57 protein-coding genes (1 of these 57 only partly in view) are annotated in these 54,964 nt (G+C 72.4%); 21 read left to right on the top strand and 36 right to left on the bottom strand.

Going from position 1 to position 54,964, the window contains the following annotated elements; translation table 11 throughout:
• Positions 1-751: the 5' portion of a dicarboxylate/amino acid:cation symporter gene (locus ABD106_RS09695; protein WP_343919811.1), read on the bottom strand. Its footprint begins 689 nt before the window's first position; only the first 751 of its 1,440 coding nucleotides appear in the window; its start codon is at positions 749-751; the stop codon falls past the left edge of the window.
• Positions 752-917: 166 nt separating this feature from the next.
• On the opposite strand from ABD106_RS09695, the gene ABD106_RS09690 reads away from it, so the two are divergent.
• Positions 918-1,940, top strand: coding sequence for an LLM class flavin-dependent oxidoreductase (locus tag ABD106_RS09690; protein ID WP_343919809.1), 1,023 nt, complete (start codon positions 918-920; stop codon positions 1,938-1,940).
• A 67-nt stretch (positions 1,941-2,007) separates the two neighbouring features.
• Here ABD106_RS09690 and ABD106_RS09685 read toward each other — a convergent pair whose 3' ends face one another.
• The gene (locus ABD106_RS09685; protein ID WP_343919807.1) at positions 2,008-2,547 is read right to left on the bottom strand and encodes a type 1 glutamine amidotransferase domain-containing protein; all 540 of its coding nucleotides are present in this window, start codon (positions 2,545-2,547) and stop codon (positions 2,008-2,010) included.
• Between the two features lie 453 nt (positions 2,548-3,000).
• On the opposite strand from ABD106_RS09685, the gene nrdH reads away from it, so the two are divergent.
• The 5 genes from nrdH (at position 3,001) to ABD106_RS09660 (ending at position 9,059) form a co-directional block, all read left to right on the top strand.
• Entirely contained in the window at positions 3,001-3,228 is a 228-nt protein-coding gene (nrdH, locus tag ABD106_RS09680) for a glutaredoxin-like protein NrdH (protein WP_343919805.1), read from the top strand.
• A 26-nt stretch (positions 3,229-3,254) separates the two neighbouring features.
• Entirely contained in the window at positions 3,255-3,653 is a 399-nt protein-coding gene (gene nrdI, locus ABD106_RS09675; protein WP_343921038.1) for a class Ib ribonucleoside-diphosphate reductase assembly flavoprotein NrdI, read from the top strand.
• Positions 3,641-5,791 carry a class 1b ribonucleoside-diphosphate reductase subunit alpha gene (gene nrdE / locus ABD106_RS09670; RefSeq protein WP_343919803.1) on the top strand — a complete coding sequence of 717 codons (2,151 nt, stop codon included), beginning with the start codon at positions 3,641-3,643 and terminating at the stop codon, positions 5,789-5,791. Before nrdI ends, nrdE begins: the two co-directional genes overlap by 13 nt.
• Before the next feature lie 480 nt (positions 5,792-6,271).
• The gene (gene nrdF / locus ABD106_RS09665) at positions 6,272-7,387 is read left to right on the top strand and encodes a class 1b ribonucleoside-diphosphate reductase subunit beta (protein ID WP_343919801.1); all 1,116 of its coding nucleotides are present in this window, start codon (positions 6,272-6,274) and stop codon (positions 7,385-7,387) included.
• A gap of 61 nt (positions 7,388-7,448) precedes the next feature.
• Positions 7,449-9,059 (top strand): ORC-CDC6 family AAA ATPase, encoded by a 1,611-nt coding sequence (locus tag ABD106_RS09660; RefSeq protein ID WP_343919799.1) that lies wholly within the window; start codon positions 7,449-7,451, stop codon positions 9,057-9,059.
• 216 nt (positions 9,060-9,275) lie between these two features.
• Here the strand turns inward: ABD106_RS09660 and glsA are convergent, their stop codons facing one another.
• The 3 genes from glsA to ABD106_RS09645 all read right to left on the bottom strand — a co-directional run bounded on the left by glsA (position 9,276) and on the right by ABD106_RS09645 (position 11,254).
• Positions 9,276-10,487, bottom strand: coding sequence for a glutaminase A (glsA, locus tag ABD106_RS09655; protein ID WP_343919797.1), 1,212 nt, complete (start codon positions 10,485-10,487; stop codon positions 9,276-9,278).
• Between the two features lie 63 nt (positions 10,488-10,550).
• A complete protein-coding gene (locus ABD106_RS09650) occupies positions 10,551-10,769 on the bottom strand; it encodes a helix-turn-helix domain-containing protein (RefSeq protein WP_343919795.1) in 219 nt (72 codons plus the stop codon).
• Positions 10,769-11,254 carry a DUF2975 domain-containing protein gene (locus ABD106_RS09645; RefSeq protein ID WP_343919793.1) on the bottom strand — a complete coding sequence of 162 codons (486 nt, stop codon included), beginning with the start codon at positions 11,252-11,254 and terminating at the stop codon, positions 10,769-10,771. Before ABD106_RS09645 ends, ABD106_RS09650 begins: the two co-directional genes overlap by 1 nt.
• A 92-nt stretch (positions 11,255-11,346) precedes the next feature.
• Between ABD106_RS09645 and ABD106_RS09640 the strand changes: the two genes are divergently transcribed.
• Together ABD106_RS09640 and ABD106_RS09635 are read left to right on the top strand one after the other, a co-directional pair.
• Positions 11,347-12,408, top strand: coding sequence for a DUF998 domain-containing protein (locus ABD106_RS09640; protein ID WP_343919791.1), 1,062 nt, complete (start codon positions 11,347-11,349; stop codon positions 12,406-12,408).
• Positions 12,409-12,461: 53 nt separating this feature from the next.
• The gene (locus tag ABD106_RS09635) at positions 12,462-12,695 is read left to right on the top strand and encodes a DUF5302 domain-containing protein (RefSeq protein WP_343919789.1); all 234 of its coding nucleotides are present in this window, start codon (positions 12,462-12,464) and stop codon (positions 12,693-12,695) included.
• Positions 12,696-12,761: 66 nt separating this feature from the next.
• On the opposite strand, the gene ABD106_RS09630 is transcribed toward ABD106_RS09635, so the two are convergent.
• Entirely contained in the window at positions 12,762-13,493 is a 732-nt protein-coding gene (locus tag ABD106_RS09630; RefSeq protein WP_343919787.1) for an MBL fold metallo-hydrolase, read from the bottom strand.
• Positions 13,494-13,774: 281 nt separating this feature from the next.
• Between ABD106_RS09630 and ABD106_RS09625 the strand changes: the two genes are divergently transcribed.
• From ABD106_RS09625 to ABD106_RS09610, 4 genes are all read left to right on the top strand, one after another.
• Positions 13,775-14,062, top strand: a complete 288-nt coding sequence (locus ABD106_RS09625) for a hypothetical protein (RefSeq protein ID WP_343919785.1) — start codon at positions 13,775-13,777, stop codon at positions 14,060-14,062.
• 625 nt (positions 14,063-14,687) lie between these two features.
• Entirely contained in the window at positions 14,688-16,136 is a 1,449-nt protein-coding gene (locus ABD106_RS09620) for a DNA recombination protein RmuC (RefSeq protein WP_343919783.1), read from the top strand.
• Positions 16,137-16,140: 4 nt separating this feature from the next.
• Positions 16,141-16,785: an NUDIX hydrolase gene (locus ABD106_RS09615; protein WP_343919781.1), complete on the top strand. Its 645-nt coding sequence runs from the start codon at positions 16,141-16,143 to the stop codon at positions 16,783-16,785.
• A gap of 41 nt (positions 16,786-16,826) precedes the next feature.
• The gene (locus ABD106_RS09610; protein WP_343919779.1) at positions 16,827-17,513 is read left to right on the top strand and encodes a DUF6624 domain-containing protein; all 687 of its coding nucleotides are present in this window, start codon (positions 16,827-16,829) and stop codon (positions 17,511-17,513) included.
• A 26-nt stretch (positions 17,514-17,539) separates the two neighbouring features.
• Here the strand turns inward: ABD106_RS09610 and ABD106_RS09605 are convergent, their stop codons facing one another.
• Genes ABD106_RS09605 through idi form a run of 9 tightly spaced genes read right to left on the bottom strand, consistent with a single transcriptional unit; the run spans position 17,540 to position 25,102 of the window.
• Entirely contained in the window at positions 17,540-17,989 is a 450-nt protein-coding gene (locus ABD106_RS09605) for a pyrimidine dimer DNA glycosylase/endonuclease V (RefSeq protein ID WP_343919777.1), read from the bottom strand.
• Complete coding sequence (locus tag ABD106_RS09600; RefSeq protein ID WP_343919775.1) at positions 17,986-19,470, bottom strand: SDR family oxidoreductase; 1,485 nt, start codon at positions 19,468-19,470, stop codon at positions 17,986-17,988. Before ABD106_RS09600 ends, ABD106_RS09605 begins: the two co-directional genes overlap by 4 nt.
• Positions 19,467-20,354, bottom strand: a complete 888-nt coding sequence (locus tag ABD106_RS09595) for a prenyltransferase (protein ID WP_343919773.1) — start codon at positions 20,352-20,354, stop codon at positions 19,467-19,469. The genes ABD106_RS09600 and ABD106_RS09595 overlap by 4 nt, the downstream gene beginning before the upstream one ends.
• Positions 20,347-20,727 carry a lycopene cyclase domain-containing protein gene (locus ABD106_RS09590; RefSeq protein WP_343919771.1) on the bottom strand — a complete coding sequence of 127 codons (381 nt, stop codon included), beginning with the start codon at positions 20,725-20,727 and terminating at the stop codon, positions 20,347-20,349. The genes ABD106_RS09595 and ABD106_RS09590 overlap by 8 nt, the downstream gene beginning before the upstream one ends.
• Entirely contained in the window at positions 20,724-21,056 is a 333-nt protein-coding gene (locus ABD106_RS09585) for a lycopene cyclase domain-containing protein (RefSeq protein ID WP_343919769.1), read from the bottom strand. Before ABD106_RS09585 ends, ABD106_RS09590 begins: the two co-directional genes overlap by 4 nt.
• A complete protein-coding gene (gene crtI / locus ABD106_RS09580; RefSeq protein ID WP_343919767.1) occupies positions 21,053-22,630 on the bottom strand; it encodes a phytoene desaturase family protein in 1,578 nt (525 codons plus the stop codon). Before crtI ends, ABD106_RS09585 begins: the two co-directional genes overlap by 4 nt.
• The gene (locus tag ABD106_RS09575) at positions 22,627-23,541 is read right to left on the bottom strand and encodes a phytoene/squalene synthase family protein (RefSeq protein WP_343919765.1); all 915 of its coding nucleotides are present in this window, start codon (positions 23,539-23,541) and stop codon (positions 22,627-22,629) included. Before ABD106_RS09575 ends, crtI begins: the two co-directional genes overlap by 4 nt.
• Positions 23,538-24,548, bottom strand: a complete 1,011-nt coding sequence (locus tag ABD106_RS09570) for a polyprenyl synthetase family protein (protein WP_343919763.1) — start codon at positions 24,546-24,548, stop codon at positions 23,538-23,540. Before ABD106_RS09570 ends, ABD106_RS09575 begins: the two co-directional genes overlap by 4 nt.
• Before the next feature lie 5 nt (positions 24,549-24,553).
• Positions 24,554-25,102 carry an isopentenyl-diphosphate Delta-isomerase gene (gene idi, locus ABD106_RS09565; RefSeq protein WP_425545737.1) on the bottom strand — a complete coding sequence of 183 codons (549 nt, stop codon included), beginning with the start codon at positions 25,100-25,102 and terminating at the stop codon, positions 24,554-24,556.
• Between the two features lie 63 nt (positions 25,103-25,165).
• Between idi and ABD106_RS09560 the strand changes: the two genes are divergently transcribed.
• A complete protein-coding gene (locus ABD106_RS09560) occupies positions 25,166-25,732 on the top strand; it encodes a MarR family winged helix-turn-helix transcriptional regulator (RefSeq protein WP_343919761.1) in 567 nt (188 codons plus the stop codon).
• Between the two features lie 16 nt (positions 25,733-25,748).
• Here the strand turns inward: ABD106_RS09560 and ABD106_RS09555 are convergent, their stop codons facing one another.
• Positions 25,749-27,158 carry an ATP-dependent DNA helicase gene (locus ABD106_RS09555; RefSeq protein ID WP_343919759.1) on the bottom strand — a complete coding sequence of 470 codons (1,410 nt, stop codon included), beginning with the start codon at positions 27,156-27,158 and terminating at the stop codon, positions 25,749-25,751.
• A 183-nt stretch (positions 27,159-27,341) separates the two neighbouring features.
• Here ABD106_RS09555 and ABD106_RS09550 point away from each other — a divergent pair, with 183 nt between their 5' ends.
• Together ABD106_RS09550 and ABD106_RS09545 are read left to right on the top strand one after the other, a co-directional pair.
• The gene (locus tag ABD106_RS09550) at positions 27,342-28,154 is read left to right on the top strand and encodes a class II glutamine amidotransferase (RefSeq protein WP_343919757.1); all 813 of its coding nucleotides are present in this window, start codon (positions 27,342-27,344) and stop codon (positions 28,152-28,154) included.
• 54 nt (positions 28,155-28,208) lie between these two features.
• Complete coding sequence (locus ABD106_RS09545) at positions 28,209-29,432, top strand: phosphotransferase family protein (RefSeq protein ID WP_343919755.1); 1,224 nt, start codon at positions 28,209-28,211, stop codon at positions 29,430-29,432.
• Between the two features lie 12 nt (positions 29,433-29,444).
• On the opposite strand, the gene ABD106_RS09540 is transcribed toward ABD106_RS09545, so the two are convergent.
• The 4 genes from ABD106_RS09540 to ABD106_RS09525 form a co-directional block, all read right to left on the bottom strand.
• Positions 29,445-29,663, bottom strand: coding sequence for a DUF3618 domain-containing protein (locus ABD106_RS09540; protein ID WP_343919753.1), 219 nt, complete (start codon positions 29,661-29,663; stop codon positions 29,445-29,447).
• A complete protein-coding gene (locus ABD106_RS09535) occupies positions 29,660-30,136 on the bottom strand; it encodes a phage holin family protein (RefSeq protein ID WP_343919751.1) in 477 nt (158 codons plus the stop codon). The genes ABD106_RS09540 and ABD106_RS09535 overlap by 4 nt, the downstream gene beginning before the upstream one ends.
• Positions 30,133-30,423 (bottom strand): hypothetical protein, encoded by a 291-nt coding sequence (locus ABD106_RS09530; protein WP_343919749.1) that lies wholly within the window; start codon positions 30,421-30,423, stop codon positions 30,133-30,135. Before ABD106_RS09530 ends, ABD106_RS09535 begins: the two co-directional genes overlap by 4 nt.
• Positions 30,424-30,520: 97 nt before the next feature.
• Positions 30,521-32,461, bottom strand: coding sequence for a M13 family metallopeptidase (locus ABD106_RS09525; RefSeq protein ID WP_343919747.1), 1,941 nt, complete (start codon positions 32,459-32,461; stop codon positions 30,521-30,523).
• A 109-nt stretch (positions 32,462-32,570) separates the two neighbouring features.
• On the opposite strand from ABD106_RS09525, the gene ABD106_RS09520 reads away from it, so the two are divergent.
• Together ABD106_RS09520 and ABD106_RS09515 are read left to right on the top strand one after the other, a co-directional pair.
• Positions 32,571-33,902: an MATE family efflux transporter gene (locus ABD106_RS09520; RefSeq protein WP_343919745.1), complete on the top strand. Its 1,332-nt coding sequence runs from the start codon at positions 32,571-32,573 to the stop codon at positions 33,900-33,902.
• 142 nt (positions 33,903-34,044) lie between these two features.
• Positions 34,045-35,268: a serine hydrolase domain-containing protein gene (locus ABD106_RS09515; protein ID WP_343919743.1), complete on the top strand. Its 1,224-nt coding sequence runs from the start codon at positions 34,045-34,047 to the stop codon at positions 35,266-35,268.
• A 9-nt stretch (positions 35,269-35,277) separates the two neighbouring features.
• Here ABD106_RS09515 and ABD106_RS09510 read toward each other — a convergent pair whose 3' ends face one another.
• The 3 genes from ABD106_RS09510 to ABD106_RS09500 form a co-directional block, all read right to left on the bottom strand.
• Entirely contained in the window at positions 35,278-36,591 is a 1,314-nt protein-coding gene (locus ABD106_RS09510; protein WP_343919741.1) for a hypothetical protein, read from the bottom strand.
• Between the two features lie 68 nt (positions 36,592-36,659).
• A complete protein-coding gene (locus ABD106_RS09505; RefSeq protein ID WP_343919739.1) occupies positions 36,660-38,297 on the bottom strand; it encodes a hypothetical protein in 1,638 nt (545 codons plus the stop codon).
• A 2-nt stretch (positions 38,298-38,299) separates the two neighbouring features.
• Positions 38,300-39,304, bottom strand: a complete 1,005-nt coding sequence (locus tag ABD106_RS09500; protein WP_343919737.1) for an ABC transporter ATP-binding protein — start codon at positions 39,302-39,304, stop codon at positions 38,300-38,302.
• 60 nt (positions 39,305-39,364) lie between these two features.
• Here ABD106_RS09500 and ABD106_RS09495 point away from each other — a divergent pair, with 60 nt between their 5' ends.
• Both ABD106_RS09495 and nucS read left to right on the top strand, forming a co-directional pair.
• The gene (locus tag ABD106_RS09495) at positions 39,365-40,543 is read left to right on the top strand and encodes an MFS transporter (protein WP_343919735.1); all 1,179 of its coding nucleotides are present in this window, start codon (positions 39,365-39,367) and stop codon (positions 40,541-40,543) included.
• Positions 40,540-41,235 carry an endonuclease NucS gene (gene nucS / locus ABD106_RS09490; protein WP_343919733.1) on the top strand — a complete coding sequence of 232 codons (696 nt, stop codon included), beginning with the start codon at positions 40,540-40,542 and terminating at the stop codon, positions 41,233-41,235. The genes ABD106_RS09495 and nucS overlap by 4 nt, the downstream gene beginning before the upstream one ends.
• A gap of 4 nt (positions 41,236-41,239) precedes the next feature.
• On the opposite strand, the gene ABD106_RS09485 is transcribed toward nucS, so the two are convergent.
• From ABD106_RS09485 to hemB, 4 genes are all read right to left on the bottom strand, one after another.
• Positions 41,240-42,055, bottom strand: a complete 816-nt coding sequence (locus ABD106_RS09485; protein WP_343919731.1) for a hypothetical protein — start codon at positions 42,053-42,055, stop codon at positions 41,240-41,242.
• Between the two features lie 63 nt (positions 42,056-42,118).
• On the bottom strand, positions 42,119-42,409 hold the full coding sequence (locus ABD106_RS09480; protein WP_343919729.1) for a cupin domain-containing protein: 291 nt from the start codon (positions 42,407-42,409) through the stop codon (positions 42,119-42,121).
• A gap of 11 nt (positions 42,410-42,420) precedes the next feature.
• Entirely contained in the window at positions 42,421-43,722 is a 1,302-nt protein-coding gene (hemL, locus tag ABD106_RS09475; RefSeq protein ID WP_343919727.1) for a glutamate-1-semialdehyde 2,1-aminomutase, read from the bottom strand.
• On the bottom strand, positions 43,719-44,699 hold the full coding sequence (gene hemB / locus ABD106_RS09470; protein ID WP_343919725.1) for a porphobilinogen synthase: 981 nt from the start codon (positions 44,697-44,699) through the stop codon (positions 43,719-43,721). Before hemB ends, hemL begins: the two co-directional genes overlap by 4 nt.
• Before the next feature lie 148 nt (positions 44,700-44,847).
• Between hemB and ABD106_RS09465 the strand changes: the two genes are divergently transcribed.
• Positions 44,848-45,876: an NAD(P)-dependent alcohol dehydrogenase gene (locus tag ABD106_RS09465; protein WP_343919723.1), complete on the top strand. Its 1,029-nt coding sequence runs from the start codon at positions 44,848-44,850 to the stop codon at positions 45,874-45,876.
• A gap of 81 nt (positions 45,877-45,957) precedes the next feature.
• On the opposite strand, the gene ABD106_RS09460 is transcribed toward ABD106_RS09465, so the two are convergent.
• The 4 genes from ABD106_RS09460 to ABD106_RS09445 all read right to left on the bottom strand — a co-directional run bounded on the left by ABD106_RS09460 (position 45,958) and on the right by ABD106_RS09445 (position 50,188).
• Positions 45,958-46,410, bottom strand: a complete 453-nt coding sequence (locus ABD106_RS09460; RefSeq protein ID WP_343919721.1) for a hypothetical protein — start codon at positions 46,408-46,410, stop codon at positions 45,958-45,960.
• Positions 46,407-47,432 carry a serine hydrolase domain-containing protein gene (locus ABD106_RS09455; protein ID WP_343919719.1) on the bottom strand — a complete coding sequence of 342 codons (1,026 nt, stop codon included), beginning with the start codon at positions 47,430-47,432 and terminating at the stop codon, positions 46,407-46,409. The genes ABD106_RS09460 and ABD106_RS09455 overlap by 4 nt, the downstream gene beginning before the upstream one ends.
• Positions 47,433-47,467: 35 nt before the next feature.
• Entirely contained in the window at positions 47,468-49,111 is a 1,644-nt protein-coding gene (locus ABD106_RS09450) for an ABC-F family ATP-binding cassette domain-containing protein (RefSeq protein ID WP_343919717.1), read from the bottom strand.
• A 213-nt stretch (positions 49,112-49,324) separates the two neighbouring features.
• Positions 49,325-50,188: an alpha/beta hydrolase gene (locus ABD106_RS09445; protein WP_343919715.1), complete on the bottom strand. Its 864-nt coding sequence runs from the start codon at positions 50,186-50,188 to the stop codon at positions 49,325-49,327.
• Positions 50,189-50,263: 75 nt separating this feature from the next.
• Between ABD106_RS09445 and ABD106_RS09440 the strand changes: the two genes are divergently transcribed.
• Positions 50,264-50,527, top strand: a complete 264-nt coding sequence (locus ABD106_RS09440; RefSeq protein ID WP_343919713.1) for a peptide methionine sulfoxide reductase — start codon at positions 50,264-50,266, stop codon at positions 50,525-50,527.
• 4 nt (positions 50,528-50,531) lie between these two features.
• Here ABD106_RS09440 and ABD106_RS09435 read toward each other — a convergent pair whose 3' ends face one another.
• The 5 genes from ABD106_RS09435 to hemQ form a co-directional block, all read right to left on the bottom strand.
• Positions 50,532-51,002 (bottom strand): aminoacyl-tRNA deacylase, encoded by a 471-nt coding sequence (locus tag ABD106_RS09435; protein WP_343919711.1) that lies wholly within the window; start codon positions 51,000-51,002, stop codon positions 50,532-50,534.
• A gap of 26 nt (positions 51,003-51,028) precedes the next feature.
• On the bottom strand, positions 51,029-51,841 hold the full coding sequence (locus ABD106_RS09430; protein ID WP_343919709.1) for a uroporphyrinogen-III synthase: 813 nt from the start codon (positions 51,839-51,841) through the stop codon (positions 51,029-51,031).
• Between the two features lie 91 nt (positions 51,842-51,932).
• Positions 51,933-52,868: a hydroxymethylbilane synthase gene (gene hemC / locus ABD106_RS09425; protein WP_343919707.1), complete on the bottom strand. Its 936-nt coding sequence runs from the start codon at positions 52,866-52,868 to the stop codon at positions 51,933-51,935.
• Positions 52,865-54,199 (bottom strand): ferrochelatase, encoded by a 1,335-nt coding sequence (locus ABD106_RS09420; protein ID WP_343919705.1) that lies wholly within the window; start codon positions 54,197-54,199, stop codon positions 52,865-52,867. Before ABD106_RS09420 ends, hemC begins: the two co-directional genes overlap by 4 nt.
• Complete coding sequence (gene hemQ, locus ABD106_RS09415) at positions 54,196-54,882, bottom strand: hydrogen peroxide-dependent heme synthase (protein WP_343919703.1); 687 nt, start codon at positions 54,880-54,882, stop codon at positions 54,196-54,198. Before hemQ ends, ABD106_RS09420 begins: the two co-directional genes overlap by 4 nt.
• Between the last annotated feature and the right edge of the window lie 82 nt (positions 54,883-54,964).

Raw genomic sequence — 54,964 nt, 5'->3', positions numbered from 1 at the left:
CCACGAACCACGCGAGCGTGCCGAGCTTCGCCCAGCCGTACTGCACCACGGCGTTGCCGAGCAGGCCCACCGTGCCGATCGGGGCGATGCGGATGATCCACCAAAGCACCTTCTGGATGACCTTGAGCGTCGACTCGGTGAGCTCGAGGAAGGGCTGCGCCTTGCGGCCGAGCTTGAGCACCGCGATGCCGATGACGGTCGCCACGACGATCACCTGCAGCACGTTGAAGCCGACGGTCGAGCTCAGTGCGCCCTCGGCCGACTCGCGCGTCGAGACGGTCAGGCCCAGGAAGTTCTGCGGCACGAGGCCGATGAGGAAGTCCCACCAGCCGGCGACGCGGCTCGGCTCCGCGGGCTCGAGGCCGCTGCCGTCGACGCGCGCGCCGGGTTGCAGCACGACGCCGAGCGTGATGCCGATCGTGACGGCGATCGCCGCGGTGATCGCGAACCACAGGAGCGTCTGCCCCGCGAGCCGGGCGGCGTTCTGCACCCGCCCGAGGCGCGCGATCGACGCGATGATCGCCGTGAGGATGAGCGGCACGACGGCCGTCTTCAGCAGCGCGACGTAGCTCGAGCCGATCGTGGCGAGCGTCTCGGCGAGCGGGTTGTCGGCGCCCTCGGCACCGGGCCCGATCTCGAGCGCGACGAGGCCGAGCACCACGCCGAGCACGAGCGCGGCGGTGATCTGGAAGCCGAAGGATCCGAGGATCCGGCGAGCGCGCGAGGGCGCGGGCGCAGTGGTCGAGGACACAGTGCTCCTAGGGATGCAGGGGGATGCGGGGATCGCGATCGCGAGGCGTCGACGCCCGCGTGCAGGTTCAGTTATACCGCCTATCACGATCCCTTGCATGCACGCGCGTCTCGCGACGTCATGATCGGGCGGGAATCGGGCGGCGCATCCGCCGGTTCTCCCGGGCATGCGCAAACGGATCGGCTTCCTCTCGTTCGGCCACTACCGCGACGTGCCCGGCTCGCGCGTGCCGACGGCCGGGGACTCGCTGCGCATGCACGTCGAGCTCGCGGTCGCCGCGGAGGAGGCCGGGTTCGACGGGGCCTGGGTGCGCGTGCACCACTTCGACCAGTCGCTCAGCGCCCCCTACCCGCTGCTCGCCGCGATGGCGGCGCGGACCAGCACGCTCGAGCTCGGCACGGGCGTCATCGACCTGCGCTACGAGCAGCCGCTCGCGATGACCGAGCTCGCCTCGGCGACCGACCTGCTCGCCGCGGGGCGCCTGCAGCTCGGCATCTCGCGCGGCTCACCCGAGCGGGCCGTCGACGGCCAGGAGCGGTTCGGGCTCGGCCTCGCGCCGGGCGGCAGCTGGTCGGACGAGGCGCGATCGCGCGCCGACCGCTTCCGGCGCGCGCTGCGGGGCGAGCCGGTCGCGCACTCCGAGCGCGCGGCAGGGCTCGGGCACGGGCCCGACCTCCCGGTCGAGCCGCACGCGCCGGGGCTCGCCGACCGCCTCTGGTGGGGCGCGGGCAACCACGCCTCCGGGCTCTGGGCGGGCGAGCACGGCTACCACCTGCTGTCGTCGACGCTGCTGACGCAGGACGACGGCCGCCCCTTCCACGTGCAGCAGGCCGACCAGGTGCGCGCCTACCTCGAGGTACACGCGGCGGCCGACCACGGCATCCGCCCCCGCACGGCCGTCACGCGCAGCGCGTTCCCGATCGTGAGCGACGACGACCGGCGCTACTTCGGCCTCGCCGACGAGCAGCGCGACGGCATCGGCCGCATCGAGGGCGGCGCCGTGCGCGGCGGCCCGACCTACGCCGGGGAGCCGGAGCACGTCGCCCGGCGACTGCTCGCCGACGAGGCGGTGCAGTCCGCCGACACCGTGCTCTTCGCGCTCCCGAGCCAGCTCGGCCTCGACTACAACGTGCACCTGTTCGGCTCGCTCGCGGCGGTCGGGCGCGAGCTCGGCTGGCTCGACGACTGAGGAAGCTCCCGATCGCACGACCGCGGCCGCGCTCGAGAGCGCGGCCGCAGTCGTGTGCTGATGCGCGTCAGCGCGGGTGGACGCCCTCGGCGAACTCCTCGACGATCTTCGCGTTGAACGCCGGCAGGTCGTCGGGGGTGCGGCTCGAGACGAGCCCCTGGTCGGTGACGACCTCCTCGTCGACCCAGTCGGCCCCGGCGTTCCTGAGGTCGGTCTTCAGGCTCGGGTAGCTCGTCATCTGGCGCCCGTCGACGCCGCCGGCCTCGATGAGGATCCAGGCGCCGTGGCAGATGACGCCGATCGGCTTGCCCTGCTCGACGAAGCCCTTGACGAGCGCCACGGCGTCCTCGTCCATGCGGATCTTGTCGGCGTTCACGACGCCGCCGGGCAGCACGAGCGCGTCGAAGTCGGATGCGCTGGCGCCCTTCGTGAGCGCGTCGACCGACTGCGTGTGCCCGTTCTTGCCCTCGACCTGGCCATCCTTCGGAGCGATCAGGGTCGGCTGCGCGCCCGCACCCTGCACCGCCTCCCAGGGGCTGGTGAGCTCGGAGTCCTCGAAGCCGTCGGTCAGGACGAATGCGACCTTCTTGCCAGTGATGTCAGCCATGCTGCCTCCTCTGCAGTTGGGGTACAGCGGTGACCGTACGCCGCGAGGCTGGACGGTCCGTGTGCGTCGCGACCGTGCTGGGACAGACCCTGATCCGTGTGGGTGGCCCGCCGTAGCGTGGTCGGCACGAGCCGATCCGGGAACTCGATCGACCGCGGAGGAGGCGACGATGCGCACCGCGAACGACACCGTTGTAACTCTCGCTCGGCGTGTCGCAGATCCGAGTTCGCGAGTCGTGCACAGGCACCGGGCCCCGCTCTCCACAGGCTTTTCCGCGTCGTTCCGCGGCGGGAATCGCAGCCTGGGGAGAGTTGTTGAATCAGGTGTGGAGAAACACACCATCTTGTGTCCTTGCTCCGCCGCAGACCCCACATATAGTGGGAGCCCGGCCAACGCCGGACCGCTTCCCAGCACACGCACCACACACGAGAACACACACGAGGAGTGCCGCTCATGACCGTCACCGTCTACTCCAAGCCGGCCTGCGTCCAGTGCACGATGACCACCCGCGCGCTCGACGCGCAGGGCATCGAGTACGAGATCTTCGACGTCACCGCCGACGACAAGGCGCTGCAGACCGTCAAGGAGCTCGGCTACATGCAGGCGCCCGTCGTGATCGCCGACGAGCAGCACTGGTCGGGCTTCCAGCCCGACCGCATCAAGGCGATCCTCGCGGCCTGAGCCGCGTGGCCGTCGTGGAGGCCGCGGTGAGCGAGGTCGTCTACTTCTCCAGCGTCTCGGGCAACACCGCCCGATTCGTGGAGAAGCTCGGCCGACCCGCCTCGCGCATCCCCCTCTACGCGTCCGAGCCGCCGCTCGAGCAGCGTGAGCCGTTCGTGCTCATCGTGCCCACCTACGGCGGCGGCGACGGCAAGGGCGCGGTCCCCAAGCAGGTCATCCGGTTCCTCAACGACGAGCAGAACCGCAAGCACCTGCGCGGGGTGATCAGCGCCGGCAACACCAACTTCGGTGCGGGCTACGGACTGGCAGGCGACATCATCGCCAAGAAGTGCCAGGTGCCCCACCTCTACCGCTTCGAACTCTTCGGAACCCCCGACGACGTGCGCGTCGTCAATGACGGATTGGATGCACTATGGCAACGGTGACGCCAGAGATGACGTCGGGCAAGACGTCAGCGATGGACTACCACTCGCTGAACGCGATGCTCAACCTCTACGGACCGGACGGCAAGATCCAGTTCGACAAGGACCGGGAGGCTGCGAACCAGTACTTCCTGCAGCACGTCAACCAGAACACCGTCTTCTTCCACTCGCTGAAGGAGAAGCTCGACTACCTGGTGGAGAACGAGTACTACGAGCAGGACGTGCTCGACCAGTACTCCTTCGAGTTCATCAAGTCGCTCATGAAGCGCGCCTACGGCTACAAGTTCCGCTTCCCGACCTTCCTGGGCGCGTTCAAGTACTACACGTCGTACACGCTCAAGACGTTCGACGGCAAGCGCTACCTCGAGCGCTACGAGGACCGCGTCGTCAACGTCGCGCTCGCGCTCGCCGAGGGCAGCGAGCCGCTCGCCGAGGCCTACGTCGACGAGATGGTGAACGGCCGCTTCCAGCCGGCCACCCCCACGTTCCTCAACGCGGGCAAGAAGCAGCGCGGCGAGCTCGTCTCGTGCTTCCTCCTCCGGATCGAGGACAACATGGAGTCGATCGGCCGCTCGATCAACTCGGCGCTGCAGCTGTCGAAGCGCGGCGGCGGTGTGGCCTTCAACCTCACGAACATCCGTGAGTACGGCGCCCCGATCAAGCAGATCCAGAACCAGTCCTCCGGCGTCATCCCCGTGATGAAGCTGTTCGAAGACAGCTTCTCGTACGCGAACCAGCTGGGTGCCCGTCAGGGCGCGGGCGCGGTGTACCTGCAGGCGCACCACCCCGACATCCTCCGGTTCCTCGACACAAAGCGCGAGAACGCCGACGAGAAGATCCGCATCAAGACGCTCTCGCTGGGCGTCGTCGTACCCGACATCACGTTCGACCTCGCGAAGAAGGGCGAGGACATGTACCTGTTCTCGCCGTACGACGTCGAGCGGGTCTACGGTGTGCCGTTCAGCGACATCTCGGTGACCGAGAAGTACCACGAGATGGTCGACGACGCTCGGATCACGAAGACGAAGATCAACGCGCGGGAGTTCTTCCAGACGCTCGCCGAGATCCAGTTCGAGTCGGGCTACCCGTACATCATGTTCGAGGACACGGTGAACCGGGCGAACCCCATCGACGGCCGCATCAACATGTCGAACCTGTGCAGCGAGATCCTGCAGGTCAACACCCCGTCGACGTACGTCGACGACCTCGACTACGAGACGGTCGGCAAGGACATCTCCTGCAACCTCGGCTCGATGAACATCGCGCTGTCGATGGACTCCCCCGACTTCGGCAAGACCGTCGAGACGGCCATCCGCGCCCTCACCGCGGTCTCCGACCAGTCGAACATCGGCTCGGTGCCCTCGATCGCCCGCGGCAACTCGATGAGCCACGCCATCGGCCTCGGCCAGATGAACCTGCACGGCTACCTCGGCCGCGAGCGCATCCACTACGGCTCCGAAGAGGGGCTCGACTTCACGAACATCTACTTCTACACGGTGCTGTTCCACGCCCTCCGGGCGTCGAACCTGCTCGCGCAGGAGAAGGGCGAGACGTTCGACGGATTCGAGCGCTCGAAGTACGCGTCGGGCGAGTTCTTCGACAAGTACACGCAGCAGGAGTGGAAGCCGGCGACCGCGCGGGTGCAGGAGCTGTTCGACACCTCGAACATCCACATCCCGACGCAGGACGACTGGCGCGCGCTGCAGGCGCTCGTGCAGGAGCACGGCATCTACAACCAGAATCTCCAGGCGGTGCCGCCCACCGGCTCGATCTCGTACATCAACAACTCGACGTCGTCGATCCACCCGATCGCGTCGAAGATCGAGATCCGCAAGGAGGGCAAGCTCGGCCGCGTCTACTACCCGGCGCCGTTCATGACGAACGACAACCTGGAGTACTTCCAGGACGCGTACGAGATCGGCCCCGAGAAGATCATCGACACCTACGCCGCGGCGACGCAGCACGTCGACCAGGGCCTGTCGCTCACGCTCTTCTTCAAGGACACCGCGACGACCCGCGACATCAACCGCGCGCAGATCTACGCATGGCGCAAGGGCATCAAGACCATCTACTACATCCGTCTCCGCCAGCTCGCGCTGGAAGGGACTGAGGTGGATGGTTGCGTTTCTTGCATGCTGTAGTGACGCGCGACCACTGGACAACTGCACATTGAAAGAAGTGGGGCCGTGAGTTGCTGCTCACGACCCCATGAGTCCCAGGGGGACTCAACCTCGACGGTTCGAGGAAGTCTACCGAGACGTCTCCGAGCCACAAGGGATCGGACTCACCCTGGGCGCACCTTCGAAAGGGGGTGAAACGTGGCACGAGGACGTAGCGTCTCGCGGAGCGCGAAGACCGGACGGTTTGTAAGCAAGTCGACCGCAAAGCGCTCTCCTTCACGTACGACGACAGAGCGCGTCGGCGCGGGCACCGGAAACAGCCGGACGGTTAACCGTTCAGCATCGACCGGCCGCTTTGTGAAGGCCGCCACTGCCCAGCGCTCGCCGGGCACCACGATCACTCAGCGCGTCTGAGGATCGTTAACCGGGTGGGGGAGGTCCTGCACCTCCCCCACCCCATCAACAAACATCGGTTCAGAGCGGATCAAGGACTTCAACGACATGGACACCCAGGACACGCAGGCATCCGCCTTCGACGAGATCGCCGACGCCCCGGTCGCGCCCACGAGCCGCGAGGCCCTCGCGGCCGAGCGCGACGAGGTCGAGGCGGCGCTCGGCGCCGGCAAGCCGCAGACCGAGGCGCAGCAGCGTCAGCACCAGCACAACACGCTCGTGCGGGCGATCAACTGGAACCGGATCGAGGACGACAAGGACCTCGAGGTCTGGAACCGCCTCGTGAACAACTTCTGGCTGCCCGAGAAGGTGCCGCTGTCGAACGACGTGCAGTCATGGGGCACGCTCACGCCCGACGAGAAGACGCTCACGATGCGCGTGTTCACCGGCCTGACCCTGCTCGACACGATCCAGGGCACGGTCGGCGCGGTCTCGCTCATCCCGGACGCGGTCACGCAGCACGAGGAGGCTGTCTACACGAACATCGCGTTCATGGAGTCGGTGCACGCGAAGTCGTACTCGTCGATCTTCTCGACGCTCGCGTCGACGCCCGAGATCGACGACGCGTTCCGCTGGTCGACCGAGAACGTCTACCTGCAGCGCAAGGCCGAGATCATCATCGACTACTACGAGGGCGACGACCCGCTGAAGCGCAAGGTCGCCTCGACGCTGCTCGAGTCGTTCCTGTTCTACTCGGGCTTCTATCTGCCGATGTACTGGTCGAGCCGTGCGAAGCTCACGAACACGGCCGACCTCATCCGCCTCATCATCCGCGACGAGGCCGTGCACGGCTACTACATCGGCTACAAGTTCCAGAAGGGCTACGAGAAGCTGAGCCCTGCCGAGCAGGCCGAGATCAAGGATTACACGTACTCGCTGCTCTACGAGCTCTACGAGAACGAGTCGAAGTACACGGCCGACCTCTACGACGCCGTGGGCCTCACCGAGGACGTCAAGAAGTTCCTCCACTACAACGCGAACAAGGCGCTCATGAACCTCGGGTTCGAGCCGCTGTTCCCGTCGACGGTGACCGACGTCAGCCCGGCGATCCTCTCGGCCCTGTCGCCGAACGCCGACGAGAACCACGACTTCTTCTCGGGGTCGGGCTCGTCGTACGTCATCGGCAAGGCGGAGGCGACGGCCGACGAGGACTGGGACTTCTAGTGAAGGCCGCTCTCCCCAGTTGCCGGATCGCGCTCGCCGCCTCTCGGGTGAGGCGCAGCGTATGAGAGCGGACGAGCCTGGGGAAGCGTCGCCGGCGCATCTAGACGCGACGGTGTCCAACGCGGTTAGCAACCTTGGGCCCCGGGCAGAGCTCCAACTTGATCCGAACGTTCTTGCGAAAAGTTATGTTGACACGGGCATCCTGCTGCGCCTGCGAAATGCTAATCACCAGATTGTTTACGGACGACGCGGCACCGGCAAGTCACACGTTTTTCTCATGCTCGAGCACGAGCTGAATGCCGCGGACGATGTACGCGCGGTCTATCTAGACCTGCGCAACACCGGCAGCGCCCAGCTGGTGACGGATCAGACGCGGTCCCTGACCGATCGATCTATTAGTGTGTACCGCGACATCCTTAGCAGCCTTCAAGGCGCGTTGTACGATCTAGCGACGGACCCTTCTCGCGCCGACGGCGGCTTCGAAGAAGTGAATCGTCTCGCGGAGGCTATCCGACGTCAGGTCACTAACGCGACACAGCGCCGAACTGAAGCCGGATCCACCTCGGCGCGGGGTACGCACGACGGGTTCGAACTAACGCCCTCCAACACACGGTTATCAGTCAGAGATCAATCCTCCTCGACGGAGTCGCGAACCGTTGAGGAAACGGCAGCGGTACGCGACACCATCGTCTTTGCAGAAGTCGCCACCGCCTTGCGTGAGGCGACCGAAGCTCTCGGACTGGACCGCCTGTACCTTCTGATCGATGAGTGGACCCACATCCCCCAGGACGTTCAGCCGTTCATTGCGGAGTTCATTAAGCGCACACTCCTGGCGACGAGGCGCATCACGGTTAAGATCGCATCACTGGAATACCGCTCCCGGTTCTCCTCGGTGCTTCCGGGGCACGGCCGGGTCGGGTTCGAGATCGGTCCTGACATCGCCGCCAATCTCGATCTCGACGACGTCTATGTGTTCGATCGAGATCCCGAGCGAGTGGTAGAGATCTTCGAGCGAGTGCTCTTCCAGCACCTTTCGGCGCTGACACCCGACGGGCGCTTGCCCGAGTTGGGGATGGGCAACGCGAAGTCGCTTCGGGCGAAGATGTTCACTGATCCCAAGACTTTCGAAGAGTTGGTCAGGGCAGGCGAGGGCGTCGTGCGAGACTTTCTCGGCGTGTTCGGCCTTGCGTACTTCTCAGCCTATGGAGCACGCCGCAAGATCGATATGCGGGCCGTGGAAGATGCAGCGCGAGACTGGTACGAGACGGATAAGTCCGCCAACCTCTCTGACGCACAAAGAGTGGCGCTGGACAAGATCGTTTCGCTTGTAATCGGCGAACGCAAGACGAAGATGTTCATGCTTAAGCGAGAGCATTCGCAGAACGCCCTGATTCTGTCCTTGTTTGACGAGCGGGTCCTGCACTTGATTGACCGCGGCTACTCGGATAAGGAAAATCCTGGCCTGCGATACAACATTTATGGCCTTGATTACGGAACTTACGTCGACCTGAAGCGCACGAAAGCGTCGCCAGAGACGACCCTATTCGATGGGGAACCGGAGCTGAGCGCAGAGTTTTCTGCCGAGGACGATCGGAGCGCCAGCGCGCTCGTTCCTCGTGCCGACAGGCGCAGCATCCGTCGGGTGATCCTCGACCCATCCGATCTCGAATGAGCGGCCGCAGTTACCAGCAACGAAGCGTTGACATCGCGCGTTCACCGATCGAGTAGACGACCGCTAGCTGTCTACAAGACTCGTCGGCTTAGCAGAGCTGCCGCGCTGCAGGGCGAGCCGGGTATCGTCGCGAGCGTGAGCGTCCAAATGCCGCGGCGTCGTGGGCGGGGACGGTGGGGTAGACCTGGAACCTCGTCGACCGAGCGTCGAACGGCTTCAGCGCGCGTCGAGCAGGCCGTCGGGATCGGTGACGCGCACCTCGCGGTCGTCGGCGCGCATCCGCTCGACCGCCTCGTTGAGCAGGCTGCGGCCGACCACGGTCGCGGATGCGACGCGCGTCAGGTCGAGCACGATCGGCTCGTCGTCGGGCAGCGCCGCGAGCTCGCGGAGCGCCACGTCGACGGCCGCGAAGTGCATCGTGCCCTGCAGCTGCACCTCGCGCACGCCGTCGCCGTCGGCATCCGGCTCGACGACGCCGTAGAGCACGTGCGAGGCGACCTCCGGCGCATGCATGAGGTGCAGGCCGAGCTCGGCCGACAGGTGCTCGAAGGCACGCACGCCGCGCACGCTGTTGCCGATCTCGTCGAGCCGCGGGGAGAACGCGCCGATGCCGACCTGCCCGGGGAGGGCGCCGAGCAGACCGCCAGCGACGCCGCTCTTCGCGGGGATGCCGACCGTGCTCATCCACTGACCGGAGGCGTCGTACATGCCGCACGTCGCCATCACGCTGAGCACCTGCGTGCAGACCCACGTCGGCACGACCTGCTCGCCCGTGACCGGGTTGCGCCCGCCGGCCGCGAGCGTCATCGCCATGACCGCGAGGTCGCGCGCGTCGACGAGCAGCGCGCACTGCCGCGTGTAGCCGTCGACGGCGTCATGCGGCTCGCCGTCGAGCTTCCCCTGCGCGTGCACCAGGTAGGCGAGCGCGAGGTTGCGGCTCGCCTCGGCGCGCTCGGATTCGAAGGCCGCCTCGTCGACCTCGAGCTCCCGGCCGGCGAAGGCCGAGAGTCCGGCGAGCACGCGCGCGTCGCGCTCCTCGAGCGACAGCTTCGGGTCGCCGATGAGCGAGTGCGTCGTGACGGCGCCGATGTTGATCATGGGATTGCGCGGGCGGCCGCTCTGCTCGAGCGAGATCTCGTTGAACGAGTCGCCGGACGGCTCGACGCCGACGTGCTCGAGCACCGTGTCGCGGCCGCGGTCCGCGAGCGCGAGCGCGTAGGCGAACGGCTTCGAGATCGACTGGATCGTGAAGCGGTGGTCGTCGTCGCCCGAGCCGTAGACCGTGCCGTCGATCGTGCACAGGGCGACGCCGAACAGGTCGGGATCGGCGTCTGCCAGCTCGGGGATCGTGGCGAGCACCTCGCCGCCGTCCGCGTCGGCGCACTCGCGGCGCAGCCTGTCGAGCAGATCGGGGACGGGGTTGCGCATGCGGTGAGGCTAGCGGCGCTCGCTGGGCGAGCCGATCCGATCAGAAGCGGCTCGGGGCGCGCCTCAAGCCGGTGCGTCGTCGTCGACCCACTCGAGCAGGTCGCCCGGCTGGCACTCGAGCACCCGGCACATCGCGTCGAGGGTCGAGAAGCGCACCGCCTTCGCCCGACCGTTCTTGAGCACCGCGACGTTCGCGGGCGTGAGCCCGACCTGCTCGGCGAAGTCGCCGACGCTGAGCTTGCGCTTGGCGAGCTCGACGTCGATGCGCACGACGATCGGCATCAGATGACCTCGTCGAGCTCGGCGCGGTAGCCCGTCGCCTGCCGCAGGAGGCCGCGCATCACGATCATGAGCAGCAGCGGCAGCGAGGCGAGCACCACGACCCCGAACAGCAGCATCGGGATGCCGGGGTCGCGGATCTCGGGCGTGAAGAAGATGATCGCCGTGACGACGAGCGCGAAGCCGGCGAGCAGGCTCCAGCCGATCGCGAGCGACCAGACGATCGCGTCGACCCATCGCCGCGACGCGTCGCTGAAGAGCCGATCGCGACTGATGAGGCTCAGCAGCCGCCAGATGCAGACGATCACCGCGAGCACGCTCAGCAGCACGAGCGACAGCACGAGCTGCACCGGGAGCCGCACGGCGGCATCGGGCGTGCCGTCCGACAGCTCCCCCGGCAGCGCGAAGCCGATGAGCACGAGCAGCCACAGCGCGGCGAGCACGAGCACGGCGCGGAGGAGCAGCAGGACGGGTCGAGAGCGGAGCATGCATCGATTCTCGTGCACTATCTATCGAAAGTCAACAGGTACGGATGTCGGGCCAGCGTCCGCTGTCATCCCGTCGTGGTTCCATCGGATGCGTGGAGGCACCCAGGCAGGCAGAGGTCCGTCGCGAGGCGCGCGCGATCGCCGCGGCCTGGGCGTGCTTCGGAGCAGGCCTCGCGCTCGGGCTCATCGCGCTCGCCGGCCCCCCGCGGCCGATCGCGGGCGACGGCTCGGTCGCCCTGGCAGCCGCGGGCGTCGCCGCGATCATCACCGCGACGGCGTTCGCGGTCAGCACGGCCATCCACCGCCGAGCCGAGACCGCGCCGATGCCCCGCTGGCAGTCGCTCGTCTCACACGCGTCGACCGTGGCGCTCACGCTCGCCCTCGCGGCCGTCGCCTACCTCGGCGTGCTCACCGCGGGCGAGATCCTGGCCCTCGGCCTGCAGGGGCTCGAGGCGCCCGCGCTCGGCGGCGCGCTGCTGACGGCGATCGCGAGCGCCGCGGGCGGCTGGCTCGCGTTCCAGGCCGGCATCGAGCTGCGCACGCGCGACCTCGCGACGCTGCTGTTCGCGTTCCTGACGATCGGCACGGTCTTCGCGATGCTCACCGCCGCCGATCCGCGCTGGTGGGAGCGGCACTTCTCCGACCTCGGCACCGGCTGGGCCTTCAACGTCACCATCATCGTCGCCGGGCTGCTCGTCGCCATGATCGGCGCCTACATCGGCCGCGACCTGCATCGCTGGCTCGGTGACGCGGCGCTCCCCCGCATCGCGGCGGTCGTCGCGCTCTTCGCCGCCACGGGCCTCGCCCTCGCGGGCGTCGGCATCGTCCCCGTGCACCGCGCCCCGGTGCTGCACGACATCGCCGCGTTCGGCGCGCTCGGGCTCTTCGTCCTCTCGGCGATCGTGGTGACCGTCGTGATGCCGGGACCCCCGCGCGCGCTGCTGCTCACGGGCATCGGCGCTGCGGTCGCGATCGTCGTCGCGGCGCTGCTGTGGCGGCCGCTCGACCTGTACGGCGCGACGGCGTTCGAGGCGATCGCCGTCGGCATCAGCTTCGTGTGGCTCACGGCGCTCGTGCGGACGCTCGCGGCGCTCGTGCCGCAGCAGAGCCTGCCCTCGGGCGCCCGCTCGCCGCTGCGCCGCGCGGCGGCGTGAGCGCGCATCCGCCCCGACTCGACATCGGTGCTCGCAAGGGGCAAGGTTGAGGCATGACGAGTCACGATCCGGCCGAGCCTGAGACGCCGCAGGACACTGAGACGCCGCAGGACACCCCCGAGGGCACCGAGACGCCCGAGGACGCGCAGCGCCGCAAGTTCCGCGAGGCGCTCGACAAGAAGAAGCTCGGCCACCACGGCCAGAACATGGGCACCCCGACGAGCATCCAGGGCGCGCACTCCGGCCCCGCCGTGCAGAAGCGCGTGCACCGCCGCAAGTCGGGCTGAGCCGACGCCGCACGGGCCGCCGCGAGCGGCCGTGCCCGGTCCGCGCGCCCGCGGTCGGGGCTCGCGTCAGCCTGCCTGCGCGAGGTAGGCGAGCTGCGCCGCGGTCGAGGCCTCGGCGGCCTGCCGCACCGACGCGTCAACCTCGGCGTAGACGGCGTCGGTGACCGCGGCGACGGATGCGTCGGCGGCCGTCGTGCGCATCGCCTCGAGCACCGCTCGCACCTGGTCGAGCCGGTCGAGCCGGTGCGCGCGGTATCCGCGCACGATCGCGGCGACCGAGGGCAGCGGCTCGCCGTGCCCCGGCAGCGCCTCGAGGTCGCCGAGCGCCTCGAGCCGGTCGAGGCTCGCGAGGTAGGCGCCGACCGCGCCGTCCGGATGCATGATGACGGTCGTGCCGCGGCCGAGGATCGTGTCGCCCGTCAGCACCGCCTGCCCAGGCACCACGACGCAGATGGAGTCGGCCGTGTGGCCGGGCGTCGCGAGGATCTGCAGCTCGACGTCGTCGACCGGGATCCACTCGCCGTCGACGAGCGGCTCGCCGCCGAGGCACTCGTCGGGGTCGAGGCCGCGCAGCACCGCGCCCGTGGAGCGCGCGAGCTCCGCCGCGCCCTCGGTGTGGTCGGGATGCCGGTGCGTCACCAGGATGAGTCGCGGCTGGAGCGCGGCGAGCCGCTCGAGGTGACCGGCGTCGGCCGGCCCCGGGTCGACCACGATCTGCCCGCCCAGCACGTAGGTGTTCGTGCCCTCGAGGGTCATCGGGCCGGGGTTGGGTGCCAGGATGCGCTCGATCTCGACCATGCTCCGACCCTAGCCGCCGCGGGCGGGCGCGTCCCTGCCCCGATGTCACCGGCCTCTGGTCCCACGGGGCATGGAACCGCTCGTGATCGTCGCCGTACTGGTCGCCGTGCTGCTCGCCGGAGCGCTCGGCGCGGTGCTCGGCATGCGCATCGGCCACGCCCGCGCCGCGGCCGACCATCGTCCCCTTCCCGCAGGTCTACCGCTACACCGGCGACTACTGCCGATAGCCCAAGGCACCCGGCGCCGAAGCGCGGCGCCGGGTGCCGACTATTGTCAGGTGCATGATGTTCGCTGCAGCGATTCTTAGCGGCTTGGCCCTCGGGGCCCTCGTTCCCTGGGACCGCTCCGCCGGCGTCACGACGATCGTGGTCCGAGTCGCCGCCGGCCTCGTGCTCGTTGTGGCCGCCACAATCGCGTGGCCGATCATCTCACCAGACGACATCGCGCCTGCGAGCGCTTTCGGGTTCTCTGCCACCGCAGCTGCGCTCATCGCGGTCTACCTCGAGCGCCGAGCGGACGCGCTCGCACTCGCCCAGCACGAGCGCGAGTACGAGGTGGAGTCGCGGTAGCCCTTGAGATAGGCGCGCCGTGCTGGGCGTGGTGTGCAGCCGTAAACAGCCCGCTCGACCTGATGCCCATCGAGGCGTGCCCCGACTGCGGAACAGTCCTGCGGGAGGGCCGGTGCCGTGGCTGCGGCTACACGGCAACCGCTGACGCCGCACTTCGAGCGGCCGACGGACGTCGATGAGCGTGTAGCGGGTCAGGCGCTCGACCAGCGTGACGATGCCGGAGTTGTCCGGGTCGTCGACCTCGGCCGGACGGTCTCTGAGCCGAGCGTCCACCAGCCAAGGCATGTTGCTGCGCCGTGGCAGCTACGAGCGGGGCTTGCGGTGCTTGCGGCCCGATCGCAGCGCCTTCTTGACCGTCAGCTCGTGCCGCAGCGCGTCCCGGCCTTGCACGGACGTGCGACACGTGCATCGCCTCCTGGCCGGGGAAGTCACGGCGCAGCTCGCCCGCGTCCTATCGCGGCGAGAACCGGTTGTTCAAGCGTGCCACGAACTCCGCCCGCAACGACGGATCATCCAACCTCGCGGGCCGGGCCGGGCCGGGCCGGGCCCGGCTGCGCTGGGCGATAGCCGTCAGCGGCGGGCGCGTCCACACCCGGATGTCACCGGCCTCTGGTCCCATGGGGTCATGGAACCGCTCGTGATCATCGCCGCACTGGCCGCCGTGCTGCTCGCCGGAGCGCTCGGCGCGGTGCTCGGCATGCGGATCGGGCACGCCCGTGCCGCGGCCGAGCACGGTGGGACCGCGGGCGAGCTGCAGGTCGCGCGCGGCCGGCTCGAGGTGCTCGAGGCCGAGCGCTCGCGGGAGCGCGACATCACCGAGCGCCGGCACGCGGCGCAGCTCGAGGAGGTGCGCGCCGACGCGCAGCGCCGCATCGCCGAGGAGCGCGAGCGCGGCAGGGAGGTGCTCGCCGAGCTGCAGCTCGACGCGCAGCGCCGCGCCGACGAGTTCGCCGCCCTCTCGAGCGCCGCGCTCGAGCGCAACTCGGCCGTGTTCCTCGAGCAGGCGGAGGAGCGGCTGCGCCGCTCGCAGACCGAGGGTGCCGCCGAGCTCGCGAAGCGCGAGGCGGCCGTCCAGCAGCTCGTCGAGCCGCTCTCGAAGTCGCTCGAGTCGGTGCGCGGCGAGGTCACCGCGGCCGAGAAGGCGCGCGCCGAGGCCAACGCCGCGCTCGCCGAGCAGCTGCACGCGATGCGCGCGTCCTCCGAGCAGCTGACGGTCGAGACGCGGCAGCTCGTGACGGCGCTCCGCGCGCCTCAGGTGCGCGGCCGGTGGGGCGAGCTGCAGCTGCGCCGCGTCGTCGAGTCGGCCGGGATGCTCGAGCACGTCGACTTCACCGAGCAGGCGCACCACGCGACCGACGACGGCGCGCTGCGCCCCGACATGCTCGTGCACCTGCCCGGCGACAAGCAGGTGATCGTCGACGCGAAGGTCGCGTTCAGCGGCTATCTCGAGGCGATGGAGGCCCGCGACGACGCGACGCGCGACAAGCGGCTCGACGCCCATGCCCGCCACATGCGCGACCACATCGACCAGCTCGGCTCGAAGGCCTACTGGGAGGCGGTGCCCGGCACGCCGGAGTTCGTCGTGATGTTCGTGCCCGCCGAGCCGTTCCTCAACGCCGCGCTCGAGCGCGACCCGACGCTGTTCGAGCGCGCCTTCGAGCGCAACGTCATCCTCGCGACGCCCGCGACGCTCGTGGCGCTGCTGCGCACCGTCGGCTACACGTGGCGGCAGGAGCAGCTGGCCGGCGAGGCGATGCAGGTGCTCGAGGTGGGCCGCGAGCTCCACAAGCGGCTCGGCACGATGGGCGGGCACCTGTCGACGCTCGGCAAGCGCCTCAACAGCACCGTCGAGGCGTACAACGCGTTCAACGCATCCCTCGACCGCAACGTCGTGACGCAGGCTCGCCGCTTCTCGAGCCTGCAGGGGCTCGAGCCCTCGCTCGATCGCACGCCGCCGCTCGAGGTGCTCGCGGTGCCGGCGCAGAAGCCCGACCTCCACGCCGTCGAGACGGTGCGGATCCACGAGAACACGGGCAGAACAGGCGCCGATGAGGGCACCTCAGCGATAGCCTGATCCCGTGACCGTCATACCGACCGCCGCCACGCTCGTGCTCATGCGCGATGGCGCGGGCGCGATCGAGGTGCTGCTCCTCCAGCGGCCCGATCGCGGCTCGTTCGCCGGCGGCTGGGTGTTCCCCGGCGGCAGGGTCGAGCCGGTCGACATCGTCGACGACGAGGAGCTCACCGCGCGGAACGCCGCGGTGCGCGAGACCGCCGAGGAGTCGGGCCTCATCGTCTCGCCCGACGACCTGCTGCCGCTCTCGCACTGGTCCCCTCCCGAGCAGCTCGCGACGAAGTTCAGCACCTGGTTCTTCGTCGCCGAGGGCCCGGCCGGCGACGTCGCGCTGCAGGCGGCCGAGGCGGTCGCGTCGCAGTGGATCCGGCCTGCAGATGCGCTGAAGCAGCACGGCGCCGGTCGCCTGCGCCTGTTCCCGCCGACGTGGGTCACGCTCGACACGCTCATGGCCTACCCGACGGTCGAGGCCGCCCGGCGCAGCATCGCCAGCCGCCAGCCGCAGCGCTACGCGACGGTGCAGGACTCCGAGCGCGGGCTCGCGATCTGGGAGGGCGACGAGGCGTACGACGGCAGCCCCGACACCGAGGACGGCCCGCGCCACCGCCTGCACGTCGGCTCGCTCCCCTGGCGGTTCGAGCACCGCTGACCCCTCGCTCCGGCGCTCGCGCCGCGAGTACGATCGCCGCCATGGCCGCCCCCGGTGCGCAGCGCTCGATCGGCGCGGCGCTGCTGCTCGCCGCCGTGCTGACCGGCTGCGCGGCGGACGCGGGAGACGACCCGACGCCCGCCCAGGCGACAGCATCCGCCTCGGCGACCGCCTCGGCGACCTCGACCGCACCGGATCCCGACTGCCCCGCGCCGACACCGCCGGCGGCCGGCGTCGCGTTCGACGAGCAGCTGCACGACGAGCTGCTCGCGATGCTCGAGCGCGACCAGGCCGGCCGGCTCGGCACCGGGCCCGACGACGAGGGCGACGCCGCGCGCACGGAGCGCCTCGCGGCGATCATCGAGCAGCACGGCTGGCCGACGTTCGACCTCGTCGGCGAGGACGGCGAGGACGCCGCCTGGGCGATCGCCCAGCACGCCGACCTCGATCCTGGCTTCCAGCGCTGCGCGCTCGAGCACCTGCGCGCCGCCGTCGACGCCGGCCAGGCATCGCCGGGCAACCTCGCCTACCTCGACGACCGCATCCAGGCCGCGGCGGGCGAGCCGCAGCGCTACGGCACGCAGGTCGCCTGCACCGATGCCGGGCCGGAGCCCGCGACGCCGCTCGCGGACGCCGACGCGATCGAGCGGCTGCGCGCCGAGGCGGGGCTGGAGCCGTACGACGACTACCTCGCCGAAATGGCCGAGATCTGCGCCCTGCCGGACTGACGCGGCCCACACCGACGCGGCGCGCCCTACGAGCCGGCCGCCCGAGCGCCCTCGTCGGTGACGCGCTCCCACGTCGCGATGCCCCCGGTCTCCACGACGAAGAGCGGATGCGGCAGGGCGCGGTCCGCGAGCGGCAGCCGGTCGGGGCTCCGCACCGCGAGCTTCGCCCGCAGGTGCTGCAGCTCGTGCTCGAGCTGCCCGTCGGTGACGGCCATGAGGGGCGCGGGACCCGGTCGCTCGATCCTCGAGCGGTCGTAGCGGTAGCCCCGCGCATCCGCCTCGTCGGCGACGGCCGCGAGGTAGGCACCGATGCTCGCGAGCGGATCGGGCTGCGCGCGGAAGCGCTCGAGCTGCGGATGCCGCAGGTAGCCCTTCGTGCGCCCGGCGAGCACCGCTTGGGCGAGCAGCCCCTCGCGCCAGCAGGCCGTGAGCCCCTGCCGGTCGAGCAGCGCGGGGTGCAACGACCAGACCCTCAACGACTGCCCGACTTCGCGACGGTGACGATGCGGCTCGCCATCACCTCGAAGATCACCTGGTGCGCCGGCACGAGCGACCACCAGTAGAGCCGGCCGCTCAGCCCGCTCGGCAGGAAGATCGCCCGCTGCCGGTAGTGCGAGCCCTGCTCGCCCGAGTCGAGCTGCACGGGCTCGACGCTGAACTCGATCCACGCGCGGCCCGGCACCTTCATCTCGGCGCGCAAGCGCAGCATCCGGCCCCGCTCGATGCGCTCGACGCGCCACCAGTCGACGGTGTCGCCCTCGCGCAGGCGATCGGGATCGCGCCTGCCGCGGCGCAGCCCGACACCGCCGACGATGCGATCGGCGAGTCCGCGCAGGCTCCACAGCAGCGGCACCGAGTACCAGCCGCGAGCGCCGCCGATCGCCTCGACGACCGTCCACAGGGCCTCGGGCGAGGCGTCGGTCGTGCGCTCCCGCGCGTCCTCGAACACCGTCGAGCCCGACCAGCGCGGGTCGCTCGGCAGCGGATCGGAGGGCGCCCCGGCGGCCGACGCCGAGCGCCAGCTCGACTCGATGTCACCGGAGCGCTCCCGTGCGATCGCGAGCCGCACAGCGCCGCGGTAGCCCGTCAGGCCGCCCTCGGGCGGCGGGATGATCGCGTCGATGCGCCGCTCCTCGACGACGCAGTCGTGCAGCAGCGAGCCGATGAGCGGCATCGCGATCGCGCGCGGCACCGGGGTGACGAGGTTGACCCACTGCGACGCGAGCCACGGCGTCAGTACCGGCAGCGGCGCGATCGGCCGCTGCGGCAGCCCCGCCTCCACCGCGTAGCCGTTCATGACCTGGCCGTAGCGCAGCACGTCCGGGCCGCCGATGTCGAAGGTGCCGTGCACGTCGCCGGACACCGCGGCCGCCTCGACGAGGTAGTGCAGCACGTCGCGCACCGCGATCGGCTGCACGAAGTTGCGCACCCAGCGCGGCGCCGGCATGTACGGCAGCACCTCGGTCAGGTGGCGGATCATCTCGAACGACGCCGATCCCGACCCGATCACGATGCCCGCCTCGAGCACGATCGTCGGCACGCCCGAGCCGAGCAGCGCCTCCCCCACCGCGACGCGGGAGGCGAGGTGCTTCGAGAGCCGCTCGCCCTCCGGGTGGAGCCCCGAGAGGTAGACGATGCGCTGCACGCCCGCTTGCCTCGCCGCCGCCGCGACGTGCTGCGCCTGCAGCAGCTCGGCCTTCGCGAAGTCGCCGCCGGCGCCCATCGCGTGCACGAGGTGGTAGACGACGTCGATGCCCTCGACCGCGCGCCGCACCTCGTCGGGCACCTCGAGGTCGCCCTTGACGATCTCGACGTCGTCGGCCCACGCGGCATCGCGCAGCCGCCCGGGATCGCGCGCGAGCACGCGCACCGAGTGGCCGGCCTCGACGAGCCGCGGCGCGAGCCGCCCGCCGACGTAGCCGGTCGCCCCGGTCACGAGGATGCGCCTGCCGCTCATCGCACCCCCATCGCCCATGCGATGCACACCATCGTCACGACGAAGCCGGCGGCGTAGTTCACCCACAGGAAGCGTCGCCACCCGCGGTTCGCCGCGGCGCTGCCGGCATCGGTCACGCTCCAGAAGGGCGCGGCGAGCACGATGTAGGGCAGCGCCACGACCGCCGCGATCCAGGCCGGCCACGGCGTCAGCAGCATGAGCGCGCCGGCCGCGACCCATAGCCCGATCGCGAGCCGCACCGTCGCGCGCGCGCCGAGCGCGGTCGCGATCGAGCCGATGCCCGCCTCGCGGTCGGGCCCGACGTCCTGCACGGCGCCGAAGGCGTGGCTCGCCATCCCCCAGCAGAAGAACGCGGCGAGCAGGGCGACGAGCTGCGGCGTCCAGTCGGCGCCCGCGAGCACGAGGCCGTACACGGCCGGGCTCACGAAGTGGGTGCTCGAGGTGATCGAGTCGAGCACCGGCACCTCCTTGAACCGCAGCCCCTTCGCCGAATAGGCGACCACGGCGAACAGGCTCACGGCGAGCACCGCCCACGACGCGGGTCCCCCGAGCGCGACGAGCGCGACGACGAAGGGCGCGGCGAGGCCGACCGACCACAGCAGCGTCGCGCGGTGGGTCGACGGGGGCAGCAGCGCGCCCTCCATGCCGCCCTTGCGCGGGTTGTTCGCGTCGGACTCGTAGTCGAAGACGTCGTTGATGCCGTACATCGCGAGGTTGTACGGCACGAGGAAGAAGAGGGTGCCGAGCACGAGCCGAGCGTCGATCGCTCCGGTCGTCAGCAGCATCGCCGCGGCGAACGGGAACGCCGTGTTGATCCAGCTGACCGGGCGGGAGGCGAGCAGCAGCCGCCGGCCGAGCCCGGTCTCGCGGGTGACCTCAGGCATCGGCCGACCCGGTCCTCTCCGACCCAGCCCGATCCGATGCAGCCCCGTCCGACCAGCTCGACCGCGCGGCCGACGACGAGCGGATGCGCGTGGGCAGCAGGCGCCACAGCGCGACGACGACGAAGAGCGCGATGAGCGCGTAGGCGAGGTCCTCGACCGGCGCGAGGCCGATGCGGGGACCGAGCAGCAGGGCGTCGTCGTAGCGGAAGAGGTCGGCGGCGATCATGAGCGTGTCGAACACGGTCGTGAGCGCGAGCAGGATGGCGGCGGCGATCGCGAGCGCGACCCAGCTGCGCCGCCGGGCCCGGAGCGCGACGACGAGAGCCACGATCGCGGCGGCGAGCACCGGCGCGAGCAGCACCGCGTAGGTCACCGCGCCTCCTTCGTCCTGCGCGAGACGAGCACGCGCTCGGCGCCGGTGAACGCCACGAGCGAGACGTAGGCGAGGAAGAGCAGGAACGCGATCTCCTCGATCGGCAGGTGCGGCAGCACCTCGAAGCCGGTCATCCACGGCGAGGCGCCGAGCCGGAAGTTGCCCGTCTGGATGGCGAGGAGGTCGAACGCGAGCATGACCGCGGCCGTCACGACCACCGCGAGCAGCGCACGGCGAGCGTCGCGGAAGAGCGCGAGCCTGTAGCGCGCGTCGATCGCGCCGGTGCCGAGCGCCGCGAACGCGATCGCGCCGAGGTAGGCGAAGCTCATCGGGCGCCCTCAGCGCTGCGGTCGAGCGGCTGCAGCGGGCCGGTCGAGCGGTCGCCGCGGACGTGCTTCACCACGAGCTCGGCCGAGATGAGGCACATCGGCACGCCGATGCCGGGCACGGTCGTCGAGCCGGCCAGCAGCAGGTCGCGCACCGCGGGGTGCTTCGTCGAGCCGCGCAGGAAGGCGCTCTGGCGCAAGGTGTGCGCCTGGCCGAGCGCCATGCCGCGCCACGAGTCGAAGTCTCGGGCGAAGTCGGCGGGACCGATGGTCCGACGCGTGACGATGCGGCGTGCGAGGTCGGGGATGCCCGCCCACTCGGCGATCTGCGCGATCGCCCGGTCGGCGATCGCCTCGACCGCGGCGTCGCCGGCACCGTCGACACCGCCGGCGCCGAGGCGCACGTCGGCCGGTACGGGGACGAGCACGAAGAGCGCCTCGTGGCCGTCGGGCGCGACCGAGGCGTCGGTCGCGGAGGTGCGGCTGACGTAGAGCGAGGCAGGGTCGGCGACGCCGTCCGCGGGATCGGTCGCGGCCGGGCCGAAGATCCGGCCGAAGCCGTCCTCCCAGTCGCGCGTGAAGAGCAGCGTGTGGTGCTCGAGCTGCGGCAGCGCCCCCTCGACGCCGAGCATCACGAGCACCGCCGAGGGGCCGGCGGTGCTCCGCTCCCAGCGGCGCCGTGCGCGCTCCGCGACGCCGGGCACGTGGGCGAGCAGCTTCGTGTCGGTCGCGTGCCCGTCAGCGGCCGAGACGACGAGGTCGGCCTCGATGCGCTCGCCGCTCGCGAGCTCGACGCCCCGCGCGGCGCCGTCCACGACGAGGATGCGCCCGACGCGCGCTCCGGTGCGGATCGTCGCGCCCGCCTCGGTCGCGAGCCGGGCGAGCGCGTCGACCAGGCGGGTGAAGCCGCCCTGCGGGTACCAGACGCCCTCGACGAGGTCGAAGTGGCTCATCAGGTGGTAGAGCGACGGCGCCGACTTCGGCTCGGTGCCGAGGAAGACGGCCGGGTAGCCGAGCGCCTGCTGCAGCCGGCGGTCGCGGAAGGAGCGCGCGATGCGCGACTCGAGCGACTCGAGCAGCAGCCGCGCGAGCTTCGGGAAGCGGCTCGCGAGGCCCATGCCAGCGAACGCGCGCGGCGAGTCGAAGCGGTTCGACAGCAGGCCGCCGGTCGCGAGCGCAGCGGTCTCGGTCGCCGAGTCGAGGTATGCGCGCAGCCGCGCCCCCGCTCCCGGCTCGATCCCCTCGACGCGCTCGATCGTCGTCGCGAGGTCGCCGGAGATCTCGAGCGGCTCGGCCTCGCCCTCGAAGAGCACCGTGTAGGCGGGATCGAGGCGCACGACGTCGACCTCCGCGTCGAGGCTCGACCCCAGCATCCGGAACGCGTGCTCGTAGGGCTCGCGCATGAGCATCCACGAGGGCCCGGTGTCGAACGTGAAGCCCTTCGAGCGCCAGACGCCGGCCCGGCCGCCGAGCGCGGCCGTCTGCTCGACGAGCGTGACCTCGTGGCCGTCGCGCGCGAGCAGCCCAGCGCTCGCGAGCCCCGCGATGCCACCGCCGATGACGATGATCCGGCTCATCGCACGGGCTCCGGTCGGGCGGTGCGCGGCGACGCGGCCGAGGCGCGCGCGAGCCCCGCGCCGAGCGCGGCTCGCGCGATGATGGCGGCCTTCTCGGTGCGCGGCACGCTGATGCGCCGATGCGGCAGCTCCGAGGCGGGCGTCGCGCGGATGCGCCGCGCGAGCGCCGCGAACAGGTCGTGCGCCGCGGTCACGGCGGGTCGCGCCTCGCGCGGCAGGCTCGGGATCGTGCCGCGCGCGATCCGCAGCTCGCCCTCGAGGCGATCGAGCACGCTGCCGACCGCCGCGTCGGTCGGGTGCGCGGGGTCGAGACCCGGCAGGTAGGTGCGGCCGAGCGCCTGCGAGTCCGCCCCGAGGTCGCGCAGGAAGTTGACGACCTGGAACGCGCTGCCGAGCGCTCGCGCACCGCGGGCGATGCGCCGCGCCTCGGCGTCGGGCAGCGCGTGCCCGGCCGTGAAGCAGCGCACGCACATGATGCCGACGACCTCGGCGGAGCCGTAGACGTAGCGACGCAGCTCGCCATCGTCGGCGAACGCGACGGGGTCGAGGTCGCGGCGCATGGCGGCGAAGAAGGGTGCGGTCTGGCCGCTGTCGATGCCGACGCGCCGGGCAGTCTCGGCGAACGCGTGCACCACGAGGTCGGCGCTGAAGCCGGTCGCGATGGCGCGCTCGACCTCCTGCTCGAGCCCGTCGAGCACGCGCCGGCACGCGGCCGGGTCGAGCCCGGACTCGGCGCCCGGCCCGTCGACGATCTCGTCGGCGACGCGCACGAGCGCGTAGACCGTCTGGATGTCGCCGCGCATCGCCGGCGGCAGCAGCCGGCTCGCCATGCCGAACGAGGTGGAGTAGGCCTCGATCACCGTCGCGCTCGCGCGGCGCGCGGTCGCGGTGTAGAGGTCGAGCCCCGTCATCGTCCGCGCTCCGCGCAGCGCTCCAGGATGGTCGTCAGCTCGGCGCGCAGCGGCTCCTCGATCGGTGCGTCGGCGAGCAGCTGGCGCACCGCCTCGCACTCCGCGTCGATGCGCCGCTCGACCTCCGCGAGCGCCCCGCTGCCGCGCATGACCGCGCGGATCCTCGCGGCGGCGCCCTCGTCGGCCTCAGGGTCGCCGTAGTGGTGCGCGAGGCGCTGCCACGCCTGGTCGCGGCTCGCGAGCACGAAGAGCAGCGTGGGCGCGCCGGCGCGGATGTCGCTCAGCACGCTCTTGCCGGTCTGCGCCTCGTCGCCGAACACGCCGAGCACGTCGTCGCGCAGCTGGTACAGCACGCCCATCCGGAGCCCGATCGCGCCGAGCGCGGCGATCGCCGACTCGTCGCGGCCGCCGAGCACGGCGCCGAGCTCGAGCGGCGCGCGGAACGAGTAGTCGGCCGTCTTGCCCTCGAGGATGCGGTCGACCGCGGCCTCGTCGGCGGGCGCCCCGGCGAACAGGACGTCATCGTGCTCGCCCTCGGCGGCATGCACCATGGCGCGCTCGACGATGTCGGCGAGCCGCGACCGCATGGGCGTCGGCACATCGAGCCTCGCGAGGGCGGCGAGCGCTCGGACGAGCAGCGCGTCGCCCGCCACGATCGCCGTGGTCATGCCGATGCGCTCGGCGACGGGCACCGGGATGCCCGCCGCGACCGCCGTGTCGGCGGCGCCGCGCGCGACCGAGGGCACCCCGCGGCGCTCGTCGTCGTCGTCGATCACGTCGTCGTGCACGAGCAGGGCGGCGTGCAGCAGCTCGACGACCGCGGCGACGGTGACGACGGCCTCGCGGTCGGCCCGCTCGCCCGCCGCGGCGACCACGAGGCGCGGGCGCAGCAGCTTGCCGCCGCCGACCGCGTGCTGGGCCGCGACCTGCACGGGGTGCTGCCCCGTCGGTGCTGCGAGCAGGGCGATGCGCTGCTCGACCTCGGCCAGCAGCGTCGGCGCGTCCACGGCCGTCACGCTGCGCCCGCCAGCACGGGCAGCTGCTCGGCCTGCAGCACGAGCCACGGGCTGAACGCCCACGGCGTAGCCCGCAGCCCGGCCTGCAGGCGCTCGGGCTCGACCCACTGCCACTCGGCGACCTCGGTCGCGGCCGGGCGCAGCTCGCCCGCCACACGGCCCACGAACACCGGGCACACCTCGTTCTCGACGATGCCGCTCGCGTCGACGGCGCGGTACGCGAAGTCGGGCAGCGCCAGCTCGAGGCCTTCGACATCGACGCCGAGCTCGTGCTGCAGGCGGCGGCGCACCGCCGACTCCATCGACTCACCCGGGGCGGGGTGGCCGCAGCACGCGTTCGTCCAGACGCCCGGCCACGCGATCTTGCTGAGCGCGCGGCGCGTCACGAGCATCCTGCCGTCGGCGTCCAGGAGGTGGCAGGAGAATGCGAGGTGCAGCGGCGTGGAGGCCGTGTGCACGGTCGCCTTCGGCGCAGTGCCGATGGGCTGCCGACGGTCGTCGAGGAGCACCACGAGCTCCGGGTCGGTCTGCGCCATGATCGCCATGGGGCCGAGCGTAGCAAATAATGAGCCAACGCAACTATGAGTCTTTGACCCTAGTATGGCTCCATGATGCGTCCGGAGAAGCGCCCCAGCGAGGAGCGAGGCATGCTCGACCCGCGGCGCCTCGACGCATCCGCCGACCTCGTCCGCGAGCTCGGCCTGAGCGACGACGACGTCGAGGAGGTCATGGACCTCTTCCAGGCGCTGCGGCGCTGGCACGAGGCCTCGGAGGCGCAGAGCGAGGCGAGCCGCCGGTTCATGAAGCTCGGTGAGAACGACATGCGCGCGATCCGCTTCCTGATGGTCGCGCGCCGCGAGCAGCGGATCGTCACCTCGACGATGCTCGCCGAGCACCTCGGGATCACGGGCCCCTCGGTGACGAAGCTGCTCGACCGGCTCGAGCACGCCGGGCACATCCGCCGCGAGTCGCATCCCACCGACCGTCGCGCGCTGTCGATCGTCGTCACGGACGGCACGCGAGCGACCGCGACGTCGTCGGTCGGTCGCGACCACGCGCGTCGCTTCGTCGTCGCTGCCTCGATGACGAGCGCGGAGCGGCGCGCGGCGACGCACTTCCTGCGCGAGCTCGCCGACCTGCCGGTGCTCGACTACAGCGACCACGCCGCCGACTGACGAGCCGGCGCGCCGATCAGAACGGTGGCGGCGCATCCGAGGCGAATCCTGCATCGACGCGGTCGCGCCGGTCCTCCTCGGCGGCCGTCTCGGCCGGCGGCGCATCCGGTGACGGCGCCGCGCGGCGCAGGTCGTCGCGCGCGGCTCGCGCGGCATCGCGAGCGCGGACCTCGTGGATGAATCGGCGCACCCGCTGGTCGACGATGATGTCGGCCGGCCGCAGCGGGCGCGACAGGTAGAGGCCCTCGAGCGAGGTGAGCCGTGAGAGCGCGACGTACGTCTGGCCGGGGGCGAACGCGCGCGTGCCGAGGTCGACGACCGCTCGGTCGAAGGTCTTGCCCTGCGACTTGTGGATCGTCACCGCCCACGCGAGCCGCAGCGGGAACTGCGTGAACTCGGCCACGACGTTGCGCTTGATCTCCTTCGTCGTCGGCGAGTAGGAGTAGCGGTACTGCTCCCAGACCGCCGGCTCGACCTCGTGCTGCTCGCCGTCGACCTCCACCCAGACGGTGCCGCCGATGTCGACGACCTTGCCGAGCGAGCCGTTGACCCAGCGGCCCTCGGCGTCGTTGCGCAGGAACATCACCTGCGCGCCGAGCTTCATCTGCAGCTCGGCGTCGGCCGGGTACTGGCGCCCGCCGAAGTCGCCCGTGATGTCGGCCATCGCCGTCTTCGGACGGCCGGGGAGGCGCGCGAGCTCGCGCGCGTTGATGCGGTTGACGGTGTCGTTGCGCGTCGCGAGCGTGAGCACGTCGTCGCCGGGCGGCGTGCGCGCGCCCGCGTCGTTGAGCAGCTGCGCGATCTCGGCCGTCACGGTGCCGTGCCGCACGGCGTTGAGCGCCTGCTTGAACTCGAGGTCGGTCTGCCGGTGGATGTGCACGAGCTCGACGACCGTCATCTCGGTCTCCTCGCGCCAGACGCGCGCGTCGAAGAACCACATCGACTCGTAGTGGTCGGCGAAGTACGCGCGCTCCTCCGCATCGCCCGGCACCGGGGCCAGCTGGTACGGGTCGCCGAACATGACCACCTGCACGCCGCCGAACGGCACCGACCGCACGCCGCGCGCCTGGCGCAGCGACCGATCGATCGCATCCATGAGATCCGCGTTGACCATCGAGATCTCGTCGATCACGAGCAGGTCGAGCTTGCCGAGCATCGTCTTGAGCTCGGTGCGCTGCCGCAGCGGCGCGTCGGCGATGACGCCGAGCGGCAGCTTCAGCAGCGAGTGGATCGTCTGCCCGCCGACGTTGAGCGCGGCGACCCCCGTGGGGGCGCACACGATGATCTGCTTCTTCGAGTGCTCGGTGAGGTGGCGCAGCAGCGTCGACTTGCCCGTGCCCGCGCGACCGGTGATGAACAGGTGCTCGTCGCCGTCCTCGATGGACGCGAAGATCGCCAGCTGCTCCGGGGTGAGCTCGACGGTCATCCCACCATCCTCCCGCACCTGGCGCGTGGCCGCACGGAGCGTCCCCAGCGCGCCCCCGGAACCGATCGGCGCGCGCTCGGCCGGCGGCCCGAGCGCGATTGTGACCGACTGTGACACGCGAGCGGCGCGCAGCGCCGAGATGCGAGAGGATGGATGCGACGCGACCGGAGAGGGGGAACCACCATGTGCAGACTGCTCGCGCACGTCTCCCCCGCCCCTGTCACGACGCGGGACGTCATCGGCGAGCGCGCCGCGCAGGAGTGGCAGCGGCTCGGCCGCCTGCACACCGACGGCTGGGGCACCGCCTGGCTCGACGGCGAGGCCGTCCGCCGGTACCGCGACCCCGTGCGCGGCCTCGACAACCCCGACCTGACCGACGCGCTCGGCGACACCCCGTCGAGGGCGCGCCTCACGCACCTGCGGCTCGCGACCGAGGGCTTCGCGAGCCGGGTGCAGAACACGCACCCGTTCCGCGTCGACGACATCGTGCTCGCGCACAACGGCTCGGTGACACCGTTCTCGCGCCTGCGGGAGAAGGTGACCGACGACGAGCTCGCGCGCGTCGGCGGCGAGACCGACACCGCCGTCGTGTTCGCGCTCATCCTGCGCCGCCACGACGCGGGCGAGCCGCTCTTCGACGCGGTCACCGCGACGGTGACCGAGCTGCGCCGCGAGTTCCCGACCTCAGCGCTCAACCTGCTCGTGCTGTCGCGGCACGAGCTCATCGCCGTGCACGCGAACGAGGGCGCGCCCGTCCCCCTCGAGCTCTTCGAGGAGTCGGGGCTCGGCGACGACCTGCCGGCCGATCACGTCGACCACTACTACCAGCTGTCGTGGCGGCGCTCGGAGGACGGCTCGATCGCCGTCACCTCGAGCGGCCTCACCGGCGACGGCTGGAACCGCATGGCGCCCGAGACCGCGGTGCGCGTCGACCTCGCCGAGCTGACGGTCGACCGCCGCGAGCTGCACGCCTACGCCGTCGAGCCCGCGGCCTAGGAGCCGCGGATCGCTGCGGCACCCGAGCTCGTCGCGCTCCTGCGCGGCGACGCCGTGCTCGTCGACGCGACCGGCGCGCTCCCGACGCTGCCCGCCGCCGTCGACGACGACCGTGCGCTCGCCGAGGTGCTCTCGAGCGTCGGCGCCGACATCCCCGTCGCACCGACCGCCCGACTGGCGGACGGGCGGCTCGTGCACGTCGTCGGCATGCGCGGGATCGGCGCACCCGGGCGGTTCGTCGCGCCCGGCTCGCTCCCCGACCCCGAGCTCGCGCGCGTCGTCGAGCGCGCGATCGCCGAGCTCGGCCCCGCCGGCATGCCGGAGCGCCGTCCCGACTGGTTCCAGCCCGGATGGTTCGACCTCGTCGAGGCGTGGATCGACGTCGTGCTCGCGCCGACCGGCCGTCGGCGCACCGGGCCGGTCGAGCCGTTCAAGCTCTGGAGCCTCGCCGCGGTCGTGCGCGTGCCGGCCGACGGCGGCGTGCTGTGGTGCGAGGCCGCGTGCGAGCACTTCCGCACCGAGCCGCGCATTTACGCGGAGGTCGCACGCCTGCTCCCCGCGCTCGTGCCGCAGGTCGTCGCGATCGAGGCGACCGAGGGCTGGGTGCTCATGGAGCCGATGACCGGGGTCGAGGCGACCGAGCAGGCACCGGGCACCGCGCTCGAGCTGGCGCGACGATGGGCGGCCGCGCAGCTCGCGTGCGTCGCGCGTGTGCCGGAGCTGCTCGCTGCCGGCCTCGAGCGACGCGGCGTCGACGAGACGATCGACGCGTTCCGACGACTGCTCGACGAGAGCCCCGAGCTCGCGCTGCTGAGCGCGGAGGAGCTCGACGCGGCCCGTGCCGCCGCGGACCGCGCCGTGCTCCTGACGCGCGAGTGCTGGAAGGCCGGCATCCCCGAGACGCTCGCGCACGGCGACCTGCACCTCGGCAACGTCGCGTGGGACGGCGAGACGCTGCGCATCTTCGACTGGACCGACGGATGCGTCAGCCACCCGTTCCTCGACGCGGTGCACCTCGCGCGCTCCGCCGATCCGAAGGCAGCCGCCGCGGCGATCGCCGCCTACGCCGACGTCTGGCGCTCCGCGCTCCCGCACGTCGACGTCGACCGCGTGCTCGCGCTGGCACCGCTCGCCGACCTCGTCTTCCAGACCGTCACCTTCGAGCGGATCGCCGCGGCGACCGAGCCGCAGTCGGCGTGGGAGCTCGGCGGCGTCGTCGCGCGCAACCTGCGGCTGCTGCCGGGCGCGGTCGCTGCGGTCGACACCTCGGCGGTGTGAGCCGCCAGGGCGCTACTTGCGGCCGAGGACGGCGAGCACGATGCCGCCGACGACGAGCACGACGACACCGGCGGCGCCCGCGAGCCACGGGGTGGGGTCGTCGTTGTACGAGTCCTGCGCCTTGCCCACGAAGCGGTTCGCGACCTTCTTCGGGTTGACGCGATCCTCGATCTCGTTGAGGTGCTGGCGCAGCTCCTCGCGCTTGCGGTCGATGTCGCGCTGGTCGGTCATCGGAGGTCTCCGTTCGTCCTCGGCGTGGTCGCGCCCGACGTCGACGTGGCGCTGGGCAGGTCGTCGAGCGGGCTCGTGCCGTCGGCGGCGTGGCCGAGGCCCTTGACCATGTTGACGTCGTCCTTGATGCTGTCGACGGCCTCAAGGTCGTCGAAGTCCTTGTTCTTCTTGATCGAGCCGAGCCCGATGAGCGCGAGGATCGCCACGATCACGAGCAGCACGCCCGAGACGATGAGCGCCGACAGCCACGGCGCGAACACGACGTTGAGGCCCTCGAAGCCCGCGTAGAGGAGCCACGCGAAGAGGAAGATCGCGAAGAACCCGGCGGCGGCGAGCAGCGCGGCGCCCACGCCGAGCCCCTTCGCCTTGCCCGCGACCTCCTGCTTGAGGTGCTCGACCTCCGCCTTAGCGAGGTCGACGATCATCTGCGGCGTGTCCGCCAGGAGATCGCCGAGCGACTTGCGCTGGATCATGAGACGTCCTCGGGGCGGGCGATGTCGGAGCCGTGGTCGCCGCGACGCTGGCCCTTGCGCTTGACCTTGTCGATCGCCTCGCCGGCCGCGCCCGTCGCCGACTCCATGAGCTTCGGAGCCTTCGTCTCGACGAAGTGCTGCACCTCGTGGCGCTGCTTGGTCACCGAGGGCGAGTTCCACACCTTGTCGGCGGCGCTCGCGATCTGCTCGTACCGCTGACGCCCGGCCTTCGCGCCGAGCACGTAGCCCGCGCCGAGGCCGATCACGAAGAGGATCCTGCCGCGCATGTTCGCTCCTGCCGTTGGGTTGCCAGCTGTGCTGGACCTGGACGCTCAACGATACCCACGCGCGACCGGTGCGCGCTCCCAGGTTGTTCGGCGGGCGCTACCAGATCGTGACGCGCGCCTCCGGGTCGAGCCACAGCCCGTCGCCTGCCCGCACGTCGAACGCCTCGACGAACGCGTCGAGGTTCTTCACCACCTGGTTCGTGCGGTGCTCGTTCGGCGAGTGCGGGTCGAGCGAGACGAGGCGGATGGCCTCCTCCGTGCGGATCTTGAGCTGCCACGCGTAGGCCCACGAGAGGAAGAATCGCTGCGCGCCGGTGAGGCCGTCGATGACGGGCGGCTCCTCGCCGCCGAGGGAGGCCTCGTAGGCCTTCCACGCGATGCCGAGCCCGCCGAGGTCGCCGATGTTCTCGCCGATCGTGAGCGCGCCGTTGACGGTGTAGCCGGGCGCCGCGACGGGCTCGAGCGCGTCGTACTGCGCGATGAGCGAGCCGGTCCGCTCCTCGAACGCCGCGCGGTCCTCGTCCGTCCACCAGTCGATGAGGCGTCCCTCGCCGTCGTACTTCGAGCCCTGGTCGTCGAAGCCGTGGCCGATCTCGTGGCCGATGACGGCACCGATCGCACCGAAGTTCGCCGCCGCATCCCGCTCGGCGTCGAAGAACGGCGGCTGCAGGATGGCCGCCGGGAAGACGATCTCGTTGAAGCCGGGGTTGTAGTACGCGTTGACGGTCTGCGGGTTCATGAACCACTCGTCGCGGTCGATCGGACGGCCGATCTTCGCGAGCTCGCGATCGTGCTCGAAGCGCGTGGCGGCCTGCACGTTGGAGACGAGGTCGTGGCCGATCTCGAGCGAGCCGTAGTCGCGCCACCGCACCGGGTAGCCGATCTTGGGCGTGAACTGCTCGAGCTTCTCGAGAGCGCGCTGGCGGGTGCCCTCGGTCATCCACTCGAGCTTCGAGATCGAGTCGCGGTAGGCGCCGACGAGGTGCTCGATGAGCACGTCCATCGCGGCCTTCGCGTGCGGCGGGAAGTGCCGCTCGACGTAGATGCGCCCGACCGCGTCGCCGAGCATCCCCTCGACGAGCGAGACGCCGCGCTTCCAGCGCTCGCGCTGCACCGTCGCGCCGGTGAGCACCGTGCCGTAGAAGGCGAACTGGTCGCGCGAGATCTGGGTCGTGAGGTAGGAGCCGAAGGCGTGCAGGATGCTCATCCGCAGCCACGACTTCCACTCCTCGACGCGCTCGTCGACGAGCATGGTCGCGAGCCCCTCGAAGTAGCTCGGCTGCCGCACGACGACCTCCTCGAAGGTGCCCTCCGGCGCGCGGATGGCGCGCAGCCACGGCTGCAGCCGCGGGTGCGCCTCGGCCGGCCGCTGCACGTTGTACGTCTTCTCGTCGTCGCGCGACGCGACCCGGTCCCAGTGGTGCGTCGCGAGCTCGGTCTCGAGCGCGAAGACCACGACCGCCTCGGCCTCGGCCCGGTCGGATCCGAGGTGGCCGAACATCGTCGTCAGGTGCGCGAGGTACGCCTCGCGCACCTCGGCGAAGCCCTCCTCGCGGTAGTACGACTCGTCGGGCATGCCGAGGCCGCCCTGGTTCATCTGCACGATGTAGCGCGTGGGGTCGCCCGGGTCGGTGTCGACCCACTGGCCCGCGACGCTCGGCCCGCCGATCGACTCGAGGTCGCCGATGAGCGCGAGCAGGCCGTCGATGTCGGCCACCTGCTCGACGCGCTCGAGCAGCGGGCGGATGGGGTCGATGCCCTTCGCGTCGGCCGCCGCCTCGTCGAGGAACGAGCTGTACAGGTCGCCGACCTTGCGCGCGTCGGTGCCCGGCGCTGCCTCCTGCATCTCGACGACGATCTCTCGCACCGCGCGCTCGGCCTCCTCGGCGAGCACCGCGAACGAGCCCCAGCGGGCCTTGTCGTCGGGGATCTCGGTGCGCTCGAGCCAGCGCTCGTGCACGTGCATGAAGAGGTCGTCCTGCGGCCGGATCCGGTCGCTGAAGTCGTCGATGGGCAGGCCGGAGGACAGGCTGGTCATGCGGTCAGCCTACGGTCCGGTCGCGACGCTGCCGGTGGACGCTCGTCCCAGATGCTGGCTCCCGCGACCACTGGCGACGTCGAGCCGGTCGCGCGGCTAGCGTGGGCGAGTGCGGTTGCGGGTGCGGAGGCGAGGGGATGCGCTGGATCGCGAGATCCTGTCGCTCGCGGTCCCGGCGCTCGGCGCCCTGATCGCCGAGCCGGCGTTCCTGCTCGTCGACACGGCGCTCGTCGGCCACCTCGGGGCCGAGCAGCTCGCGGGCGTCGGCATCGGCGTGGCCGTGCTCTCGACCGTCGTCGGGCTGCTCATCTTCCTCGCCTACGGCACGACCCCCGCCGTCGCGCGCCTGCTCGGCTCGGGCGATCGTCCCGGCGCGATCCGCGCGGGCATCGACGGCATCTGGCTCGCGGTCGTGGCGGGCGGCGCGCTGCTGCTCGCCATGCCCCTCGCGCACCCCGTCGTCGCCCTCTTCGGTGCCGCATCCGCCGTCACCGAGCACGCGGCGACCTACCTCGGCATCTCGATCCTCGGCCTGCCGGCGATGCTCATCGTGCTCGCCGCGACCGGGCTGCTGCGCGGGCTGCAGGACACCCGCACGCCGCTCGTCGTCGCCACGATCGGCTTCGCGGCGAACGCCGTGCTCAACGTCGTGCTCATCTACGGCGCCGGGCTCGGGGTCGCGGGCAGCGCGCTCGGCACGGTCATCGCGCAGTGGGGCATGGCGGCCTTCTTCCTGTGGTTCGCCGGTTCCGAGGCCCGAAGCGCCCAGGTGCCGCTCGGCATCCGCTGGTCCGACCTCGGTCGCACCGCGACGACCGGGGGCTGGCTCTTCGTGCGCACGCTCTCGCTGCGCGCGGCGCTGCTCGCGACCACCGCGATCGCGACGCAGGCCGGCACGACGACGCTCGCCTCGACGCAGATCGCCTTCACGCTCTTCTCCACGCTCGCGTTCGCGCTCGACGCGCTCGCGATCGCCGGGCAGGCGATGGTCGGCAAGGCGCTCGGCGCGGCCGACACCGAGCAGGTGCACGCCGTCACGCGGCGGCTGCAGCGCTGGGGCGTGGGCTTCGGATGCGTCGTGGGCGCCCTGCTCCTGTCGGTCGCCTGGGTGCTCGGCGGCGTCTTCACCTCCGATCCCGGCGTGCTCGCCGCGCTGCCGATCGCGCTCGTGCTGCTCGCCCTCGCGCAGCCGATCGCGGGCTTCGTCTTCGTGCTCGACGGCGTGCTCATCGGCGCGGGCGACGTGCGCTACCTCGCCTGGACGGGGGTCGTGAACCTCGCCGTCTACCTGCCGCTGCTGCTGCTCGCGCTCGTGCCCGGCTGGGACGCGCTCCCGGTGATCTGGGCGGCGTTCTCGTTCGGCTACCTCGGCGCCCGCGCGGTGACCCTCGGGCTGCGCGCCCGCTCCGATGCGTGGGTGCGCACCGGCGCCGCCCGCTGAGCCGCGGCTCGACCGAGCGGCGGAGGAGGGTCCGTCGACCGACGGATGCGCCTGCGCACCGGGCCCTGCGAGGGTGGCACGGTCGGCCGGCGCGGTGACCGCACGCCGCTCGAGCCGATCACGGATCGAGGAGGAGACACGCATGCGCACACGAGACGTCCTGAAGACCGTCGGAGCCATCGCCGCCGTCGCGGCCCTCACCGGCGCGAGCGCCGTGCCCGCCGGGCCAGCACCGGTCGCCCTGCCGGACGAGGCCGCGCTCCACGAGCAGCTCTGGTCGGCGCCGGCGAGCGCGCGGTCGGCGCCCTCGGCCGCGACCGCCACGGAGCTCGATCTCGGCGCCGCCGTCGACGCGATCGTCGCCGCTGGCGCGATCGGCGCCACCGCTCGGGTCGAGGTGGGCGACGAGGTCTGGGCCGACGCCGCGGGCACCCGGGGGCTCGATCGCAACCCGCCGGCGCTGCCGCACAGCCCCTTCCGGGCGGCGAGCAACACGAAGACGATGATCGCCGCGCTCGTCCTGCAGGAGGTCGCTGCCGGCACCTGGTCGCTCGACACCCGGATCGGCGACGTCGTGCCCGGCATCTTCCCCGCGCACCCCGACGTGACGCTGCGCGAGCTGCTGAGCCACACCGCCGGCACGCCGTACGGCACCGACCTGCTGCTGCTCAGCCACATCGACGACCCCACCTCGGTGGAGGAGTCGATCGCGGTGCTCGGCGACCGCTACCCCGACGCCGAGCACCTCGCCGCCGCGAACGCCGGTGCGTGGACCGAGCCGGGCGGCTTCGTGTACTCGAACGTCGCCTACGTCGCCCTCGGTGTCGCGCTCGAGGCGGCGACGGGCGAGCAGGTCGGCGACCTGCTGCGCGACCGCATCTGGAAGCCGCTCGGGATGCACTCGACGAGCTATCCCGACGCGCCCGGCATGCGCGGGAACGCGCTGCAGGAGGCGATGTGGGACGGCGCGACGTGGCACGACCTGCGGCACTTCGACCCGAGCTTCTTCTCGCACGCCGGGGCCGTCGTCACGACCACGCAGGACCTCTCGACCTTCACCGAGGCGCTCGTCACCGGCCGCGTGGTGCCGGCGGAGCTGCTCGACGACATGCTCACGCCGGTGAGCGATGCACCGATGGCGTACGGCCTCGGCGTCTACCGGGTGCCCGACCCGTGCGAGCCGGGCGCGTGGCTCTACGGCCACGACGGCGGCGCGATGGGCACGGTGAGCGTCGGCTACACGTCGGCCGACGGCGAGCGGCAGGTGGCGTTCGCGGTCACGGGACGCGACGCATCCGGCGCCGCGACGCCGCTCTACGACCTGAACGCGCTGCTCGTGCCCATGCTGCTGGCGAGCTGCGGGTAGTCGGCCGGCTCAGGGCGCCGCGTTCCACGCGTCGGCGAGCGCCTCGCGATCGACGGTGCCCGCGACGTCGTCCAGGTCGTCGGGCGCGAGCGGGTCGGCGATCGTGAGGCGCACGGTCTCTCCGGAGGTCGCGCTCGAGAGCTGCGCGGGCGCGCCGATCGGCAGCACGGGCTTGAGCCGCACCATGTCTGCGAGCTCACCCGTCAGCTCGACGACCACCCACCGATCGCCTCCCACCGCGGCCTCCCGCACGGTGAGGTCTGCCACCCCGGGATCGACCGCGAGGGCCGCGAACGCATCGATGCTGTCGCTCTGCGCGCCGCGCGGGCGGCTGTACTCGAGCGCCCCGGTCGCGGCGGTGCCGTCGCCCACCAGGATCGTGAGCGCGAGGTCGGCGAGCTCCGGATGCGCGACGGCAGCGTCGTGGACCGCGGTCACCTGCCGAGGATCGAGCGTGCGCAGGGTGACACCGGTGCTGGCGGCCTCGACGCCGTCGACGCCGGGGATCTCGCGCAGGGCGTCGAGCAGCGGTGCGAGCTCCTCGAACCGAGCCTGCTCCGCAGGATCGAGGCTGCCGAGCACGACGCGGGGGCGCAGGTCGCGACCCGCGGCGGCGTCGGCCGCGGCCTGGACGGGTGCGGGGTCGGCGGTCGGCGCGATGGCGATGGTGAGCACGCCGTCCTCAAGCGCGAACTGCGCGATCTCCGCAGCGGCGCCGACCGCCGCGAGCGTCTCGCCCACGGTGTCGGGCAGCCGATCGATGGCGACCGAGACCCTGCCGTCGGGCTCGGAGAGCGATCCCTCGAGGCGCAGGCCCGAGGGCAGCTCGATCGAGCGGAGCAGGTCGGCGTCGGCGTCGAGGTCGGCGGCGGTGCCGGCATACGGCAGCGCGTCGTCCGTCGCTCGCGTCGCGCACGACCACTCGCCCGCGAGGCTCGCACCCGCCGCGTGCAGCGCATCCCGCAGCTCGAGCTTGCGGTCTGCCTGCGGATCGCCGACGCAGACGCCGACACCGTTCGCCTGCACGCCGCTGCCGTCGAACGACGCGCTCGACGGCTGGAACGACGCGACGAACGCGACGACCTCGGCGAAGACCTCCGGCGATGTCTCGGGCAGCAGCACGACGCTCCCGAACGCTCGACCGGTGAACGGCAGGTCGTTGGTCGAGCTGATGCGCAGCTCCTCGATGTGCTCGCCGAACTCCGCCTCGAGCGCCGCCTCGACCTGATCCCGGGCGGCGCTCCCGGCGTTGACGGGGCCGCACCCGCTCAGCAGCAGCGCGGCGGCGACGGCCGGCGCCACCCACAGGATCGAGCGTCGCATGCTGCTCCTCGTGTCGGCGGCCGCGAGCCGCACGCTCGCGTCCTCGCAGTATGCCGCCTGCCGCTCCGTCAGACGAGGGCGTCGCGACGGCGGAAGCGCACGGCCGAGGCGGCGAGCAGCGCTGCGGCGATGCCGAGCAGCCACCAGCTGCCCGTCCAGTCGGGCTCCGCCGCGAGCGGGTTCGCGATCCAGTGGAACGGGCTGAGGTTCTCGATCCACCCCCAGGCATCGCCGAGGAGCGGCGCGAACTGCCCGACGAGCATGAGCCCGATGAGGAGCACCCAGCCCAACCACGCGACGGTCGACGGCAGGAACGCGACGAGCGCCGCCCCCACCGCGAGGTAGATCGCGATGAGCGGCAGGTGCGTGACGGCGATCGCGACGAGCTGGCCCCAGCGATCGTCGCCGTCGGCGGCGAGGGATGCGCCGGTCACGACCGTGAACGCAGCGAGGGTCGCGAGGGCGGCGAGCACGCCGAGCAGCGCGTGGCTGCCGAGCCAGCCGGAGCGGCGCACCGGCGTCGCGAGCACGAGCTCGCCGTGCGCCTGCTCCTCGTGCCGCAGCCGCAGCACCGCCTGCATCGCGGCCGCGCTCGCGATCACGCCGAGGATCCCCGCGATCGCCGTGATGAACGTCCCCTCCGAGTCACCGCCGCCCTCCTCGCCGAGCTGCGCCACGAGCGCGCGCAGCGTCGGGTTGTCGTCGAGCGCGCCGGCGATGATCGGCGCCATCCGGCCGGCGAGCACGCCCATCACGACGCCGACGACGACCCAGCCGATCGTGGCGCCGCGCAGCAGCCGACCGGTGAGGCCGAGCGGCGCGCCGACCGGGTGCCAGCCGAGCATCGCGCTCCCGGCGCCGCGCCCCGCGCGCTCCGGCAGCAGCGATCGGCCCAGCTCGCGCCGGGATTCCAGCGCGACGACCACGAGCGCGAGCGCCGCGGCCGCCGCGACGAAGAGCAGCAGAGGCGTGCCGTCGGGAGCCCACGGCTCGTCGGCGAACGGATGCGCGAGCGCGCCCCAGCCGATCGGCGACGCCCAGCTGGGCCACGCCGACTCCACCCGGGTGAGGTCGGCGCTCGGCTCGCCGAGCGCATCCCCGATGCCGCGCACGAAGAACCAGGCACCGACGATGAGGGACGCAGCGCCGTTCGCGGCGCGGGAGGTCGGGAGCACCTGGCCTGCGAGCAGGCCGACGAGCATCGCCGTGACCCCGACCCCGGCGAGCGCCGCGGCGAGCAGGAGGGAGCCGAGCACGGGCAGGCCGAGGGCGACGGACGCGCCGAAGGTCGCGGCGCACACGACGAGCAGCTCGATGGCACCCGCCACCAGGATGGCGACGAGCGGCGCCCAGCGGCCGACCGCGGTGCCGCGCACGAGCTCCGCGCGGCCGGCGTCCTCGTCGCCGCGCGAGTGCCGCACGGCGAAGAACGTCATCATGAACGCCACCATCACGGCGAGGAAGGCGTAGGTCGAGACGAACATGACCGCGCCGAGGCTCGTGCCGGACGGTGCCCCGCGCAGCAGGAGCAGCCCCGGCTGCGCAGACAGCAGCGCCACGAGCCCGCGGCGCCCTGCCTCGTCGAACGCCGCGCCCACGCCGCCGACGACCGCCGCCCAGAGACCCGCGACGCCGAGCACCCAGAGCACCACGGTGAGGCGGTCGCGCCGCAGAGCAGCGGCGAGCAGGATGCCGGTGCCGGTCATCGTCACCTCGAGTGGCGGCCGTGGCCGGGCGCATCCGGCGCATCAGGGCGCTCGGCGGCGGACGCATCCGCATGCAGCTCGCCGATGGCGCGCTCGGCGCGCGCTCGCTCGAGCCGGGGGCCGTCGCCGTAGTGGCGCAGGAAGAGCTCCTCGAGGCTCGGTGGCGTGAGCGTCACGCTGCGAGCGCCGTGCTCGCCGAGCCAGCGCAGCAGCGCGGGCATGTCCTCCCCCGCGACCGAGCCGCGGACGCGCTCCCCGTCGACCGACACGTCGGCGATCGGCACGCCCTCGGGCGCGGGACCGCGATAGGCGACGACCGTGTGCCGCAGGTGCCGCAGCTCGTCGAGCGTGCCGGCCTCGACGATGGCCCCGTCGCGGATGATCGACACGCGCGAGCACAGCCGCTCGACCTCGCTCAGGATGTGGCTCGACAGCAGCACGGTCGCGCCGCGATCGGCCACGCGCCGCACCTCGGCCTGGAAGACGCTCTCCATGAGCGGATCGAGCCCGCTCGTCGGCTCGTCGAGGATGTAGAGGTCGGCCTCGCTCGCGAACGCCGCGACGAGCGCGACCTTCTGCCGGTTGCCCTTCGAGTAGGTCTTCGCCCTCCGACGCGGGTCGAGGTCGAAGGCGCGCAGCAGCCGCTCCCGGTCGGCGGCCGGCGCCCGGTGACCCCGCAGCCGCGTGATCGTGTCGATCGCCTCGCCGCCCGTGAGGCCCGGCCACAGCGTGACGTCGCCGGGCACGTAGGCGACCCGGCGGTGGATCGCGACCGAGTCGCGCCACGGGTCCATGCCGAGCACGCTCGCCTCGCCGCCGGAGGCGCGGAGCATGCCGAGCAGCACGCGGATCGCGGTCGACTTGCCCGCGCCGTTCGGCCCGAGGAAGCCGTGCACGTCGCCCGCCTCCACGACGAGATCGAGCCCGTCGAGCGCGCGCACGCGCCCGAACCGCTTGTCGAGGCCCCGGGTCTCGATGACGGGGGTCCCGACGACCGCGTCCTCCATGGCGCCGACGCTACTCCCGACCGTGCGGCGGGGCGTGGGCGAACACGGCAGAATGTCCGGGTGCCCCAACTGACCGCCTGGCGGAACGCCGTCTTCGCCGCCTTCTTCGCGATGGGCTTCGGCTACGCGAGCTGGATGGCGCGCGTGCCGCACGTGCGCGACGTGCTCGACATCTCCACCGGCGAGATGGGGCTCATCCTGCTCGGCATCTCGATCGGGTCGGTCACGGGCCTGCTCGTCGCGAGCCACATCATCCACGCGCTCGGCACGCGCACGGTCGTCTCCTTCGGCATGATGGCGGTCTCGTGCGGCCTCGCGCTCGCCGGCTGGGCCGCCGACGCGGGGTCGGTCTGGCTCGTGATCGCGGGCTTCATCCTCGGCGGAAGCCTGACCGGCGTCACCGACGTCGCGATGAACATCTCGGGCGCCGCGAACGAGCGCCGGCTCGGCAAGCCGATCATGCCGGTGTTCCACGCCTTCTTCTCGATCGGCACCGTCGCGGGCGCCGGCCTCGGCGGGCTGTGCGAGCTGCTCGGGATCGGGCTCGGCTGGCAGGCCACCGCCGTCGCGGCCATCACGATCGGGCTCGGCCTCGTCGTCCGCCGCCACCTGCCGGCCGACACGGTCGAGGAGCACGAGGAGCCCGTCACGCTGCGCGAGCGCCTCGCGGTGTGGAAGGACCCGCGCACGCTGCTGCTCGGCCTGCTCGTGCTCGGCATGTCGCTCACCGAGGGGAGCGCGAACGACTGGCTCGCGCTCGTGATGGTCGACGGGCACGCGTTCTCGAAGGAGGGCGGCGCGTTCATGCTCGCGCTGTTCCTGACCGCGATGACCGGCGGCCGCCTGCTCGGCGTCTCGCTGCTCGCCCGCTTCGGCCGCGTGCCGGTGCTGCGCGGCACCGCGGCGCTCGCGGCGATCGGCCTGCTGCTCGTCATCATCGCCGACCAGCCGGCGCTCGTCATCACGGGCGTCGTGCTGTGGGGCCTCGGCGCGAGCCTCGGCTTCCCGGTGGGCATGAGCGCCGCCGCCGACGAGCCGCGGCTCGCCGCCGCCCGCGTGGGCACGGTCTCGGCGATCGGCTACCTCGCCTTCCTCGCCGGTCCCCCGCTCATCGGCCTGCTCGGCGACGCCGTCGGCCTCCGCAACGCCATGTTCGTCGTGCTCGCGTTCGTGCTGCTCTCGCTGCTCACCAGCCACGTCGCGCGCGAGCGCGACCCCGTCAAGGAGGTGCGATCGTGAGGATCGTCGTCGCCCACTGCTCGGTCGACTACGCGGGCCGCCTCTCGGCGCACCTGCCGCTCGCCCCGCGCGTGCTCATGCTCAAGGCCGACGGCTCGATCCTCGTGCACTCCGACGGCGGCTCGTACAAGCCGCTCAACTGGATGAGCCCGCCCGCCGTCTTCACCGCATCCGAGCCCGACGACGACCAGCGGGATGCCGGCATCACCGAGGTGTGGACGGTCACGCACCGGAAGACCGGCGACTCGCTCATCGTGTCGGTGCACGAGGTGCTCGCCGACTCGAGCCACGAGCTCGGCGTCGATCCCGGCCTCGTGAAGGACGGCGTCGAGGCGCACCTGCAGGTGCTGCTCGCGGAGCAGATCGAGCGGCTCGGCGACGGCTTCGAGCTCTGGCGGCGCGAGTACATGACGCCGATCGGACCGGTCGACATCCTCGCGAAGGATGCGTCCGGCGCGACGGTCGCGGTCGAGATCAAGCGCCGCGGCGAGATCGACGGCGTCGAGCAGCTGACGCGCTACCTCGAGCTGCTCAACCGCGACCCGCGCATCGCGCCCGTCGCGGGCGTGTTCGCCGCGCAGGAGATCAAGCCGCAGGCGCGCACGCTCGCCGAGGACCGCGGCATCCGCTGCGTCGTGCTCGACTACGACGAGATGCGCGGCATCGACTCGGGTCGCGCGCGGCTCTTCTAGCGCGTCAGTCGTCGTCGCGGCTGCCGGGCGGCCAGCCCTCCTCCTCGGCGTCGGTGAAGTCGCTCGTGGACGACCACCGCGCGTCGAGCTGCTCGCCGAGCGCTGCCGCATCGCCGGCCGGTGCGACGGCCTCCTCGCCCGGACCGCCAGCGTAGGGCTCGATCCGCTCCTGCCACGCGCCCGTCGCCTGCGGCACGACGCCGATCGGCGAGGCGTACGGATCGACGTGGTCGCGCGAGGGGGCGGAGCCGGGCGGCAGGTCGTCGCTCCTCGAGGCGTAGGGCTCGACGCGGTCGGGATGCACGGGTCGGCCGCTCGGCAGCAGGTCGTCGCGCGACGCGTACGGCTCGACGCGCTCCGGTGACGGCGCCGAGCCTGCCGGCAGCGGGTCCTCGCGCGACGCGTAGGGCTCGACGCGGTCGCGCCAGCCGCCGCTCGCGGCGGGCCCGCCGAAGTCGTCGTCGACGAACGGCGATCCCTCCGCACCGTCCGGCCGGGGCGGCTCCGCCTCCGGACGCTCTCCTGGATCGGGCATGGAGACCTCCCATCTCTCGCGCGGCGGGCTGCTGAAGCTCACGTCGAACGGATGCCCCGTGGTCGCGGGCGGCTGCGGCGCCTCGAGCGCGACGCCCTCGGCGTCGGTGCGCGTGTCGCAGATCGGGCACTGGAGCGCGGCGACGCGACCGCCGCCGTCGACGTCGACGACGCATCCGCCGATCACGACGTCGCCCGCGTCGGCGACGTCGGCGATCGTGCCGTAGCCCCACACGATCTCGCGCAGGGCGGAGCCGCAGTTGGGGCATGCGCGCGCGGTCGCCATGCCGCCACGGTAGTCCGCGCAGCCCTCCGGAGCCAGAGGTGCCTGGCTCCGAGCAGCGCGCTCTCAGGCTCGGGCGTGCCCCTTGACCTCGACCTCGGTGAACACGACCCGCACGTCGCCGCGGTTCTCGATGCGGTGCGTGGCGCCGGCCCTCCGCGTGTACGCGTCACCGGGCACGAGCTGCACCTCGAGCTCGGTGCCGTCGGGCGAGATCGCCCACATCGCCGAGCGCTCGACGCCGACGACCGCATAGTCGAGCTCGTGCGTGTGCATCTCGATCGAGTCGCCGGGCTCGACCGTCCACTCGACGATGCGGAACCGGTCGTCGTCGGCGAGCAGCCGCGAGGTGGTCATGCGCGGTGCGCCTACGCCGACGCGGACGCGGCCGCTCGCGCCGCCGCCGGGAGCGCCTCGACGATCCGGCCGAGCGCCTCCTCGTCGTGCGCGGCCGTGACGAACCAGGCCTCGAACACGCTCGGCGGCAGGCTCACGCCCGCGTCGAGCATCGCGTGGAAGAACGGCGGGTAGCGGAACGCGTCCTGCGCGCGCACCTCGTCGAAGTCGCGCGGCGCGCCCTCGCGGAACGCGACCGAGAAGAGGCTGCCGACGCGCGTGATCGCGTGCGCGACGCCCTCGGCCGCCAGCGCGTCGGCGAGCGCACCGGTGATGACGTCGGCCGCGTGGTCGAGCCGCCGGTAGACGTCATCGGTCGCGAGCCGCAGCGTCGTGAGACCAGCCGCGACCGCGACCGGGTTCCCCGAGAGGGTGCCGGCCTGGTAGACCGGGCCCATCGGCGCGAGCATCTCCATGAGGTCGCGGCGGCCGCCGAGCGCGGCGAGCGGCATGCCGCCGCCGATGACCTTGCCGAAGGTCATGAGGTCGGGAGCCTCGTCGCCCGTCCACTGCTCGAGCCCCCACATGCCGCTGCGGTGCACGCGGAAGCCGGTGAGCACCTCGTCGCTGATGAGGAGCGCGCCGTGCGCGTGCGCGGTGCGGGCGAGGAAGGCGTTGAAGTCGCCGTCGGGCTCGACGACGCCCATGTTGGCGGCAGCCGCCTCGACGATGATCGCGGCGATCTGGTCGCCGCGCTCGGCGAAGAGCTGCTCGATCGCGCCGCGGTCGTTGTACGGCACGACGACGGTCGTGGCGGCGACGCTCGCGGGGATGCCGGCGGAGCCCGGCATCGCGAGCGTCGCGAGGCCCGAGCCGGCGGCGACGAGCAGGCCGTCGGAGTGCCCGTGGTAGTGCCCGTCGAACTTGACGAGCAGGTCGCGCCCGGTCGCGCCGCGCGCGAGCCGAATCGCCGTCATGGTCGCCTCGGTGCCGGTGGAGACGAGCCGGAGCCGCTCGACGGGGCCGACGCGGCGCTCGACCTCCTCCGCGAGCAGCGCCTCGGCGGGCGTCGAGGCGCCGAACGAGAGGCCGTGCGCGGCAGCGTCCTGCACGGCCTCCACGACCTCGGGATGCGCGTGGCCGAGGATCGCCGGACCCCAGCTCGCGACCAGGTCGACGAAGTCGCGACCCTCGGCATCCGTCACGTGCGCGCCCTTCGCGCGCACGAGGAACGCGGGCGTGCCGCCGACCGAGCCGAAGGCGCGCACGGGGCTGTTGACGCCGCCGGGGATCGCGAGCTTCGCCCGCTCGAACAGCTCGGCGTTCGTGCTCATCGGAGCGCTCCCATCAGCTCGGCCTGCTCGATCGCCCAGTAGGTCAGCACGACGTCGGCGCCGGCCCGCGCGATGCTCGTGAGGCTCTCGGCGATGAGCCGGTCGCGGTCGATCCAGCCGTTCGCGGCGGCCGCCTCGACCATCGCGTACTCGCCCGACACCTGGTAGGCCCACACGGGCACGTCGGATGCGGCGGCGACGTCGGCCAGCACGTCGAGGTAGAGGCTCGCGGGCTTGACCATCACGATGTCGGCGCCCTCGGCGATGTCGAGCAGCGCCTCGCGCAGGCCCTCGCGGCGGTTGGCCGGGTCCTGCTGGTAGGTCTTGCGGTCGCCCGTGAGGCTCGAGTCGACGGCCTCGCGGAAGGGGCCGTAGAGCGCGGTCGCGTACTTCGCTGAGTAGGCGAGGATCGCGGTGTCGAGGTGGCCGGCGGCATCGAGCGCGGCGCGCACGTGCGCGACCTGGCCGTCCATCATGCCGCTGAGCCCGAGGATCTGCGAGCCGGCCTCGGCCTGCGCGAGCGCCATGTCGGCGTAGCGGTCGAGGGTGGCGTCGTTGTCGACCGAGCCGTCGGCCGCGAGCACGCCGCAGTGGCCGTGGTCGGTGAACTCGTCGAGGCACAGGTCGGTCTGCACGACCGTCGCGTCGCCGAAGCGCTCGGCGAGGAACCGCGTGGCGCGGTTGAGGATCCCGTCGGGATCGGTCGCGCCGGAGCCGACCGCGTCCTTCGCCGTCGGCACGCCGAAGAGCATGACGCCGCCGACGCCCGCCGCGATCGCCCGCTCGACCTCGCGCGCCGCGGAGTCGAGCGTGTGCTGCACCTGGCCCGGCATCGACGAGATCGGACGGGGCTCGTCGATCCCCTCCGCCACGAACATCGGCAGCACGAGCTGCGCGGGGTGGACTCGGGTCTCGGCGACCAGGCGGCGCATGGGTGCGCTCTGCCGCAGCCTGCGGGGGCGAAGGGTGGGAGGCATCCTCCCAAGGGTACTCTCCGACGCTCGTCCGCACCGGGTCCGCTGCGCATGGGGTGACCTGCGCAGCGAGCGTGCATAGGCTGGAGGGACAGCGAGGCGCCGGGCGCCACGAGGGCCCGCGACTCCACCTCGACGCAAGGAGCGCACCATGCAGGCAGTCCAGTACACGGCGTTCGGGCAGCGACCCCAGCTGGTCGAGGTCGAGAAGCCCACTCCCGGGCCGGGCGAGGTGCTGCTGCGGATCACCGCTTCGGGCCTGTGCCACTCCGACGAGGTCGTCATGTCGTTCCCTGAGGAGGGCTACCCGTACCCGATGCCGATGACGCTCGGCCACGAGCCGGCAGGCGTGGTCGAAGCGCTCGGCGAGGGCGCGACGGGCGTCGAGATCGGTGACAGCGTGATCGTCTACGGCTGCTGGGGCTGCGGCGTCTGCGCCATGTGCGCCTCGGGCCGCGAGCAGCTGTGCCTCAAGGGCATGGTCTCCCCCGGACTCGGCGTCGACGGCGCGATGGCCGAGTTCATGATCGTCGACACCGCCCGGCACCTCGTGCCGATCGGCGATCTCGACCCGGTGCGCGCCGCATCCCTCACCGACGCGGCGCTCACGCCCTACCAGGCGATCAAGAAGGTGCTGCCGCACCTGATGGGCGGCTCGACGGCCGTCGTCATCGGCGCCGGCGGTCTCGGCCACGTCGCGATCCAGCTGCTGCGCACGCTCACCTCGGCGCGCGTGATCGCGCTCGACGTGGGCGATGAGAAGCTCGAGTTCGCGCGCGAGATGGGCGCGCACGAGGCCGTCGAGTCGAACGCGGGGGCGGCGGCGCGGATCAAGGAGCTCACTGGCGGCGTCGGCGCCGACGTCGTCTTCGACTTCGTGGGGATCGACCCGACCGGCGCCACGGCCGTGGCGGCTGTGAAGGTGGCGGGCGCCGTCGTGCTGGTCGGCGCCGGCGGCGGTACCGCGAAGGTCGGATTCATGGCCGCTCCGTTCGACGTCGAGGTGCGCACCTCGCTGTGGGGCACCCGCGCGTCGCTCATCGAGCTCGTCGAGATGGCGCACCGCGGCGAGATCCGGATCGAGACGCAGGAGTACCCGATCTCGAAGGCGCTGCAGGCCTACGCCGACCTGCACGACGGCAAGGTGCGCGGCCGCGCAGTGGTGGTGCCGGGCGCGTAGCGACGGACGCTCCTCCGCGGACCGGGTCCACCGAGCGGGTCCGGGTGCACCGGGTTCACCCGGGTGGACCGGGTCCGCTCGTCAGTCGATCGCGATGACCTCGACGATCGCGGTGCCCGTCCGGTAGCGGACGGGCATGCCCGGGTGGGCGGTCGCGAACCAGAACGTGCTCGTGCCGCCCTCGCGCCGCACGTCGTAGCGGAGGCAGTCCAGCTCGCCGATCGGGGTGGCGACGCGCTCCGGCTCGACGGTCGTCGCATCTGCGGGGAAGGCGGCGTGCTCCTGCAGCTCCCGCCAGGTGACGCGCGACGGGCGCGGCTCGTCGACCGGCGTGCCCGACGCATCCGTCACGACCTGCGTGAGCTCGCAGCCCTCGGCGTCGCCGGCGGCGAAGCTGTCGCAGTGGTAGCTCGTCAAGCCGTCGAGCTCGGTGCGCACGAGCACCGAGCGACCGTCGCGGCAGCCCTCGCGGATCTCGGCCGCGGTGAAGGGCGTCGGCGCGAGGCCCGGCCCGAGCACGCGCGCGTCGGTCACGCGCCCACCGCGCCGAGCTCGGCGTCGATCGCGTCCTCGAGCACCGAGATCACGGGCCAGCCGCCCTCGGAGCTGTTGCCGAGCACGCTCACGGTCGTCTGCGTCGCGATGATGTGGGTGGAGCGGAACGAGGCGCCCGCGTCGTAGCCCTCGAGGATGAGCGCGTCGTGGCTGCGGTGGAGCCAGAGCCCCATGCCGTACCGCTTGCGCTCCTCCGGGACGTCGTGGCGCGGCGCGGCCATCGCCTCGAGGGTCTCGCGCGAGACGATCCGCCCGTCGAGCAGCGCGATCCAGAACCGGTGCAGGTCGGCCGCGGTCGTGAACGCGCCGCCGTCGCCGTTGCCGAGCACCGGCAGGTGCAGCGTGTTCACGAGGTCGCCCTCGTCGTGCACATAGCCGGCCGCGGCATCCGCCGGCAGCGCGTTGAGCGGCAGGAACCCGGTGCGCTCGAGCCCGGCCGGGTCGAGCACGAGCCTGCGCACGACCTGGTGGTAGGTCTCCCCCGTCACGCGCTCGAGCAGCACGGCGAGCACCATGTAGCCGCCGTTGCAGTACGAGAAGCGGTCGCCCGGCGGCGCCTTCTGCGCGTGCCCGTCGAGCATCGGCAGGAACGCGGCGGACGTCGTGAGCGTGTGCACCGGCAGCGTCAGCACGTGGTCGGACGGCTCCCAGTCGGCCTCCTCGTCGAGGTAGTCGCCGATGCCGGAGGTGTGCGTGAGCAGGTGCTCGATCGTCACGCGGTCGTCGATGCGCGGCAGGTCGTCGCCGAGCAGCTCGCGCACCCGCTGGTCGAGCCGCAGCCTGCCCTCCTCCACGAGCCGCATGACGGCGAGGGCGGTGAAGCCCTTGCTGCCGCTCGCGATCGCGATCCGCGCATCCGCGGTCATCGGCGCCGCGAGCGCACGGTGCACGAAGCCCTCGCAGCGCTCCAGCGTGCGACGGTCGCCGCGGTCGACGGTCGCGACGCCGGTGAACGCGTGCTTCGCGACGGCCGCGTCGAGCGCCTCGGGGTCGACGTGCATGGGTTCCTCCTGCGGTGGATGGTGTCGGTCGGATGCTACGCCGGACCGTCGACGAGCGCGCCCGCCTCGATCGTCCAGCGCCGCGTGAGCCCCAAGCGGTCGAGGAACGCCGCGTCGTGGCTCACCACGACGAGGGCTCCCTCGAAGGCCGCGAGCGCCTCGACGAGCCGGTCGAGGCTGTCGAGGTCGAGCGAGTTCGTGGGCTCGTCGAGCAGCAGCAGCTGCGGTGCGGGGTCGGCGAGCAGCAGCCGCGTGAGCGCGAGCCGGAAGCGCTCGCCGCCCGAGAGCTCGCGCACGCGCTGCTCGGCGCGCGTCCCGCGGAACAGGAAGCGCGCGAGCTGCGCCCGCACCTCCTGCGGCGGTCGCGAGGGCGCGGCGTCGCGCACGGCGTCGATGAGGGTCGCATCCTCGTCGGGAAAGCGGAGGCGCTGCGGCAGCATCGCGGTCTGGCGGATGCGGTGCGTCACCGCGGCGACGGGCGCCGGCCCGCCGTCGGGCGCGGGAGCACCGACGATCGCTTCGAGCAGGGTCGTCTTGCCCGCGCCGTTGGGCCCCGTGAGCGCGATGCGCTCCGGCCCGCCGACGAGCACCTCGCCGTCTGCGGTGCGCAGGGCGAGCACATCCCGCCCGGGCGGCACGCGCGTCTCCGGCAGCCCGATGCGGATGGTGCGGTCGGCGCGCAGCCTCGACTCGGCCTGCTCGAGCGCGGTCGACGCGCTCTCGAGCCGGTCGTCGTGCATCGCGCGGTGCTTCGCCGCGGCGACCTGCGCCTCGGTCGCGCGCTGCTTCATGACGATCTTGGGCTTGCGCTTCTCGGCGAAGGCCTTGTCGGCCATGCGAGTGCGGCCCGCGAGCTGCAGCTCGGCCGCGACCCGGTCGCGACGCTCGCGGCGCAGCTGCTGCTCGGCGTCGCGCACGTCGCGCTCGGCCGCCGCCTGCTCGGCCTCGATCGCCTCGCGGTAGACGGAGTACGGCCCGTCGAAGACGCGCAGCCCCGCGCCGCGAGCACCCGGTGCGCCGGGGCCGTGCAGCTCGGCGATGCGGTCGACGCGCTCGAGCAGCTCGGTGTCATGGCTCACGACGACGAGCGATCCGCGCCACGCCGCGACGGCGTCGTGGAGCCGGCCGCGCGCATCCGCGTCGAGGTTGTTCGTGGGCTCGTCGAGCAGCGCGATGTCGGCGCGCTGCAGCCGGATCGCGGCGAGCCCGACGAGCACCGCCTCGCCGCCCGAGAGCGCGGCGATCGGACGGCGCAGCAGGCCGACCCCGCCGGCCGGGCCGTTCGTGGCCGGGCCCAGCGCGGCGAGCTCGGCGAGCGCCTCCGACTCGATGCCCCAGCGGTCGCCGACGGTGTCGAAGCGGTGCTGCGCGACGTCGCCGCGCTCGATCGCGGCGACCGCGTCGAGCACGGGCGCGATGCCGAGCGCATCCGCGATGGTGCCGGAGCCGAGCCCGAGCTGCTGCGGCAGCGTCGCGACGGTGCCGTGCACGGTGAGCTCGCCCGCTACGGGTGCGAGCTCGCCGGCGATGAGTCGCAGCAGCGTGGACTTGCCGGTGCCGTTGCGACCGACGAGGCCGGTGCGGCCGTGGCCGAGGGCACCGGAGACGCCGTCGAGCACCGGGGTGCCGTCGGGCCAGTGGAAGGTGACGCGCGAGAGCGCGATGAGCGGGTGTGCCAAGAGATCCTCCGAGAGCGGGATGAGCGCTGACGGATGCGTCGACGATGCGTGTGTCGTCGGGTCAGCGCGCGGTCGCGGCTCCGCGGATCTCGGTCATCTCGGCTCGTTCCTGGCGTGGGGCGTCGGCGCTGACACCGCCGACGATCGCGCAGGCGACGGTACACGCTCGACCGCGCGAGCGCCACCGACGGCGACGATCGCCACGGGGAGCGATCAGCGGCGGATCTCGGTCGCCTCCGCGACGCGCGCGAGCAGCTCGGCCGCCGCGCTCGGCCGCACGAGCCACAGCATGTGACTGCCCTCGAGCGTGTGCACGTCGTACGGGTTGTCCGGCGTGAGCGCGTCGCCCTCGCGGATGAGCCGGTCCTGCAGCGCGAGCGGCATGGACCGGTCGTCGCGCAGCCGGATGTAGCTGCGCGGGATCGTGCCCCAGGTCGAGGCATCGGCACGGTCACTGTCCCCGCCGACGTCGAGGTTCTCGTCGGGCTGGAAGGTGTTCAGCACGACCCGGAGCTCGTCGTCGGTGCCGTCGGCCAGGAACGCGTCGCGGAAGCCTGCGAGCACCGACGCCTCGGCCGTGCGGAAGTTGCTGCGCAGCAGGCCGAGCCGGGCAGGATCGCCGACCATGGCACCCGCGAGCGCGGCCGGATCGACATCGCGCATCTCGGGCTCGGCGTAGTAGCCGCTCGCGGCCAGTGCCACGGGCGCCCACGCGGCGACGTAGACGAGCCGGTCGACGAGCTCGGGCCGTGCGTTCGCGACCGCGGTCGCCGTCATGCCGCCGCGGCTGTGCGACGCGAGCACGATGGGCCCGTGCTCGCGGGCGCGCTCGAGCACCTCGATGACGTGCCGCACGTTGTCGGCGAGCGTCACGCCGCGGATGCTGCCCTCGGCCGACGCGAGATCGGCCGGGTCCTGCGGTGCCTGGTAACCGGCCGGGAACGTCGCCGCGAAGCCGTGGCCCGGCAGGTCGATCGCGAGCGAGCGGCAGCCGAGCGCCGCGAGCTCTGCCTGCAGGGGCGAGAACGCGAACGAGCTCGAGAACGCGCCGTGGATGAGGATGATCGTCGGTCGCATGGGACGCCACGGTACGCGCCGCCGGGCTCGGGCGCGAGGCTCCCAGGCCCACGGCCGCCCGGCTAGCGTGGGCTCGTGGCGGACGACGACCTGGACGGGCTCGTGGCGCGCGTGCCGCTCGGCTGGAGCCGGCAGCTCGTCGACGGCCGCGCCTGGGGCATCTCGCGCACCGATCGCGCGGGCGGCCGGTCGAGCACCATCGACGGCGAGGAGCTGGGCGGTGCAGGGCGGATGAGCGCGAACGTCTGGCGCACTGCAGCCGGCACGCTGCTGCGGCCGTGCGAGATGCCCGCCGAGCAGGTGCTCGAGGTGCTGCGCGCGCTGCCCGAGCCGGGCTGAGGCGTCAGCCCTCCGGCTCGGTCACGTCGGCGATCTGCGCGCCGAGGTGCGCGATGAGCGCGTCGCCGTCGACGGTCGCGGCGACGCCGTGGGCGCCCGCACCGATCGAGACGCGCCGGCCGCGCACGCGCTCGTCGGCGACGACCGGGAGCGGCCGCGTCGTGCCGAACGGCGTGATCGTGCCGCGCCGGTACCCCGTCACGGCGAACGCGGCGTCGGCGTCGGGCATCGAGAGCCGGTTCACCCCGAGCAGCGCCCGCAGCTTCGGCCACGCGATCGTGCGATCGCCCGGCACGAGCACGAGCAGGTGGTCGTCCTCGCCGCGGCGCACGACCATGGTCTTGATGATGTCGGCGGGCTCGACGCCGCGAGCCTCGGCGGCCTCGGCGAGCGATCCGACCCGGCCGTGCCGAGTGACCTCGTGCTCGAGCCCGGATGCGACGAGCGCGTCGAGCGCGGGGTTCCGGTCGGTCATGCGGTCAGGCTACGCCGCCTCCGACTTCAGCGCGCGGTCGCGGCCAGCGCGGCGACGAGCGACTCGATGCTCGGGCGCTGCGCGATGCCGGCGACCCGGAGGCCGTACTTGCGGCAGTCCTCGGCCGTCTGCTCGCCGATCGCGATGATGCGGGTGTCGGCCGCGAGCCCGAGCCGCGCCACCTGCTTCGCGACCGAGCCCGAGGTGACGAGCACGGCGTCGATCGGCGTCTCGGCGGGCTCGACGGCCGTGAGCGCGTCGTCGTGCCCGTCCTGGCCCGCCGCCTGCTGCTCGTGCTGCCGCCGCGCCGACTCCTCGTCCATGGCGGGCAGCGATCCGCTCTGGACGGCGGCCTCGACGAGCTCCTCCCCCGACTCGAAGACGGGCACCGTGCGGTACGCGACGACCTCGGAGACCTGCATGCCGTGCTGCCGCAGCCCCTCCGCGATCGTGGGGCGCGCGTCGACCGCGTGCGGCCACAGCACGCGGCCCTCGCGGATGGGCCACTCGTCGACGAGGCCTGCGGCCGACTGCTTCGTGGGGATGAACGCGACCGGCACGCCGCGCTCGCGCAGCGACGCGGCGGTGACCGAGCCCACCGCGGCCACCTGCACCGAGGAGGGCACGCGCGGCAGCACGCGCACGGTCGACTGGCTCGTCACGACGAGCCAGTCGAAGCGCCCCTCCGACAGCTGGCCGAGGATCTGCTGCAGGCGCGCCTGGTCCTCCGCGGGCTCGATGCGGACGAGCGGCAGGATCAGCGGCTCGAAGCCCGCGTCGGCGACGAGCGCGGCGACCTCGTCGCCCCAGCTGCCGCCTCGAGGGATCAGGACGCGCATGGATCCTCCGTGAGATCGGTCGTGGGTGGGCAAGCAGTCAAGCAGAGGGGCGGCGCCGCGCCGCGGGCGTGCGCGGTGCGCCGCCGATCCGCTAGGCGCGCGCCTCGTGCACGAGGTCGGCCGCGCCGCCCTCGAGCAGCTCGGCGACCGCGCGCTCGGCGACATCGCGCGCGGCCTCGGCGAGGTCGGCGGGCTTCGTCGAGTCGAGCGTGAAGGCGTGGGATGCGCTCAGCCTGGTCGACCCGTCGGTCGCGTATGCGATCCCGGTGAGGAAGAGCATGCCGTCGGCGACCTCCGCGTGGGCGGCGACGGGCGCGGAGCAGCCGGCCTCGAGGCCTGCGAGCACCCGGCGCTCGGCGTCGACCGCCGCACGCGTGGCCGCGTGATCGGTCTTCACGACCGCGGCTCGGGTCGCCCCGTCGCCGTCGCGGATCTCGACCGCGAGCGCGCCCTGCCCTGGTGCCGTCGGGAAGTCGACGAGGCTGAGGATGTCGGTCGCCCTGTCGTCGAGCCCGAGCCGCTTGAGCCCCGCGAGCGCGAGCACGACGGCATCGAGGTCGGCGTCGTCGCCCTGGGCGCGCGCGAGCCGCGTCGGCACGTTGCCGCGGATGTCGACGACCTCGAGATCGGGTCGAGCCACGCGCAGCTGGGCCATCCGGCGCGGCGAGCCGGTGCCGACCCGCGCGCCCTGCGGCAGGTCGGCGAAGGCGAGCCCGTCGCGCGCGCAGAGCGCGTCGCGGGCGTCCTCGCGCTTCGAGACGGCCACGAGCTCGATGCCGGGCGCCGGCGTCGTCGGCAGGTCCTTGAGCGAGTGCACCGCGACGTCGACGCGCCCGTCGAGCAGCGCGTCGCGCAGCGCGGAGACGAACACGCCCGTGCCGCCGATCTGCTGCAGCGACGAGCGGTCGGTGTCGCCCTGCGTCGTGATCGGCACGAGCGCGACCTCGGCGTCGAAGCGCTCCGCGAGCGCCCCGCACTGCGCCATCGCGAGCGCCGAGCCGCGCGTGCCGACCTTGAGCACGGTCACGGCTGCAGCCCTGCCACCGCGGGGCGGAACCCCAGGCGCGGGTTCTCGCAGCAGCCCGGTCGGCACACGTCGTACCAGGGGTGGATCGAGGTGACGGCCTTCCGCTCAGCGGCCGGCCGGCCCTCGAGCCGCTCCTGCACGAGGTCGACGAGCGCGCCGACGTACTGCGGGTCGATGCCCGGCGTCGGTGCGCGGCGCACCCACAGCCCCGCCTCGGTGGCCGTCTCGATGGCCTCCTCGTCGAGGTCCCACATGACCTCCATGTGGTCGCTCACGAAGCCGAGCGGCACGATCACGATCGCCTTGCGACCCTCCAGCGCCTCGATCGCGTCGTTGATGTCGGGCTCGAGCCACGGCTGCGACGCGGGGCCCGAGCGCGACTGGTAGACGAGCTTCCACGCGACGCCGGGCGCCGCCTCGGCCATCACGTGCTCGGCCGCCGCGAGGTGCTGGCCCTCGTAGCCGCCGCCGGGCCCCCACGCGTGCAGGTCGGGTGCGCCCGAGCGCTCTGCGTCGGCGGTGGGGATGGAGTGGGTCGCGAAGAGCACCTCGATGTCGGCATCGGCGAAGCCCGCCTCGCGAGCCTCGGCGACCGTCGCGCGGACGCCGTCGATGAACGGCGCGAGGAATCCGGGGTGGTTGAAGAACTGCCGCACCTTGTCGATCTGCATCGACGCCTGGAGCCCGGTCGCCTCGAGCGCATCCGCCCAGTCCTCGCGGTACTGGCGGCACGACGAGTACGACGAGTACGCGGAGGTCGGGATGGCGAGCAGGCGCGTCGCGCCCGCTCCCGCGGCCTGCTCGAGCGTCTCGTCGAGGTAGGGCGCCCAGTTGCGGTTGCCCCAATAGACGGGCAGGTCGACGCCCGCGGCGGCGAGCGCGCCCTCGAGGGCCGCCTTGAGCTCGCGGTTCTGCTCGTTGATCGGGCTCACGCCGCCGAAGTGGCGGTAGTGGCCCGCGACCTCCTCGAGCCGCTCGTCGGGGATGCCCCGCCCGCGCGTCACGTTGCGGAGGAACGGGATGACGTCGTCCTGGCCCTCGGGTCCGCCGAATCCCGACAGCAGGATGCCGTCGTAGGCGACGGGCTCCTCGACGTGCTCGGGACCGGCCTGCGCCGCCGGGCTCGCGCTCGGCACGGCGGCGCCGGGCTCGAGGTGCACGCCCGTGGCGGCCGGGGCCTTCGTCTCGCGCCGCGCCGGCTGCTGCTGCTGGGCCTGCTGGTCCTGTGCCTGCTGGTCCTGTGCCTGCTGCTGCTCGGGCTGCGCCTGCATGCCGCCGCAGCAGCCGCCGCCGCAGCAGCCGCCGGCCTGGTTCGTCGTCTGCTCGCTCATGCGAGCACCTCCTCGATCTCGTCGACCGCGATCCGGCGGCCCGTGTAGAAGGGGATCTCCTCGCGCACGTGGAGGCGCGCCTCGGTGTTGCGGAGCTCGCGCATCATGTCGACGAGCTCGGTGAGCTCATCGGCCTCGAGCGGCAGGAGCCACTCGTAGTCGCCCAGCGCGAACGCTGAGACGGTGTTCGCGACGACGCCGCGGTAGGCGGCGCCCGCTCGCCCGTGCTCGGCGAGCATCCGGCTGCGGTCCTCGGGCGGCAGCAGGTACCAGTCGTAGGAGCGGTTGAAGGGGTAGACCGTCAGCCACTGCTTCGGCTCGATGCCGCGCATGTAGCCCGGCACGTGGCGCTTGTTGAACTCGGCGTCGCGGTGGACCCCCATCGCGCCCCACGTCTGCGTCGTGCCCGCGAGCTCGCGCGAGCGGCGCACGCGGCGCACAGCCGCCTGCAGCGCCTGCGGCGTGCTGCCGTGCATCCACACCATGATGTCGGCGTCGTGGCGGAGCCCCGACACGTCGTAGATGCCGCGCACGACGACGCCCTCCGCCTCGATCGCGGCGATCTCGTCGGCGAGCGGCGCACCGGCCGCGGCGCCCGGCTCGGCGCCCTGCCCGCGGCGGTGGACGCTCCAGATCGTGTAGCCGTCGTCCGCCGGTGCCTGCTGCGTCATCTGCTCGCTCATGCGTCTCCTCGATCGTCTGCGTCTCGTGCCGGGGCGCCGGCAGCCTCGTCGTGCTCGCCCGCCGGCGCGGCGTCGCCCGCGC

This window comes from Agrococcus citreus (assembly GCF_039527715.1).
In the GTDB taxonomy this organism is placed as follows: Bacteria; Actinomycetota; Actinomycetes; order Actinomycetales; family Microbacteriaceae; genus Agrococcus; species Agrococcus citreus.
Note: the sequence above shows the minus strand (reverse complement) of the source record. Positions and strands in the feature narration are given on the sequence as shown.

Excerpts from the sequence above, each read along its gene's own strand:
- ABD106_RS09690 (WP_343919809.1), top strand. The coding sequence starts at position 918 with ATGCGCAAACGGATCGGCTTCCTCTCGTTCGGCCACTACCGCGACGTG.
- ABD106_RS09685 (WP_343919807.1), bottom strand. The coding sequence starts at position 2,547 with ATGGCTGACATCACTGGCAAGAAGGTCGCATTCGTCCTGACCGACGGC.
- nrdH (WP_343919805.1), top strand. The coding sequence starts at position 3,001 with ATGACCGTCACCGTCTACTCCAAGCCGGCCTGCGTCCAGTGCACGATG.
- nrdE (WP_343919803.1), top strand. The coding sequence starts at position 3,641 with ATGGCAACGGTGACGCCAGAGATGACGTCGGGCAAGACGTCAGCGATG.
- nrdF (WP_343919801.1), top strand. The coding sequence starts at position 6,272 with ATGGACACCCAGGACACGCAGGCATCCGCCTTCGACGAGATCGCCGAC.
- ABD106_RS09660 (WP_343919799.1), top strand. The coding sequence starts at position 7,449 with ATGAGAGCGGACGAGCCTGGGGAAGCGTCGCCGGCGCATCTAGACGCG.
- glsA (WP_343919797.1), bottom strand. The coding sequence starts at position 10,487 with ATGCGCAACCCCGTCCCCGATCTGCTCGACAGGCTGCGCCGCGAGTGC.
- ABD106_RS09650 (WP_343919795.1), bottom strand. The coding sequence starts at position 10,769 with ATGCCGATCGTCGTGCGCATCGACGTCGAGCTCGCCAAGCGCAAGCTC.
- ABD106_RS09645 (WP_343919793.1), bottom strand. The coding sequence starts at position 11,254 with ATGCTCCGCTCTCGACCCGTCCTGCTGCTCCTCCGCGCCGTGCTCGTG.
- ABD106_RS09635 (WP_343919789.1), top strand. The coding sequence starts at position 12,462 with ATGACGAGTCACGATCCGGCCGAGCCTGAGACGCCGCAGGACACTGAG.
- ABD106_RS09630 (WP_343919787.1), bottom strand. The coding sequence starts at position 13,493 with ATGGTCGAGATCGAGCGCATCCTGGCACCCAACCCCGGCCCGATGACC.
- ABD106_RS09625 (WP_343919785.1), top strand. The coding sequence starts at position 13,775 with ATGATGTTCGCTGCAGCGATTCTTAGCGGCTTGGCCCTCGGGGCCCTC.
- ABD106_RS09620 (WP_343919783.1), top strand. The coding sequence starts at position 14,688 with ATGGAACCGCTCGTGATCATCGCCGCACTGGCCGCCGTGCTGCTCGCC.
- ABD106_RS09610 (WP_343919779.1), top strand. The coding sequence starts at position 16,827 with ATGGCCGCCCCCGGTGCGCAGCGCTCGATCGGCGCGGCGCTGCTGCTC.
- ABD106_RS09600 (WP_343919775.1), bottom strand. The coding sequence starts at position 19,470 with ATGAGCGGCAGGCGCATCCTCGTGACCGGGGCGACCGGCTACGTCGGC.
- ABD106_RS09595 (WP_343919773.1), bottom strand. The coding sequence starts at position 20,354 with ATGCCTGAGGTCACCCGCGAGACCGGGCTCGGCCGGCGGCTGCTGCTC.
- ABD106_RS09585 (WP_343919769.1), bottom strand. The coding sequence starts at position 21,056 with ATGAGCTTCGCCTACCTCGGCGCGATCGCGTTCGCGGCGCTCGGCACC.
- crtI (WP_343919767.1), bottom strand. The coding sequence starts at position 22,630 with ATGAGCCGGATCATCGTCATCGGCGGTGGCATCGCGGGGCTCGCGAGC.
- ABD106_RS09575 (WP_343919765.1), bottom strand. The coding sequence starts at position 23,541 with ATGACGGGGCTCGACCTCTACACCGCGACCGCGCGCCGCGCGAGCGCG.
- idi (WP_425545737.1), bottom strand. The coding sequence starts at position 25,102 with ATGGCGATCATGGCGCAGACCGACCCGGAGCTCGTGGTGCTCCTCGAC.
- ABD106_RS09560 (WP_343919761.1), top strand. The coding sequence starts at position 25,166 with ATGATGCGTCCGGAGAAGCGCCCCAGCGAGGAGCGAGGCATGCTCGAC.
- ABD106_RS09555 (WP_343919759.1), bottom strand. The coding sequence starts at position 27,158 with ATGACCGTCGAGCTCACCCCGGAGCAGCTGGCGATCTTCGCGTCCATC.
- ABD106_RS09550 (WP_343919757.1), top strand. The coding sequence starts at position 27,342 with ATGTGCAGACTGCTCGCGCACGTCTCCCCCGCCCCTGTCACGACGCGG.
- ABD106_RS09540 (WP_343919753.1), bottom strand. The coding sequence starts at position 29,663 with ATGACCGACCAGCGCGACATCGACCGCAAGCGCGAGGAGCTGCGCCAG.
- ABD106_RS09535 (WP_343919751.1), bottom strand. The coding sequence starts at position 30,136 with ATGATCCAGCGCAAGTCGCTCGGCGATCTCCTGGCGGACACGCCGCAG.
- ABD106_RS09530 (WP_343919749.1), bottom strand. The coding sequence starts at position 30,423 with ATGCGCGGCAGGATCCTCTTCGTGATCGGCCTCGGCGCGGGCTACGTG.
- ABD106_RS09525 (WP_343919747.1), bottom strand. The coding sequence starts at position 32,461 with ATGACCAGCCTGTCCTCCGGCCTGCCCATCGACGACTTCAGCGACCGG.
- ABD106_RS09515 (WP_343919743.1), top strand. The coding sequence starts at position 34,045 with ATGCGCACACGAGACGTCCTGAAGACCGTCGGAGCCATCGCCGCCGTC.
- ABD106_RS09510 (WP_343919741.1), bottom strand. The coding sequence starts at position 36,591 with ATGCGACGCTCGATCCTGTGGGTGGCGCCGGCCGTCGCCGCCGCGCTG.
- ABD106_RS09505 (WP_343919739.1), bottom strand. The coding sequence starts at position 38,297 with ATGACCGGCACCGGCATCCTGCTCGCCGCTGCTCTGCGGCGCGACCGC.
- ABD106_RS09500 (WP_343919737.1), bottom strand. The coding sequence starts at position 39,304 with ATGGAGGACGCGGTCGTCGGGACCCCCGTCATCGAGACCCGGGGCCTC.
- ABD106_RS09485 (WP_343919731.1), bottom strand. The coding sequence starts at position 42,055 with ATGGCGACCGCGCGCGCATGCCCCAACTGCGGCTCCGCCCTGCGCGAG.
- ABD106_RS09480 (WP_343919729.1), bottom strand. The coding sequence starts at position 42,409 with ATGACCACCTCGCGGCTGCTCGCCGACGACGACCGGTTCCGCATCGTC.
- hemL (WP_343919727.1), bottom strand. The coding sequence starts at position 43,722 with ATGAGCACGAACGCCGAGCTGTTCGAGCGGGCGAAGCTCGCGATCCCC.
- hemB (WP_343919725.1), bottom strand. The coding sequence starts at position 44,699 with ATGCCTCCCACCCTTCGCCCCCGCAGGCTGCGGCAGAGCGCACCCATG.
- ABD106_RS09465 (WP_343919723.1), top strand. The coding sequence starts at position 44,848 with ATGCAGGCAGTCCAGTACACGGCGTTCGGGCAGCGACCCCAGCTGGTC.
- ABD106_RS09455 (WP_343919719.1), bottom strand. The coding sequence starts at position 47,432 with ATGCACGTCGACCCCGAGGCGCTCGACGCGGCCGTCGCGAAGCACGCG.
- ABD106_RS09445 (WP_343919715.1), bottom strand. The coding sequence starts at position 50,188 with ATGCGACCGACGATCATCCTCATCCACGGCGCGTTCTCGAGCTCGTTC.
- ABD106_RS09435 (WP_343919711.1), bottom strand. The coding sequence starts at position 51,002 with ATGACCGACCGGAACCCCGCGCTCGACGCGCTCGTCGCATCCGGGCTC.
- ABD106_RS09430 (WP_343919709.1), bottom strand. The coding sequence starts at position 51,841 with ATGCGCGTCCTGATCCCTCGAGGCGGCAGCTGGGGCGACGAGGTCGCC.
- ABD106_RS09420 (WP_343919705.1), bottom strand. The coding sequence starts at position 54,199 with ATGAGCGAGCAGACGACGAACCAGGCCGGCGGCTGCTGCGGCGGCGGC.
- hemQ (WP_343919703.1), bottom strand. The coding sequence starts at position 54,882 with ATGAGCGAGCAGATGACGCAGCAGGCACCGGCGGACGACGGCTACACG.